50 protein-coding genes and 1 pseudogene (1 of these 51 cut by a window edge) are annotated in these 55,698 nt (G+C 73.9%); 35 read left to right on the top strand and 16 right to left on the bottom strand.

What is annotated here, in order from left to right:
- Positions 1–83 precede the first annotated feature (83 nt).
- A pseudogene (locus DE149_RS07180) lies at positions 84–491 on the top strand (integrase core domain-containing protein); the annotation flags it as partial.
- Between the two features lie 67 nt (positions 492–558).
- Here DE149_RS07180 and DE149_RS07175 read toward each other — a convergent pair.
- The 4 genes from DE149_RS07175 to DE149_RS07160 all read right to left on the bottom strand — a co-directional run bounded on the left by DE149_RS07175 (position 559) and on the right by DE149_RS07160 (position 4,524).
- Complete coding sequence (locus tag DE149_RS07175; protein ID WP_101966018.1) at positions 559–1,182, bottom strand: CueP family metal-binding protein; 624 nt, start codon at positions 1,180–1,182, stop codon at positions 559–561.
- Between the two features lie 182 nt (positions 1,183–1,364).
- Complete coding sequence (locus DE149_RS07170) at positions 1,365–1,700, bottom strand: metal-sensitive transcriptional regulator (RefSeq protein WP_269454423.1); 336 nt, start codon at positions 1,698–1,700, stop codon at positions 1,365–1,367.
- A gap of 11 nt (positions 1,701–1,711) precedes the next feature.
- A complete protein-coding gene (locus DE149_RS07165; protein WP_036317660.1) occupies positions 1,712–3,847 on the bottom strand; it encodes a heavy metal translocating P-type ATPase in 2,136 nt (711 codons plus the stop codon).
- 89 nt (positions 3,848–3,936) lie between these two features.
- Positions 3,937–4,524, bottom strand: a complete 588-nt coding sequence (locus DE149_RS07160) for a YdhK family protein (RefSeq protein ID WP_020627858.1) — start codon at positions 4,522–4,524, stop codon at positions 3,937–3,939.
- A gap of 501 nt (positions 4,525–5,025) precedes the next feature.
- On the opposite strand from DE149_RS07160, the gene dxs reads away from it, so the two are divergent.
- Genes dxs through DE149_RS07135 form a run of 4 tightly spaced genes read left to right on the top strand, consistent with a single transcriptional unit; the run spans position 5,026 to position 8,863 of the window.
- Positions 5,026–7,041, top strand: coding sequence for a 1-deoxy-D-xylulose-5-phosphate synthase (dxs, locus tag DE149_RS07150; protein WP_020627857.1), 2,016 nt, complete (start codon positions 5,026–5,028; stop codon positions 7,039–7,041).
- Positions 7,038–7,556, top strand: coding sequence for a hypothetical protein (locus DE149_RS07145; RefSeq protein ID WP_036317662.1), 519 nt, complete (start codon positions 7,038–7,040; stop codon positions 7,554–7,556). The genes dxs and DE149_RS07145 overlap by 4 nt, the downstream gene beginning before the upstream one ends.
- Before the next feature lie 3 nt (positions 7,557–7,559).
- Positions 7,560–8,534, top strand: coding sequence for an aldo/keto reductase (locus DE149_RS07140; protein WP_036317666.1), 975 nt, complete (start codon positions 7,560–7,562; stop codon positions 8,532–8,534).
- Complete coding sequence (locus DE149_RS07135; protein ID WP_020627854.1) at positions 8,534–8,863, top strand: PLD nuclease N-terminal domain-containing protein; 330 nt, start codon at positions 8,534–8,536, stop codon at positions 8,861–8,863. Before DE149_RS07140 ends, DE149_RS07135 begins: the two co-directional genes overlap by 1 nt.
- A 7-nt stretch (positions 8,864–8,870) precedes the next feature.
- On the opposite strand, the gene DE149_RS07130 is transcribed toward DE149_RS07135, so the two are convergent.
- A complete protein-coding gene (locus DE149_RS07130) occupies positions 8,871–9,383 on the bottom strand; it encodes a Rieske (2Fe-2S) protein (RefSeq protein WP_020627853.1) in 513 nt (170 codons plus the stop codon).
- A gap of 94 nt (positions 9,384–9,477) precedes the next feature.
- On the opposite strand from DE149_RS07130, the gene DE149_RS07125 reads away from it, so the two are divergent.
- Complete coding sequence (locus DE149_RS07125) at positions 9,478–10,134, top strand: hypothetical protein (RefSeq protein ID WP_036382836.1); 657 nt, start codon at positions 9,478–9,480, stop codon at positions 10,132–10,134.
- A gap of 41 nt (positions 10,135–10,175) precedes the next feature.
- Here the strand turns inward: DE149_RS07125 and DE149_RS07120 are convergent, their stop codons facing one another.
- The 4 genes from DE149_RS07120 to msrB form a co-directional block, all read right to left on the bottom strand.
- Positions 10,176–12,347: a 3-hydroxyacyl-CoA dehydrogenase NAD-binding domain-containing protein gene (locus DE149_RS07120; protein WP_061873140.1), complete on the bottom strand. Its 2,172-nt coding sequence runs from the start codon at positions 12,345–12,347 to the stop codon at positions 10,176–10,178.
- Between the two features lie 76 nt (positions 12,348–12,423).
- Entirely contained in the window at positions 12,424–13,674 is a 1,251-nt protein-coding gene (locus DE149_RS07115; protein ID WP_113914223.1) for an HRDC domain-containing protein, read from the bottom strand.
- Between the two features lie 71 nt (positions 13,675–13,745).
- Positions 13,746–14,360, bottom strand: a complete 615-nt coding sequence (locus DE149_RS07110) for a DUF3000 domain-containing protein (RefSeq protein WP_020627849.1) — start codon at positions 14,358–14,360, stop codon at positions 13,746–13,748.
- A 75-nt stretch (positions 14,361–14,435) separates the two neighbouring features.
- Positions 14,436–14,951 carry a peptide-methionine (R)-S-oxide reductase MsrB gene (msrB, locus tag DE149_RS07105; RefSeq protein WP_020627848.1) on the bottom strand — a complete coding sequence of 172 codons (516 nt, stop codon included), beginning with the start codon at positions 14,949–14,951 and terminating at the stop codon, positions 14,436–14,438.
- A gap of 87 nt (positions 14,952–15,038) precedes the next feature.
- Here msrB and DE149_RS07100 point away from each other — a divergent pair, with 87 nt between their 5' ends.
- Positions 15,039–16,439, top strand: a complete 1,401-nt coding sequence (locus DE149_RS07100; protein ID WP_020627847.1) for a S9 family peptidase — start codon at positions 15,039–15,041, stop codon at positions 16,437–16,439.
- 6 nt (positions 16,440–16,445) lie between these two features.
- On the opposite strand, the gene DE149_RS07095 is transcribed toward DE149_RS07100, so the two are convergent.
- On the bottom strand, positions 16,446–18,539 hold the full coding sequence (locus DE149_RS07095) for a M3 family metallopeptidase (RefSeq protein WP_113914222.1): 2,094 nt from the start codon (positions 18,537–18,539) through the stop codon (positions 16,446–16,448).
- 99 nt (positions 18,540–18,638) lie between these two features.
- Here DE149_RS07095 and DE149_RS07090 point away from each other — a divergent pair, with 99 nt between their 5' ends.
- The 8 genes from DE149_RS07090 to DE149_RS07055 all read left to right on the top strand — a co-directional run bounded on the left by DE149_RS07090 (position 18,639) and on the right by DE149_RS07055 (position 27,678).
- On the top strand, positions 18,639–19,400 hold the full coding sequence (locus DE149_RS07090) for a YebC/PmpR family DNA-binding transcriptional regulator (RefSeq protein ID WP_049147641.1): 762 nt from the start codon (positions 18,639–18,641) through the stop codon (positions 19,398–19,400).
- A 47-nt stretch (positions 19,401–19,447) separates the two neighbouring features.
- A complete protein-coding gene (ruvC, locus tag DE149_RS07085) occupies positions 19,448–20,083 on the top strand; it encodes a crossover junction endodeoxyribonuclease RuvC (RefSeq protein ID WP_036317938.1) in 636 nt (211 codons plus the stop codon).
- Positions 20,084–20,163: 80 nt separating this feature from the next.
- Positions 20,164–20,808 (top strand): Holliday junction branch migration protein RuvA, encoded by a 645-nt coding sequence (gene ruvA, locus DE149_RS07080; RefSeq protein WP_049147639.1) that lies wholly within the window; start codon positions 20,164–20,166, stop codon positions 20,806–20,808.
- Entirely contained in the window at positions 20,805–21,827 is a 1,023-nt protein-coding gene (ruvB, locus tag DE149_RS07075; protein ID WP_095353336.1) for a Holliday junction branch migration DNA helicase RuvB, read from the top strand. Before ruvA ends, ruvB begins: the two co-directional genes overlap by 4 nt.
- Before the next feature lie 60 nt (positions 21,828–21,887).
- The gene (yajC, locus tag DE149_RS07070; RefSeq protein WP_049147635.1) at positions 21,888–22,325 is read left to right on the top strand and encodes a preprotein translocase subunit YajC; all 438 of its coding nucleotides are present in this window, start codon (positions 21,888–21,890) and stop codon (positions 22,323–22,325) included.
- 70 nt (positions 22,326–22,395) lie between these two features.
- Positions 22,396–24,216, top strand: a complete 1,821-nt coding sequence (gene secD, locus DE149_RS07065) for a protein translocase subunit SecD (protein ID WP_036317949.1) — start codon at positions 22,396–22,398, stop codon at positions 24,214–24,216.
- Positions 24,213–25,253 (top strand): protein translocase subunit SecF, encoded by a 1,041-nt coding sequence (gene secF / locus DE149_RS07060; protein ID WP_036317952.1) that lies wholly within the window; start codon positions 24,213–24,215, stop codon positions 25,251–25,253. The genes secD and secF overlap by 4 nt, the downstream gene beginning before the upstream one ends.
- Before the next feature lie 115 nt (positions 25,254–25,368).
- On the top strand, positions 25,369–27,678 hold the full coding sequence (locus DE149_RS07055; protein WP_069941678.1) for a bifunctional (p)ppGpp synthetase/guanosine-3',5'-bis(diphosphate) 3'-pyrophosphohydrolase: 2,310 nt from the start codon (positions 25,369–25,371) through the stop codon (positions 27,676–27,678).
- A gap of 11 nt (positions 27,679–27,689) precedes the next feature.
- Here DE149_RS07055 and DE149_RS07050 read toward each other — a convergent pair whose 3' ends face one another.
- Both DE149_RS07050 and DE149_RS07045 read right to left on the bottom strand, forming a co-directional pair.
- The gene (locus DE149_RS07050) at positions 27,690–28,307 is read right to left on the bottom strand and encodes a hypothetical protein (protein WP_036380977.1); all 618 of its coding nucleotides are present in this window, start codon (positions 28,305–28,307) and stop codon (positions 27,690–27,692) included.
- Positions 28,308–28,392: 85 nt separating this feature from the next.
- Positions 28,393–29,931, bottom strand: a complete 1,539-nt coding sequence (locus DE149_RS07045; RefSeq protein ID WP_044659821.1) for a DUF349 domain-containing protein — start codon at positions 29,929–29,931, stop codon at positions 28,393–28,395.
- Between the two features lie 174 nt (positions 29,932–30,105).
- On the opposite strand from DE149_RS07045, the gene hisS reads away from it, so the two are divergent.
- Positions 30,106–31,482, top strand: coding sequence for a histidine--tRNA ligase (hisS, locus tag DE149_RS07040; protein ID WP_036313678.1), 1,377 nt, complete (start codon positions 30,106–30,108; stop codon positions 31,480–31,482).
- 60 nt (positions 31,483–31,542) lie between these two features.
- Here the strand turns inward: hisS and DE149_RS07035 are convergent, their stop codons facing one another.
- Positions 31,543–32,835, bottom strand: a complete 1,293-nt coding sequence (locus DE149_RS07035) for an APC family permease (protein WP_044659820.1) — start codon at positions 32,833–32,835, stop codon at positions 31,543–31,545.
- A 145-nt stretch (positions 32,836–32,980) separates the two neighbouring features.
- On the opposite strand from DE149_RS07035, the gene aspS reads away from it, so the two are divergent.
- A complete protein-coding gene (gene aspS, locus DE149_RS07030; protein WP_044659819.1) occupies positions 32,981–34,795 on the top strand; it encodes an aspartate--tRNA ligase in 1,815 nt (604 codons plus the stop codon).
- A gap of 23 nt (positions 34,796–34,818) precedes the next feature.
- On the opposite strand, the gene dtd is transcribed toward aspS, so the two are convergent.
- The 3 genes from dtd to DE149_RS07015 form a co-directional block, all read right to left on the bottom strand.
- Entirely contained in the window at positions 34,819–35,271 is a 453-nt protein-coding gene (gene dtd / locus DE149_RS07025) for a D-aminoacyl-tRNA deacylase (RefSeq protein WP_044659818.1), read from the bottom strand.
- A gap of 44 nt (positions 35,272–35,315) precedes the next feature.
- Complete coding sequence (locus tag DE149_RS07020) at positions 35,316–37,055, bottom strand: choice-of-anchor I family protein (RefSeq protein WP_113914221.1); 1,740 nt, start codon at positions 37,053–37,055, stop codon at positions 35,316–35,318.
- Between the two features lie 139 nt (positions 37,056–37,194).
- Complete coding sequence (locus DE149_RS07015) at positions 37,195–37,785, bottom strand: DUF1697 domain-containing protein (RefSeq protein WP_044659816.1); 591 nt, start codon at positions 37,783–37,785, stop codon at positions 37,195–37,197.
- Between the two features lie 52 nt (positions 37,786–37,837).
- Between DE149_RS07015 and DE149_RS07010 the strand changes: the two genes are divergently transcribed.
- The 18 genes from DE149_RS07010 to carA all read left to right on the top strand — a co-directional run.
- Positions 37,838–39,235 carry a replication-associated recombination protein A gene (locus DE149_RS07010; protein ID WP_044659815.1) on the top strand — a complete coding sequence of 466 codons (1,398 nt, stop codon included), beginning with the start codon at positions 37,838–37,840 and terminating at the stop codon, positions 39,233–39,235.
- A 171-nt stretch (positions 39,236–39,406) separates the two neighbouring features.
- On the top strand, positions 39,407–39,970 hold the full coding sequence (locus DE149_RS07005) for a general stress protein (RefSeq protein WP_020621560.1): 564 nt from the start codon (positions 39,407–39,409) through the stop codon (positions 39,968–39,970).
- A gap of 282 nt (positions 39,971–40,252) precedes the next feature.
- Positions 40,253–40,879, top strand: a complete 627-nt coding sequence (gene rpsD / locus DE149_RS07000; protein WP_020621561.1) for a 30S ribosomal protein S4 — start codon at positions 40,253–40,255, stop codon at positions 40,877–40,879.
- Positions 40,880–41,050: 171 nt separating this feature from the next.
- Positions 41,051–41,440, top strand: a complete 390-nt coding sequence (locus DE149_RS06995) for a hypothetical protein (RefSeq protein ID WP_020621562.1) — start codon at positions 41,051–41,053, stop codon at positions 41,438–41,440.
- Positions 41,437–44,148: an alanine--tRNA ligase gene (gene alaS, locus DE149_RS06990; protein WP_113914220.1), complete on the top strand. Its 2,712-nt coding sequence runs from the start codon at positions 41,437–41,439 to the stop codon at positions 44,146–44,148. The genes DE149_RS06995 and alaS overlap by 4 nt, the downstream gene beginning before the upstream one ends.
- A gap of 7 nt (positions 44,149–44,155) precedes the next feature.
- Positions 44,156–44,677, top strand: a complete 522-nt coding sequence (gene ruvX / locus DE149_RS06985; protein WP_052006958.1) for a Holliday junction resolvase RuvX — start codon at positions 44,156–44,158, stop codon at positions 44,675–44,677.
- Positions 44,674–45,942, top strand: a complete 1,269-nt coding sequence (gene mltG, locus DE149_RS06980; protein ID WP_113914219.1) for an endolytic transglycosylase MltG — start codon at positions 44,674–44,676, stop codon at positions 45,940–45,942. The genes ruvX and mltG overlap by 4 nt, the downstream gene beginning before the upstream one ends.
- Positions 45,942–46,865: a shikimate dehydrogenase gene (locus tag DE149_RS06975; RefSeq protein ID WP_113914224.1), complete on the top strand. Its 924-nt coding sequence runs from the start codon at positions 45,942–45,944 to the stop codon at positions 46,863–46,865. Before mltG ends, DE149_RS06975 begins: the two co-directional genes overlap by 1 nt.
- 79 nt (positions 46,866–46,944) lie before the next feature.
- Positions 46,945–48,180, top strand: a complete 1,236-nt coding sequence (gene aroC, locus DE149_RS06970; protein WP_036336604.1) for a chorismate synthase — start codon at positions 46,945–46,947, stop codon at positions 48,178–48,180.
- A complete protein-coding gene (locus DE149_RS06965) occupies positions 48,177–48,881 on the top strand; it encodes a shikimate kinase (protein ID WP_044659812.1) in 705 nt (234 codons plus the stop codon). The genes aroC and DE149_RS06965 overlap by 4 nt, the downstream gene beginning before the upstream one ends.
- The gene (gene aroB, locus DE149_RS06960; RefSeq protein ID WP_081097731.1) at positions 48,878–50,047 is read left to right on the top strand and encodes a 3-dehydroquinate synthase; all 1,170 of its coding nucleotides are present in this window, start codon (positions 48,878–48,880) and stop codon (positions 50,045–50,047) included. Before DE149_RS06965 ends, aroB begins: the two co-directional genes overlap by 4 nt.
- 118 nt (positions 50,048–50,165) lie before the next feature.
- On the top strand, positions 50,166–50,729 hold the full coding sequence (gene efp, locus DE149_RS06955; protein WP_002857030.1) for an elongation factor P: 564 nt from the start codon (positions 50,166–50,168) through the stop codon (positions 50,727–50,729).
- Positions 50,722–51,174 carry a transcription antitermination factor NusB gene (gene nusB, locus DE149_RS06950; protein ID WP_049145306.1) on the top strand — a complete coding sequence of 151 codons (453 nt, stop codon included), beginning with the start codon at positions 50,722–50,724 and terminating at the stop codon, positions 51,172–51,174. Before efp ends, nusB begins: the two co-directional genes overlap by 8 nt.
- 169 nt (positions 51,175–51,343) lie before the next feature.
- The gene (gene pyrR, locus DE149_RS06945; RefSeq protein WP_036313707.1) at positions 51,344–51,952 is read left to right on the top strand and encodes a bifunctional pyr operon transcriptional regulator/uracil phosphoribosyltransferase PyrR; all 609 of its coding nucleotides are present in this window, start codon (positions 51,344–51,346) and stop codon (positions 51,950–51,952) included.
- A gap of 3 nt (positions 51,953–51,955) precedes the next feature.
- Positions 51,956–52,939 carry an aspartate carbamoyltransferase catalytic subunit gene (locus DE149_RS06940; RefSeq protein ID WP_036313715.1) on the top strand — a complete coding sequence of 328 codons (984 nt, stop codon included), beginning with the start codon at positions 51,956–51,958 and terminating at the stop codon, positions 52,937–52,939.
- Complete coding sequence (locus DE149_RS06935; protein WP_113914218.1) at positions 52,936–54,315, top strand: dihydroorotase; 1,380 nt, start codon at positions 52,936–52,938, stop codon at positions 54,313–54,315. Before DE149_RS06940 ends, DE149_RS06935 begins: the two co-directional genes overlap by 4 nt.
- A complete protein-coding gene (locus tag DE149_RS06930; protein ID WP_113914217.1) occupies positions 54,312–54,938 on the top strand; it encodes a hypothetical protein in 627 nt (208 codons plus the stop codon). The genes DE149_RS06935 and DE149_RS06930 overlap by 4 nt, the downstream gene beginning before the upstream one ends.
- Positions 54,935–55,698, top strand: partial view of a glutamine-hydrolyzing carbamoyl-phosphate synthase small subunit gene (carA, locus tag DE149_RS06925; protein ID WP_113914216.1) — the 5' portion only. It continues 421 nt past the right edge of the window; 764 of the gene's 1,185 nt are visible here — the first part of the coding sequence; it begins with the start codon at positions 54,935–54,937; its stop codon lies off the right edge, out of view. The genes DE149_RS06930 and carA overlap by 4 nt, the downstream gene beginning before the upstream one ends.

Below are 55,698 nucleotides of genomic sequence, written 5' to 3'. Positions count from 1 at the left end.
GAAGCAGGCCCTCGCCCAGCTCGCCGCGGCCTACCCCGACCGGATCAACCCCTACCTGTGACCACCCCGCTTACACAGACAAGTTGACACGCCCCTCGATTACCGCCGACCGACTCACCGCCCACCTCGAGGACCTCGTCGCCGCCCGGGGCGCCCCGGCGGTGCTCAGGTCGGACAACGGGCCGGAGTTCATCAGCGAGGCGATGGCCGACTGGGCCGGCACCCGCACCGGCCTGTCCTACATCCCTCCGGGCTCGCCGTGGCGCAACGGGTACGTCGAGTCGTTCAACAGCCGGATCCGCGACGAGTGCCTCAACATCAACAGCTTCTACTCGCTGCTGCACGCACAGGTCATCATCGGCGACTGGAAGGACGAGTACAACCACCACCGCCGGCACTCCTCGCTCGGCTACCTAACCCCAGCCGAGTACGCTCGGCAGTGCACCCATCAAATGGAAACCGACGACTCACAGAACGTCCGGACCGAATGAAGGGGGCGGCTCAGGACGTCTCGACGCCTGATCTGTCGGCGCTGAAGAGGAGCATGAGGCCTGGGCCTCAAGCCAGCTGAAGACCGGTCAAGCAGGTGGGGTCGTCGGGGCGGGTCGAGATGGCCTTTTTCGCGGTGCGGCCTTCAGCTGAGACAGTGAGAGTGGCGTCAATTCCACGCGGCAGCCAGACCCCGACGAATCCGTTGTCGTACGTCGTCAGCGTTTCATCGAGGAGGGTCTCCCCTGACGTCGCCTCGACCACGGTGACGTGGACGTCAGTATTGGCGAGTTCGCCGGTGCAGGTCGTGAGGCTGTGGAAGTAGCATTCGTGAGTCTGGCTGCGATACGGGGCGATAGAGACGTAGAACTCGTCTTCTGGCATCGGCACGGTGGTCTGATTGTTCTGATCGTCGGTCAGTACAAGCTGGTCGGGTTCAATCGACGCGATGAATTCAGACGAGCGATCTGTCACCTTCGTTGAGTCGAGTCGCTTGATGATCTCGCGAGCATTCAATCCGTCTAGATTGTGCTCGACCACCAGTGAGTGATCGGATCCTGCATCAGCGGACGGTCCCGCATCAGCACAGCCGCTGAGCAGGAGGACGGCGCTGGTCGCCAGACCGGTAAAGGCCGCGCAGATCCTCAGGCGGCTCCTGGAGGACTGGATCGGAGCAACAATGGCAAGTGGCATGCCCAACTCTTTTCTCAGGTGAACGTGTTCATGTCGTCAGGTTAGACAGAAGGCATCCCGAGTTCGCCGGTGCCAAGGGCGCGACGACGTGCAAAGCACGCCTGCCCGGAGACATCAAGAGCCTTGTCCTGATCTGGGGCCCACCGGTCCGAGGCACCCTGTGTTGACGAAATCGGATGGTGTCAGGAGCGCACGAGGCGATTGATGGCGTCGGTGGCCTCCTGGATCTTGGCGATGGCCGCGTCTTCATCGCCTTTCTTGGCGGCGTCGAGCACGCAGTGCTTGAGGTGGTCATCGAGCAGACCGGTCGCCACTCCTTGCAGGGCGCGGGTGAGGGCCGAGACCTGGGTGAGGATGTCGATGCAGTACTTTTCGTCGTCGATCATCTTCGTGATGCCGCGGGCTTGGCCTTCGATACGCTTCATGCGGTTGCGGTAGCGGTCCTTGTCACTGATGTAGCCGTGCCGATGGGCTCCGGCGTCGGTACCGGTCTCATCGGCTGCAGTTTCAGTGGTCACGGGTGTGTCCTTCACTTCTGGTGCTCCAGGACGGAGCGGGTGCTGGCAGCTGGGGCGAGGTCGATGCGACGCAGCAGCTGGGCGTTGAGCGCGACGACGACGGTGGAGATCGACATCAGGATCGCACCTACTGACATCGGCATGACGAAGCCGACGGGTGCGAGCACGCCAGCCGCGAGCGGCACAGAGAGCAAGTTGTACCCTGCAGCCCACCACAGGTTTTGCCTCATTTTACGGTATGCGGCACGGGAGAGCTGGATCACCGAGAGCACGCTACGCGGGTCGGAGCTGGCGAGGATGACACCTGCAGAGGCGATGGCGACGTCGGTGCCGGCCCCGATGGCGATGCCGACGTCGGCCTGGGCCAGGGCAGGGGCGTCGTTGACGCCGTCGCCGACCATGGCGACCTTCTTGCCCTCCTTCTGCAGCTGGTCGACCTTGGCGGATTTGTCCTCGGGGCGGACGCCGGCGAAGACCCGGTCGATGCCGAGCTCTCTTCCCACCTCGTTCGCCACGGCTTCCGCGTCGCCGGTGATCATGACGACCTCGACGCCGAGCTGATGGAGCGCATCGACGGCGTCGCGGGACTCTGGGCGAACCTCGTCGGCGAGCTTGAGACCGCCGATGACCTTGCCGTCGCGGAGGACGTGCAGGATGATCGCACCCTCTGCCCGCCATTCGTCGGCGACACCGATCTCGTCCTGGCCGGTCTCCTCGAGCAGACGGGGTCCGCCGACGCGGATCTCATGGTCGGCCACCGTCGCGGTGACGCCGACCGCCGGGGAGGAGGTGAACCCGCTGGCCGGTTCGACGGCGAGGCCCTTCTCCTTGGCGGCGGTGACGATGGACCGGGCGAGGGGGTGCTCACTGTCGGCCTCGGCGGAGGCGGCCAGGGCGAGAAGCTGTTCGGCATTCAGGCCGCCGGTCGGCTCCACGCCGGTGACGGTGGGCTCGCCCTTGGTCAGGGTGCCGGTCTTGTCGAAGAGCACCGCGTCGACCTGGCGCATGGACTCCAGGGCGAGGCGGTCCTTGATCAGGACGCCGCCGCGGGCGGCGCGCTCGGTGGCGATGGACACGACCAGAGGGATCGCCAGACCCAGCGCATGGGGGCAGGCGATGACGAGGACAGTGATGGTGCGAACGACCGCGTCGTCGGGGAGCCCGAAGAGCGTCCAGACGACGGCGGTGATCAGCGCAGCTCCGAGGGCGAACCAGAACAGCAGGGCCGCAGCCCGGTCGGCGATGCGCTGGGCACGGGAAGATGAGCCCTGCGCCTCGGCGACGAGCCTGTTGATGCCCGCCAGAGCCGTGTCGTCGCCGGTGGCGGTGATCTCTACGCGCAGGCCGGAGTCGGTGGCCACGGTGCCGGCGGTGACGTTCTCGCCCTCGCCGCGGGCGACGGGGTGTGATTCGCCGGTGATCATGGACTCGTCCATGTCGGCGCGGCCGTCGACGATGGTGCCGTCGGCGGGGACGCTGCCGCCAGGCCGGACGATGACGACGTCGCCGACGCGCAGCTCTGCCGGGTCGACCTTGACGACGTCGTCTCCCTCTATACGCTCAGCCTCGTCAGGGAGCAGCGCGGCGAGGGAGTCCAACGCCGAGGTGGTCTGGGCCAGTGAGCGCATCTCGATCCAGTGGCCCAGCAGCATGATGACGATCAGCAGCGCCAACTCCCACCAGAACTCGAGCTCGGGGTGGACGAGACCGACAGTGGCGGCCCAGGAGGCGAGGAACGCTACGGTGATGCCGAGCGCGATGAGCAGCATCATCCCCGGCTGGCGGCTTTTCAGCTCGCTGACAGCACCGGTGAGGAACGGGGTGCCGCCCCAGGCGTACATGACGGAGCCGAGGACTGCGGCGACCCAGCCCGCCCAGCTGGGGACCGAGTAGCCCAGGAGCATGGCGAACATGGGGGAGAACGCGACCACCGGGATGGCGATGATCAGATTGATCCAGAACAGCCGCCGGAACTGGCCGACGTGGTCGCCGTGGCCCGCGTGACCACCGCCGTGATGACCGTGCCCGGCGTGGTCACCGTGTTCCATGGTGTGGTCTTCGTTCTCGGCGCGCGAGTCGTCACGGTGGCCGGACTCGGTGGTCGCGACGCCGGCGTGGTCATGGTGATGCGTGGTCGGGTCCGTCATGCTCTTCGCTTCCCCTCGTCATTCCCCGATCTTTCCTTCGATCGGGTCGTATTTCGCCGCGGACCTTCAGCGCGCCCGCGGCGATCGGCTCAGGAGGCCGGCTTGAGCTCGCTCTCGACGACCCACTTGTGGTTGGTCATCGTCATGCCGTCGGACTCGTAATCGACCATGTAGACGGTCTCCTCGGTGGAGGAGGCGATGGTCGCCTTCGCGCCCTTCATGCCTTCCATGTGTTCGGCCTCGAGAGTGACCTCGGTGCCGTCGGCCAGACGTTCATCTCCGGCGTCCTTGATCTCCTGCTGGACGACCCACTTGTGATCCTTGACCGGCTCCCCGCCTGCGGACGGCGTGAAGTCCACCGCATAGGTGTACGTGTCGTACGCGCCGGCGATCATCGCGTTCGCACCGTCCATGCCCTCCATGTGGTCGGCGGTGAGCGTGACCTCGGTGCCGACCGGGTATGTGGGCGACGCAGCCGTCTCGATGCCCTCGGGGGCGGGGCCGCCGTCCATCGGATGCTCCATCCCGCCGCTGTCAGAGCTGCTGCCGTGGCCCTCGTGCTGGCTGGTCGTCGAGGGGGTCCCTTGGTCCTGGTCGCCGCCGGTGCTGCAGCCGGTGAACACGAGCGCTCCTCCGAGCACTCCTGCGGCGACGGTGGTCTTGAGGTGCTTGCGCATGAAGTCTCCTGTTCGTTCTGGTCCAGTCAACGCTATACCCCTCCCGGGTATCAAGTCGATGTCGATCGGCGGGCGTGGAATCGCCCGGCCAAGATCCAGTCGACCCGGGGTGGCAGCGCTGAGGCTGCGATGGAGAACATCGGCTCGGCGGCCCTGGTCGCAGATGGAATCGAGGCCCGAACGGACGGGCTCACCTCGCTCGCCGTCGTGACGGGATCGGCTGCGTCGTCTCGTGAACATCACCGTGGTGAGAAGACGATCCCAGTACCGCCGATCACCCAAGAGAAATTGGTCTTGTACGGTTGCATCGTCGGGCGTCCCATCGAGACAGGGATCCTGAGAGCCGACGGAAGCTGTGCAACTATCGCCAGGCAGAGCGAAGCATGTCTCAGTACGTGCTCCGTCAGATCGCCGCGAAGGCCTGATCCACGGGGCCCGCCCGCGCGGGCCGCCGCCCGCGTCCCGCCCGGGCGCGGACCCGCGGAGTAGGCTGGTCGCACCATGGAACATCTGCCCCCCACGAGCCCCGGCGCCCCGCTGCTGCCGCAGATCGCCCGCCCGGCGGACCTGTCGGCCCTCACGGAGGACCAGTTGACCGCGCTGGCGGCGGAGATCCGCGCCTACCTGATCGCCCACGTCTCCAAGACGGGTGGCCATCTCGGACCGAACCTGGGCGTCGTCGAGCTGACGCTGGCCGTGCACCGCGTGTTCGAGTCGCCGAAGGATGCGGTCATCTTCGACACGGGCCACCAGTCGTACGTGCACAAGCTGCTCACGGGGCGCCAGGACTTCACGACGCTCCGCCAGGAGGGGGGCCTGTCCGGCTACGGCGACCGCACCGAGTCCGAGCACGACGTGGTGGAGTCCTCGCATGCCTCCAGCTCGCTCTCCTGGGCGGACGGCATCGCGCGGGCCTGGGCGCAGACCGGGCAGGGGGACCGCACCGTGGTGGCCGTGATCGGCGACGGCGCGCTCACGGGGGGCATGGCCTGGGAGGCGGTCAACAACATCGCCGCCGGCCGGGATCGGCGCGTGGTGATCGTGGTCAACGACAACGGCCGCTCGTACGCGCCCACGGTGGGCGGCGTCGCCGAGCACCTGGGCGGACTGCGCCGCGGGGTGCTGGACAAGGTGCGCACCCACCACCGCTACGAGCAGACCCTCGACTACCTCAAGCGCCGCCTCCAGGAGGCCGGCCTCGCGGGTGAGCTGGTGTACCGGCCGCTGCACGCGGCGAAGAAGGGCCTCAAGGACCTCTGGGCGCCGCAGGGCCTGTTCGAGGACCTGGGCATGAAGTACATCGGTCCGGTGGACGGTCACGACCTCACCGCCATGGAGGAGGCCCTCGAGGACGCGCGGGCGTACGGCGGGCCCGTGATCGTCCACGCGATGACCGAGAAGGGGCACGGCTACGCGCCGGCGGTCGCGCACGAGGCGGACCAGTTCCACGCGATCGGCGTGATCGACCCCTCCACGGGCGAGCCCATCACCTCGTCGACGGCCCAGTCCTGGACCTCCGTGTTCGGCGAGGAGATGGTCGCGATCGCGGACGAGCGGCCGGACGTCGTGGCCATCACCGCCGCCATGCAGAACCCCGTGGGCCTGGCCCCGATGGCGCTGGCCCACCCGGACCGGGTGTTCGACGTCGGCATCGCCGAGCAGCACGCGGTCACGTCGGCCGCCGGCATGGCCTTCGGCGGCCTGCACCCCGTGGTGGCCGTCTACGCGACCTTCCTCAACCGCGCCTACGACCAGGTGCTCATGGACGTGGGCCTGCACCGTGCGGGCGTGACGTTCGTGCTGGACCGCGCGGGCGTCACCGGGCCGGACGGCCCGAGCCACCACGGCATGTGGGACCTGGCCCTGCTGCAGTCGGTCCCGGGGCTGCGGATCTCCGCGCCCCGCGACGCGGACACGCTCCGGGAGGAGCTGCGCGAGGCCGTCGCCGTCGAGGACGCGCCCACCGTGGTGCGGTTCGCGAAGGGCTCGGTCGGCGAGCCGGTGCGCGCCCTGGAGCGGCTGTCGGACGGCACGGACGTGCTCGCCCGGCGCGGCGAGGCCGGCGGACGCGACGGCGCCGAGCGGGACGTGCTGATCGTGGCGGTGGGCGCGATGGCCGAGCTCGGCCTCGACGTCGCCGAACGGCTCGAGCGGCACGGCATCAGCGCCACGGTGATCGACCCGCGGTGGGTCCTGCCCGTGGCCCGGTCCGTGATCGACACGGCCGCCCGCCACCGGATCGTCGTGTGCCTCGAGGACGGGGTGCGGGCCGGCGGCGTCGGCTCGCGGATCCGGCAGGAGATGCGCGCGGCCGGCGTGGACACCGCCCTGAACGAGGTCGGCCTGCCGGTCGAGTTCCTCGCCCACGGCAGCCGCGAGCAGGTGCTGGCCCGCGTGGGCCTCACCGCGCAGCGCATCACCCAGGACACCGTCGCCCAGGTCCTCGGCGCCAAGGTCCCGTACGCCCGGCCCGTCCCCGAGGACGCGGCCGCCCCCCACCACCAGGAGCAGGCATGAGCATCGTCCGGCTGTACCGTGAGACCGTCGGCGACGACGGCACCCGGCTCTTCGAGTACCGCGAGGCATGGGCCGACGCGGAGGCCGGGGAGTTCGTGGTCCACCACGGCCGGGTCGGCCAGCCCGGCACCGTCGGGGAGCAGCCCCTGGCCGACCAGGTCGAGGGTGATCAGCTGCTGGCCGCGTTCGTGGCGCAGGGCGCGGAGGAGGGCTTCGCCGAGGCGGACCCCGCGACCTTCGCCGTGCTGCCGGTGGCCTACCGGCTCCGCGGCCGGGAGGCCACGGTGATCGAGCGGCGCACCGTGGAACGGCTGCGCGTCGAGGTGACCCACCAGCTGGCCTGGCGCGGTCTTGGCGAGGTCGAGGACGTCGTCGAGGAGGCCGGTGCCCTCGTGCTGCGCGTCCGGACCCCCCACGCCCGCAAGGCCGCCGCCGAGATCCCGGCGGCCGCCAAGCGCGCCGACGGCGTGCAGCCGAACAAGGTGGACGTCCGCACCGCAGAGCAGGAGGGCTGACCCGTGCGCCACACCCGTCTCGGCCGCTCCGGGCTGACCGTCTCCGTCGTCGGCCTGGGCTGCAACAACCTCGGCCGCCCCGGCACCGCCACGCTGGAGCAGGCCGGCACCGACGCCGTCGTCCACGCCGCGCTCGACGCCGGCATCACCTTCTTCGACGTCGCCGACGTCTACGGCGCCGAGCCCGGCCTGTCCGAGGAGCGGCTCGGCCGCGCCCTGGGCGCCCGCCGCGACGAGGTGGTGATCGGCACCAAGTTCGGCATGGACATGGGCGGTGTCGCCGGCGACGACGGCGGCGCGCGGGGCTCCCGCCGGTACATCGTGCGCGCCGTCGAGGACTCCCTGCGCCGCCTCGGCACCGACTGGATCGACCTCTACCAGTTCCACACCCCGGACCCGGCCACGCCCATCGAGGAGACCCTCCGCGCGCTCGACGACCTCGTGCGCGCCGGCAAGGTCCGCTACGTGGGCCACTCGAACCGGGCCGGGTGGCAGATCGCCCAGGCCGAGTACGTGGCCCGCGAGCTGGGCGTGGAGCGCTTCGTGTCCGCGCAGAACCACTACAACCTGCTGGACCGCCGGGCCGAGCTCGAGGTGGTCCCGGCGGCGGCCGAGTTCGGGCTCGGCGTCCTGCCGTACTTCCCGCTGGCCAACGGGCTGCTCACGGGCAAGTACTCGCAGGGCGACGCCCCCGAGGGCTCGCGCCTGTCCCACGTGCGCCAGCACATGGTGGCCGACGCCGACCTGGAGCAGCTGGCCGCGTTCGGCCGGTTCGCCCGGGAGCGGGGGATCACCGAGGTCCAGGCCGCGATCGGGTGGCTGGCGGCGCAGGGGCCGGTGTCCTCCGTGATCGCCGGCGCCACCCGTGCCGCGCAGGTCGTGGAGAACGCGGCGGCGGCCGACTGGCTCGCCACCGCGGAGGACCTGGCCGAGCTGGACGCCCTGTTCCCGGGCCCGGAGAAGGTCGCGCTCTTCTGATGGCCGGCGCGCTGACCGGCGCGGCCGCCGCGACCCCGCTCGTGCCGACGCCGGGGGAGGCCGCCCTGGGCTGGACCGTGTCCGTCGTGGCCGGTGCGCTGTGGGTGGCCGGCTTCGTCTCGCTGGGCCGCAGCCCCCTGGACGCCCGGGCGCGCCTGCCGTGGGTCGGCCTCATGCTGCTGCTGCCGGTGCTGGGGGCGCTCATCTGGTTCTGGTGGCGGCACCGCTACTACCCGGCGCGGCGGCGCGAGCAGCCGGCGTGGGACCCCAACGACCGCTCCGCCGTCGTGGTGCCCCCGCGCCGGCGCTACGGCGCGCCGGAGGAATGAGCCGGGCTCAGAGCTTGACGACGATGCGGTCGTCGACGACGGCCGCGTCGTAGTCCATGAGGGCCTTGCGGGCCGGGCCGCCGAACGGCTTCCCCGAGGTGACGTCGAAGTGCGAGCCGTGGCAGGGGCAGGCGTAGGCCGGGCCCTCCTGCCGGTCCACGACCTGGAGCAGGCAGCCCTGATGCGTGCACACGTTGGTGAAGGCGGTCACCGTGGTCTCGTCCACGCGATGCATCATCAGCGTCCGACCCTGCACCTGCACCTCCCGGGAGGCGCCCACGGGCAGCTCGGCGGCGGGCAGCGCGTCGACGGCGTCGGAGCCGGTGTAGTGGTCCTGCGCGGTGTCCTTCTCACGCAGCCGGTCCGTGCAGCCGGCCAGCGCGAGTGTGCCGGCACCCGCGGCGGCGACGGCGGCGCCGCGGCCCAGGACGGTGCGGCGGGAGGTGTCCGGGCGGGCGTGGTCGTCGCAGCAGCCGGACCGGGAGGAGTTCGGGGTGAGGGGGGAGTCCTGCGTGGTCATCGACCCATTATCGCCCGTGGCGAGGGCGGATGCGACCGGGCCCGACGGGTGCGAGGATCGGGGGGACGGACCCCCGAGCCCCAGGAGCACCGCCGTGACCCACCCCGCCCCGCGCCCCACCGGCGCCGCCCGTTTCGACCTCACTCCCTTCGAGCGGTGGGAGGCCGTGACCCTCGACGACGTGCACGTCGGCTTCCTGCACCGGGTGCTGGAGGACGGCGTGCTGACCACCCGCATGGGCTTCGCCCCCACGCCCGCCCAGCGCGCCGCCCGCGGTGGACTGCCCGAGCGCTACCTCGCCCAGACGCAGGTCGGCTTCACGCCCGACGGGGACGGCTGGGCATGGACGACCCACGAGGACTCCGCCGGAGCCCAGCGGGTGCGCATCGACCGTGAGCGGGCCGGCATCGACGCCGCGGTGCTGCCCTCGTACGCGGAGTACCTCCTCCTCGCGCGGGTGGCCGCCGAGGGCCCGCTCGCCGTGGACCGGCTCGAGGAGGCCTCGCCCCTGCAGGGCGGGCTGCGCGTGCCCCGCGCCGAGCTGCGCCCGGCGGACGCGGGCGGGTCGGACGTGCGGGTGGCCGTCGTCGCGGACGGCGTGGAGCTGGGGGCGCACCTCGTGCGCGAGGGCGCCGTGGTCGCCTCCGACTGGGGCGGGGGCACCGCCTCGACCCCCGTGGCCGACCAGGCCGCGGCGACCGCCGGGCTCGACGCGCACGTGGTGACGTTCGCCGGGCTGCCGATCGCCTGAGCCGTGGGCCGGGCCGTCGCGGACGGCCCGGCCGGGGCCGGTCAGGCCTGCGCGGCCGGGTGGAAGCGCCGCCCGTTCACCCGCTCGGCGGCCCCGCAGTCGTCCAGGTACGGCGTGATGCCGCCCAGGTGCAGGGGCCAGTTGGCGCCGAGGATCATGCACAGGTCCACGTCCTCGGGGGCCGCGACGACGTGCTCGTCCAGGAGCAGGCCGATCTCCTCGGCCAGCGCGTCCTCGACCCGGCGCAGCAGCTCCTCGGAGGTCTGCGGGGTCGAGCCCTGCTCCAGCAGGGCCGCGGTCGCCTCCGGGATCTGCTCGCCGGTCGCGCCGGCGGCCTCCTCGTCGCGCCGGTCGGGGCGGACGTCCTTGGCCCAGATCGCGGTCTTGCCGGCGTCGATCAGGCGCTGCAGGTTCGCCGAGACCGGGAAGCGCTCCGCGCCGAAGGACGCGGAGAGGGACTCGGACACGTGCTGGGCCACGGGGATGCCGACCATGGCCAGGAGGGTGAACGGCGTCATCGGCAGGGCCAGCGGGTCCAGCGCGTGGTCGGCCTCGTGCGCGTCGGTGCCCTCGTCGAAGGAGTTCTGCACCTCGCCCATCATGCGCAGCAGGACGCGGTTGACCACGAACGCGGTGGCGTCGTGGACGAGCACGCCGGTCTTGCGGAGCCGGCGGGTCAGTTCGAACGCGGTGGCCACGACCTCGTCCGTCGTCGCCTCGGTCCGCACGATCTCCACGAGCGGCATGACCGCCACCGGGTTGAAGAAGTGGAAGCCCACGAGGCGCTCGGGATGCTCGAGGACCTCGGCCATGGCGGCCACGGACAGGCTCGAGGTGTTGGTCATCAGGATGGCGTCCTCACGCACGATGCCCTCGAGCTCGCGGAAGACGGTGCGCTTGACCTCGAGCTCCTCGAAGACGGCCTCGATGACGATGTCGGCGTCCGCGTACACCGCCTTGTCCGTGTCCGCGGTGATCAACCCGGCCAGGGCCTCGCCGTCCTCGGCGGAGAGCCGTCCACGGGAGACCATCTTCTCGACCTGCGCGCGCACGCCCGCCAGGCCGCGCTCGACACGCTCGGCGTCGATGTCCGTCATCACGACGGGCACCCGCAGGTGCCGGGCGAAGACGAGGGCGAGCTGGCCGGCCATCAGGCCCGCACCGACGATGCCGACCTTGCGGACCTCGCGGGCGAGCTCGCGGCCCGGGTCGCCGGCGGGGCGCTTGGCGCGGCCCTGGACGAGGCCGAGGAACGCGTACACGGTGCGCCGGAACTCGGGGGAGTGCAGCAGCGTCCCGAGGGCGTCCGCCTCGGCCTGGGCGGACTCGGCGCGGGTGCGCGTGCGGGCGCCGGTGAACAGGTCCTCCAGGTGACGGCGCGCCGGCAGGTGGCGTCCGGGGCGAGCGGCCTGCAGCCGCTCCAGCGCCGCCAGGGCGCGGTCCCAGGCGGCGTCGGACACGTCGCGGTCGCGGTGGGCGGCCAGTTCGGCCGCCACGGACTCGTCCCCGGCGACCAGGGCGGCGGCGAGCTCGAGGCCCGCGTCGAGGAGGTCCCCCTCCACGATCCGGTCCATCAGGCCGAGCCCGTGCGCCGCGCGGGCGTCGAGCATGCGGTTGTCGTCGAGGGGGTTCTTCAGCACGACGTCGACGGCGGCCTCCGGGCCGATCAGATGGGGCACGCGCCACACGCCGGACCAGCCGGGGATCAGGCCGAGCCGGACCTCGGGCAGGCCGAAGCCCTTCGCATCGGCGGCCACCACGCGGTGTCCGGCGGCCAGGGCCAGCTCGAGGCCGCCGCCGAGGGCGAGGCCGTTCACGAGCGCAACCGTGGGGATCTCGAGGGCCGCGAGCCGGTCGTAGACGGCGTGGCCGAGCAGGGCCAGGTCGCGGCCGACGTCGTCGGTGAGGCCCGCGATCAGGGACAGGTCCGCCCCGGCCGCGAAGGTCCCCTCCACACCGGTCACGGCCAGGGCCTGGATCTCGCCCGCGGCGGCCCGGGCGGCCTGCTCGTCGAGCACCCGGCCGAGGCCGAGGAGCGTGGCCGGGCCCAGGGTCGCGGGCCGGCGGGGTCCCTGCCCGTTGTCCAGCGTGAGCAGCGCGAGCGTGCCCGCACCCTCGGGCAGGGCGTGGTCGGTCACGGTGACGGTGGTGACGACCTCATCCGGGGCCAGGGCGGGCAGGTGGTCGAAGGAAGCAAGAGAAACGGATGTCATGCGGGTCACACTACCGGCGAGTAGCCTCCGCGTCGACGCGACGCGACGGACCGATCCGGCCGGCCGCGTCGGGGGCTCAGGCGTCGGCGGGATCGGGGTCCAGCAGCGCGACCGTGACGATCGCGCCGACGTTCTCCACCTGCCACGGGCGCGCGCCCCGCTCCGTCAGGAACGCGTCCACGGTCTCGGGGGTGATCGGGGCGGGCGGGGTCCAGCAGATCCGCCGGAGGGTGTCCGGGGTGAGGAGGTTCTCGGTGGGCATCCCCAGCTGCTCGGCCCGACGGGCGACGCGGGCCTTGGCCGTGCGCAGGCGGCGGTCCGCCACCGGGTCCCGGTCCTTCCAGGCCCGGGGTGGGGGCGGGCCGTCCCCGGTGCGGACCTGCGCCGCGGGGGCGTCGCCCCGCTCGGCGTCCTCGACGCCGGCCCGGATCGCGGCGATCCACCGCGGAGCCTCGCGGCTCGCGGCGCGGCCGTGGAAGCCGGAGGTCTGGCGCAGGGCGGGGACGGTGCGCGGCTGGGCGGCCGCGGCGGCGACGATCGACCGGTCCGGGATGAGCCGGCCGGGGGCGACGTCGCGGTGGCGGGCGAGGTCCTCGCGGGCCTCCCACAGGCGCTTGAGGACCGCGCGCTGCACGGGGCGGCGCAGTGTCTGGGAGCCCGAGGTGCCGCGCCAGGGGTCCTTCTTCGGCGTGGGCGGCGGGGCCGTGCGCACGTGCTCGAACTCCTGCTCGGCCCACGCGAGCTTGCCGTCGGCCTCGAGGCGCGCGATCAGGGCCTCGCGCAGCGGGACGAGCAGCTCGACGTCGAGCGCCGCGTAGGTGAGCATCGCCTCGGGCAGCGGACGCACCGACCAGTCGGCGGCCGAATGCTCCTTGGCGAGGGTGACCCCCAGCAGCTCCTCCAGGACCGCGGCCAGGCCGACGCGCGGCAGGCCGGCCACCCGGGCCGCGAGCTCGGTGTCGAACAGCCGATCGGGGCGCAGCCCCTGCTCGGCCAGGCAGGGCAGGTCCTGGCTGGCCGCGTGCAGGATCCACTCGACGCCCGCGAGGGCCTCCTGCAGCGGGGCCAGCCCGTCGAGGGCTTCGGGATCGACGAGCCAGATGCCGGCGCCCTCGCGCTTGAGCTGGACGAGCATGGCCCGCTGGCCGTACCGGATCCCGGAGGCGCGCTCCGCGTCGACGGCGACGGGCCCGGTCCCCGCGGCGAGCGCCGCGGCGCAGGCCTCCAGGCCCGCGCGGGTGTCGGTGAGCCGGGGGACTCCACCGGCCGGTGTGGCGATCAGCCGCGGGGGCGCGTCCGGGGCGGCCGTCTCGGGGGCGTCGGTCATGCTGCTCCTGTTCGTGGAGGTCGGGGCGGGGACGGGCCGGGGCCCGGTGTGTCGGAGGCGCGGGCGCGCGGTCAGGGGCCGGCCGTGTGGACGTCCGCGGCGTGCTCGGGCGGCAGACCGGCGAACGCGCAGATCATGTCCGACCACGCCTCGAGATGCGAGCCGAGGTCCCGCGGGGCCGGGGTCCACGAGGCGCGCAGCTCGATGTCGGTGGTGTCCGGGGCCGCACTGAGCGTCCCGAAGCCCTCCGCGATGCTGCGCGTCGCGGTGCCGCCGGCGTGGGAGTGCTCGGCGTGGCGGCGCTCGAGCGCCTCCACGAGCCACGTCCACGCGACGGCGCCGGCCAGCTGGTCCAGAGCGACGTCCGGTTCCAGGCTCGCACGGATCCATGTCACCGCCCGGAAGCCTCCCGGCCACCGGGCGTCCGGAGCCGGGTCGTGCAGGAGGACGAACCGCCCCGTGGCCAGCACGCCGCCGGTCGCGCCCGGCCCGTCGCACACGTCGGCGGCGAGGGCGACGGCGAAGGGCGCCTGCCCCTCGGGTGCCGGGATCTCCCGCAGCCGCACCTCGGTCCGTGGCCGCGCATCGCGCAGGTCCGCCAGGGCACGCCGGAACACCCCCGGCGGCACGGGCGCCTCGACCGCCCCGGGGGCGGCGGAGAGGCGACGGGGCCCGATCACGCTCATGCCCGTCAGCCTAGGCTGCGGGGCCCAGCGGGCCGCGGGGGCGCGCCGTGGACGCCACGGCGCTCCCGCACCGGATCAGCGCGCCCCGTCCGGGGCCGCCGCGTCGTCGGCGGGGGCCAGGCGCAGCGAGATCGAGTTGATGCAGTAGCGCAGGTCCGTGGGGGTGTCATAGCCCTCGCCCGCGAAGACGTGACCCATGTGGGAGCCGCACGCCGCGCACCGCACCTCGATCCGCTCCATGCCCAGGGTGGTGTCCTTCAGGTACTCCACCCGGTCCTCCGCGAGCGGTGCGAAGAACGAGGGCCAGCCGCAGTGCGCGTCGAACTTCTCGTCCGAGCGGAACAGCTCGGATCCGCACGCCCGGCACGCGTACACGCCCTTCACGTGCGAGTCCCAGTACTCGCCCGTGAAGGGCCGTTCCGTGCCGGCCCGGCGCAGCACCTGGAACTCCTCGGGCGTGAGCCGTCGGGCCCACTCCTCGTCCGTCAGGCGGGCGCCGCCCGGGGCGGCCAGGGTCTGCTCGGGAGCGGGGACGTCCCGCGCGGGGTCGGGGGTGGGGCCGTCATGGGGGGTGTGGGGAGTCTCGGTCATGCCCGGTGCAACGGTCCGGAGCGCCGTCGTGTTCCCGACCGGCGTCGCATTGGCGGGCGCGCCCGCCCGTGGAGGACAATGGCGCGCATGGCCGCACGACCCCGCCGTCCCCGTCCCCACCCCGCCGACCTGCCGCCCGCCCTGGCCGCCGCCGTCACCGTGGCAGCCCGGCGGGCCGGGGGTCGCGACTCCCGCGTCCGCCGAGCGGGCCGCCTGGTCCGCCGCGGAGTCACCGGATCGGTGCGCGGCGGCGTGGCCGTGGCCTCCCCGGTGGCCCGCTGGGCCCCGCCCGTGCTCAGCGTCGCCGCGGCCTCCGCCTTCGTGCTGGCCGGGGCGAGCTCGGCGCTCGCAGGCGTGTTCGCCCGCACCGTGGTGACCCCCGTGCGCCGCCACGCCGAGTCCACGCCGATCCTCGCCGTCGTCGACACGCCCGCCGGGCAGGACGTGATCCTGCAGGCCGACGAGTACACCACCGTGCCCGGCCAGTACTCCCTCACGTTCGACGACGGCGCCGGATGCGCCCGCATCGGGGAGATCACCTCCTTCGACCCCCGGGACGGCACGGTGCAGCGCGCGGTCGAGGAGGTCTTCTCCGGCGATCTGACGACGGCGACCCGGGGCCGGTTCACCGGCTTCGTCTACCCGACCCCCGCCGACGCCGGGCTCGACGCCGAGGACGTGCAGGTGCCGGTGCCCGGCGGCCACGCCCGCGCATGGCGCATCGAGCCGGACCCCAGCGAGGACGGCGAACCCCGTCCCGCGGAGGGGCTGTGGGCGGTGATGGTCCACGGCCGCGGCGCGCGCCGCAACGAGGGCATCCGCGCCGTGCCGACCGCCCGCCGCCTGGGCATGACGTCGCTGCTGATCTCCTACCGCAACGACGGCGACGCCCCGGACGCCGCCGACGCCCGCTACGGGCTCGGCACCACCGAATGGGAGGACGTCGAGGCGGCCATCCGCTACGCCCTCGACCACGGCGCCCGGGACGTCGTCCTCTTCGGCTGGTCCATGGGCGGGGCCGTGGTGCTGCAGACCGTGGACCGCTCCCCGCTGGCCCCGCACGTGCGCGGCGTGGTCCTGACGGGCCCCGTCATCGACTGGGTGGACGTGCTGCGCCACCAGGCCCGGCTCAACCGGATCCCCGAAGCCGTGGGCCTGCTCGGCCAGTGGCTGCTGGCCAACCGGGCCGGCCGGTTCATCACGGGCCTGGCCGCCCCCGTGGACCTCAAGGCCCTGGACTGGGTGACCCGCGCCGACCACGTGCGTGTGCCCACGCTGATCCTGCACTCCGAGGACGACGAGTACGTGCCCGTCGGCCCCTCGCAGGACCTGGCCGAGCGCAACCCGGACCTCGTGCGGTTCGTCCGCTTCCACCAGGCCCGCCACACCCGCGAGCAGAACGTGGACCCGCGCAAGTGGGACACCACCGTGCGCGGCTGGCTGCGCGCCGTGCTCAGCGCCCCCCGCCCCGGCGGCCGGGGGCGCTGACCGCGCTCAGGCCGCGGCGTCCGCCAGCCCCCGACGGCGCAGCAGCGGCTCGAGCTCGGCGTTCCGGCCACGGAACGCGCGGTAGGACTCCAGCAGGTCACGCGTATCGCCCCGCGAGAGCAGCTCGTCCGCGAACCGGCGGCCGTTCTCCCGCGTCATCCCGCCGTGCTCGCGGAACCACTCCACGGCGTCCGCGTCCAGCACCTCGGCCCACACGTAGGAGTAGTACCCGGCCGCGTAGCCGCCGCCGAAGATGTGCTTGAAGTAGCCGGTGCCGTAGCGCGGAGGCACCAGGTCCGGGTCGATGCCCGCCTCGGTCAGCACCCGGCGCTCGAACGCGGCCGGGTCGGCCGTGGCGGCGTCCACCGTCTCCTCCGTCAGCGAGTGCCAGGCCCAGTCCACGAGCGCCGCGCCCAAATACTCGACCGTGCGGTGCCCCTCGCCCCACAGGTCCGCCGCCTCGAGCCGCTCCAGCGTCCCCGCCGGCAGCGGCTCGCCCGACTCCACGTGCCGCGCGTACGCGGCCAGCAGGGACGGCTCGCGCAGCCACACCTCGTTGACCTGCGACGGGAACTCGACGACGTCGCGCGGCACGTTCGTCCCGGTGAGCGAGGCGTACTCGCCCCGGGCCAGCAGCCCGTGCAGGGCGTGGCCGAACTCGTGGAACAGCGTCGTGGCCTCATCCAGCGTCAGCAGGGCCGGACGCCCCGCCGCCGGGGCCGGCACATTCATCGTGGTGAACACCACCGGGCGCTCGCCCAGGGCGTCCGCCATGTCCCGCACCGTGTGCATCCAGGCACCGCCCGACTTGGTCGGCCGCGCGAACAGGTCCGCGACGAACAGACCCACCCCGGCACCGTCCTCACCCGTCACCTCGAACACCCGGATCCCGGGGCGGTACAGCTGCCGCGCCAGCTCCGGGCGCTCGGCGAACGTGAGCCCGTACAGCGCCGTCGCCGCCGCGAACACGCCCTCGGTCAGCACCCGGTCCAGCTCGAAGTACGGGCGCAGGGCGTCCGCGTCCACCGCGAACTCCTCCCGCGCGTACGCCGCGGACAGCGCCGGCCAGTCCCATGGGGCCACCTCGGCGTCCGTCCGGCCCGCGTGCGCCGCCGCCGTCGCCGCGTCCGCCCGCGCGTTGGCCATCGCCCGCGGCGCCATCGCGGCCAGCAGCTCCTCCACGGCCGCCGTCGACGGCGCCGCCCGGTCCTTCAGCGCCTGCTCGGCCCAGCTCTGCGCCCCCAGCAGCCGCGCCTTGCGCAGCCGCAGCCGCACCATCGCCATCGCCGTCGTCAGCGTCTCGTGCTCCCCGGCCCCGCCCCGGCCCGTCGACGCCTCGAACACCTCGCGCCGCATCCCCTCGTCCTGCAGGGACGCCAGCCACGGCTGCGACGTGAACAGGGACAGCGTCAGCAGCCACGGGCCCGCCGCCGCGTCCCCGTCCCCGTGCCCCGCCTCGGCGGCCGCCCCCGCCGCCGCGGCCAGGTCGTCCTCGCTCAGACCGGCCAGGCGCTCGCGGTCCGAGACGAGCACGGCGCGGGCCGCGGTGTCCGCGACGAGGCGGCGCGTGTAGGCGGCCGAGAGGGACGCCAGCTCCGTGTTGATCCCGCGCAGCTCCTCGCGCGCGGCGTCGTCCAGGTCCGCCCCCGCCAGGGAGAGGCGCAGGCGCAGCGCCTCCAGCAGGCGGGCGTCCTCGCCCGTGAGGCCGCCGTCGTCGATCGCCGCGACGCGCGCCACCAGCCGCGGGTCCAGCAGGATCGCGTCCTCGTGGGCCGCGAGCTCGGGGGAGAGCTCCTCGGCCAGGGCCTGCCGCGCGTCCGTGCCGTCCGAGCCGACGAGCGTGAAGAACATGGCGGCGGAGCGGCGCAGCAGCTGGCCGGACAGCTCGAGCGCGCGGACGGTGTTCTCGAAGGTCGGCGCCGTGGCCGCCCCGAGGATCTGGTCGACCTCGGCGCGCTGGGCCGCCATCCCCGCGCGCACGGCCTCGGCCAGCTGCGCGTCGGAGACGGCGGAGAAGTCGGGCAGCCCGTAGGGCAGGTCGGAGGGGGTCGCCAGCGGGTGGTCGGCGGGCAGGACGGAGGGCGCGGAGGTGTGGGTCATGGGCGCGAGTGTAGTCAGCCGTGATCCGCGCCACCCCACCGGGCGTCGCTAGACTGGGCGGTCGAGCCAGCAGACGAGATCCAGACCTGAGGAGGCGTGATGGCAGGACATTCCAAATGGGCGACCACCAAGCACAAGAAGGCCGTCATCGACGCGCGGCGCGCCAAGGCGTTCGCGAAGTACATCAAGAACATCGAGGTCGCGGCACGTGCCGGCGGACCCGACGTCGCCGGCAACCCCGCCCTCGACCTGGCCGTGTCCAAGGCCAAGAAGGCCTCGGTGCCCAACGACAACATCGACCGCGCCGTCAAGCGCGGCGCCGGCCTGACCGGCGAGGTCATCGACTACGCCGAGATCATGTACGAGGTCCGCGGCCCCCAGGGCTCGGCGCTGCTGGTCGAGTGCCTGACCGACAACAAGAACCGCGCCGCCGCGGACGTGCGCGCGGCCGTCACCCGCAACGGCGGCACCATGGCGGACTCCGGCTCCGTCTCCTTCCTCTTCGAGCGCAAGGGCCTCGTGCGCCTGCCCACCGAGGGCAACACCGAGGACGGCCTGCTCGAGGCCGTGCTCGAGGGCGGCGCGGACGCCGAGGAGGTCGTCGTCTCCGGCGACTCCTTCGAGATCCTCTCGGACCCCTCCGACCTGCAGTCCGTGGCCAAGGCCCTCGACGAGGCGGGCGTGGAGTACGAGTCCGACGAGCTCGAGTTCGTCCCCACCATGAAGGTGGACCTGGACGCGTCGGGCGCCCGCACCTTCCTCAAGCTGGCCGATGCGCTCGAGGACCTCGACGACGTCCAGAACGTCTTCTCGAACGTGGACATCGCCCCCGAGGTCCTCGCCGAGCTCGACGAGGACTGATCGCGCTGAGCGCGCGCCGGCCCGCCGACGTCGTCCGGATCCTCGGGGTGGACCCGGGGCTCACCCGCTGCGGGATCGCCGTGGTGGACGTGGACGCGCGACGGCGGGCCGCGCTCGTCCACGTCGAGGTCACGGGCACCCCGCCCACCGCCCCCCTGGACCAGCGCCTCCTGCGCATCGACGAGGCCGTCTCCGCGGTCCTCGCCGCGCACCGGCCCGATCGCGCCGCCGTCGAGCGCATGTTCGCGAACACGAACACGCCGACCGTGCTGGGCACGGCCCAGGCCGCGGGCGTGGCGATCGCCGCGGCCGCGCGCGCCGGCGTCCCCGTGGGCCTGCACACCCCCTCCGAGGTCAAGGCCGCCGTCACCGGACACGGCGATGCGGGCAAGGAGCAGGTCACCACGATGGTCACCCGGATCCTCCGCCTCGACGCCCCGCCGCGCCCGGCCGACGCGGCCGACGCCCTCGCCTTGGCCATCGCCCACGGCTGGCGCGGCACCGCCCTCGGCGCGGCCGCCGGCCAGACCGGCCTCGACACCGCAGACCTCGCCTCCCGGGCGGGGCGCTCGCAGTTCGCCGCCAAGGCGCCCGCGCGCGCCCGCCCGCGGGGCCAGCTCACCGCCGCGCAGCGGGCCTGGCTCGACGCCGAGCGCTCGGCGGGCGGCGGGCGTCGCCGGTAGGCCGCTGCCGGGCCGGCGTTCGATGATATGTTCGAATCCGCGCCGACCGGCGTCCGTCCGTCCCGACAGGAGGGCCCCTCATGATCGCCTCGCTCAGCGGCACCGTCGAGCACGTGGCCCTCGACCGGGCGGTCATTGCCGTCGGCGGCCTGGGTGTGCAGTTCTCCGCCACCCCGCAGACGCTGTCCACCCTGCACGAGGGCCGGCCGGGGGCGGTGCAGACCCACCTCGTGGTCAAGGAGGACGCCCTGACCCTCTACGGCTTCGCGGACCGCGACGAGCGCGAGGTGTTCGAGGTGCTCATCACGGCCAACGGCGTGGGTCCCCGCCTCGCCCTGGCGATCCTCTCCGTCCACCACCCCGAGACCGTGCGCCGGGCGGTCACCGAGGAGGACGAGAAGACCCTCACCCGCGTGCCCGGCATCGGGCCGAAGATGGCGCGCAAGATCATCGTCGAGCTCTCCGGCCGCCTCGCGCCCACCGGGGAGCCGGTGCCCGAGGCGGAGGCCGAGGCGAGCGCCGAGCCGACCGTCGAGGCGCTCTGGCACGCCGACGTCGTGCAGGCGATGGCCGGCCTGGGCTGGTCCGAGAAGGAGGCGCTCAAGGCCGTCGAGGCCACCGTGGCGGCCCGCCCGGAGCTGGACGAGGGCCGCGACGTCGCCGCGCTGCTGCGCGCCACCCTGCGCGACGTCGGCATGGCCGGCGCGGTGCGAGGCGGGCGATGAGCGCGGAGTCCTCACCGCTGTCCGCGGCGGCCGTCGACCCGGAGGAGCGCCGGCTCGAGGTCGCGCTGCGCCCCAAGCACCTGGACGAGTTCGTGGGCCAGATGCGCGTGCGCGAGCAGCTGGACCTCATGCTCGCCTCCGCCCGGCTGCGGGACCGCGCCGCGGACCACGTCCTGCTCTCCGGCCCGCCCGGGCTCGGCAAGACCACGCTGGCGATGATCGTGGCCGCGGAGATGAACGCCCCCCTGCGGCTGTCCTCCGGCCCCGCGATCCAGCACGCGGGCGACCTCGCGGCCATCCTGTCCTCGCTCACCGAGGGCGAGGTGCTCTTCCTCGACGAGATCCACCGGATGTCCCGCCCGGCCGAGGAGATGCTCTACATGGCCATGGAGGACTTCCGCGTGGACATCGTGGTGGGCAAGGGCGCCGGCGCCACCTCGATCCCGCTCGAGCTGCCGCCCTTCACGCTCGTGGGCGCCACCACGCGGGCCGGCCTCCTGCCGGGGCCGCTGCGCGACCGCTTCGGCTTCACGGGCCACCTGGACTTCTACACCGAGGAGGAGCTCGAGCGCGTCCTGCGCCGCTCCGCCCTGCTGCTGGACATGCGGCTGGCCACGGAGGGGTACCGGCAGATCGCCCGGCGCTCGCGCGGCACCCCGCGCATCGCCAACCGGCTGCTGCGCCGGGTGCGGGACTGGGCGCTCGTGAAGGGGCTGGCCGAGGTCGGCCCGCACGACGCCGCCGCCGCCCTGGACATGTACGACGTCGACGGGCGGGGCCTGGACCGGCTCGACCGGTCCGTGCTCACCGCCCTGTGCACCACGTTCGGCGGCGGGCCCGTGGGGCTCAGCACGCTGGCCACCGCCGTGGGGGAGGAGGCCGAGACCGTGGAGACCGTGGCCGAGCCCTTCCTCATCCGCGAGGGCATGGTGGCGCGCACCCCCCGTGGCCGCGTCGCGCTGCCGGGGGCCTGGGAGCACTTGGGCCTCGCCGCTCCGGAGGCCACGCCGGGGCCGTGACGCCCAGGGCGGGCCCCTACACTGGACAGGCCCGCCCACCCCGAGCATCAGGAGTCCCCCATGCCCGTCGCCACCGCCGCGACCCTGCCCGTGATCGCCCAGCAGGCCCAGGGAGGCGGTGGCAGCTTGCTCATGCTCTTCGCCTTCGCCCTGCTCGCGGTGATGCTCTTCCTCTCCTTCCGCAAGGGCAAGAAGATGCAGCAGCAGCAGGCGCAGATGCGCAGCACCCTCGCCCCGGGCGTCGAGGTCATGACCGGCGCCGGCATCTTCGGCACCGTCGTGGCCGTGGACGCCGAGGCCCAGCGGGTGACGCTGGAGACCGCCCCGGGCACGCGCATGGACGTGCACCTGCAGGGCATCACCACCGTCGTGGAGCCCGAGACGGCCGCCGCGGCCGCCGCGCCCACCACGGACCCGTCGCGTCGGGATGACGCCCCCGGCACCGAGTACCGCGCCGACGACGCCGACCCGCGTCCGCGCCGCGACGACCTGGCCTGAGGCCCACCCACCCCTGCACACGCGGCCCCGCCTGGCGGGGCCGCTCGAATGTGACGGAAGCACCTGAGCAATGGCGAAGAGAACACCCACCGGCTCCGCCGGGCGCACCCTGGCCTGGCTGGCCGCCCTCCTCGTGGTCCTGGCCGCGATCCTCGGCGGGGGCGTGGCCTCCGGCGCGGCCTCCTGGGCTCCCAAGCTCGCCCTCGACCTCGAGGGCGGCACGCAGATGGTGCTGGCCCCCCAGACCTCGACGGGCGAGTCCGTCACCCCCGAGCAGCTGGACCAGGCCGTGGAGATCATCCGCCAGCGTGTGGACGGCTCCGGCGTGGCCGAGGCGGAGGTCGCCACGCAGGGCTCCCAGAACGTGGTCGTCTCCCTGCCCGGGGTCCCGGACGAGGAGACCCGCCGCCTGATCCAGGCGTCCGCGGACATGCAGTTCCGCCCCGTGCTGCAGTCCGGCCCGGGGGAGGCCACCCCCGAGGACCAGCGCCTGCCAGAAGACCAGCTGCCGAAGCCCGACGGGGAGCCGGCGGACGCCTACGACCCGAACTGGGTCACCCCGGCCCTGCTGGCCGAGTTCCAGGCCACGGACTGCACCGCCCCGCGGGACCCGGCCGCGCCCCCGCCGCCGTCCGACCGGGCGATCGTCGCCTGCCAGCCCTCCGAGGAGCTCGCCGACGGCGCCGTCACGCCGGCCCAGAAGTACATCCTGGGCCCCGTGGTCATCCCGGGCACCCAGATCAAGGGCGCGTCCAACGGCATGGCCCAGGCCCAGGGCGGCGTCTCCACCAACCAGTGGGTCGTCAACATCGAGTTCGACGAGGAGGGCACCAAGGCCTTCACGGAGGTCACCCAGAAGCTCACCCCGTACCCCGAGGGCGACCCGCGCAAGCAGTTCGCGATCCTGCTGGACGGGGACGTGATCTCCGCGCCGCAGTCCAACGTGGTCATCACCAACGGCAGCGCGCAGATCAGCGGCCCCACCCTGAACGAGCAGACGACGGCGCAGTTGGCCGAGCAGCTCAACTACGGCTCCCTGCCGATCTCCTTCTCGATCGAGTCCGAGCAGCAGATCTCCGCCACGCTCGGCCGGGACCAGCTCTTCTGGGGCCTGATCGCCGGCCTGATCGGCCTCGGCCTCGTGGCCGTGTACCAGTTCTTCCAGTATCGGGCCCTGGGCCTGCTGACCTTCGCCTCGATCATCGTGGCGGGCGTGCTGACGTGGCTGACCATCGCGATCCTGGGCTGGACGGACAACTACCGCCTGTCCCTCGCGGGCATCGCCGGGCTCATCGTGGCGATCGGTCTGACGGCGGACTCGTTCATCGTCTACTTCGAACGCATCAAGGACGAGCTGCGCGCGGGCCACACCGTGCCCGTCGCCGTGCACGAGGGCTGGAAGCGCGCCCGGCGGACGATCACCGCGTCCAAGGCCGTGAACCTGCTGGCCGCCGTCGTGCTGTACTTCGTGGCCGTCGGCAACGTGCGCGGCTTCGCGTTCACCCTCGGCCTCACCGCGATCGCCGACCTGATCGTGGTGTTCATGTTCACCCACCCGCTCATGGTGCTGTTGGCCCAGACCCGCTTCGTGGGCGAGGGACACCCGATGTCCGGACTGGACCCGTCGCTGCTGGGCGGGCCGTCCCTGTATCAGGGCGCCGGCCGCTTCCGCGAGCCCGCCCACGCCCCCCGCACCGGGCTCCCGGCGGAGGACTCCGACGAGCCGGCTGACGCGGCGGCCGCCGACGCCCCGCGCCCGCTCGTCGCGACGGGCGCCCCCCGCGCGGGCTCGTCCGCCCGGGGGGGCGGCCGCCGCTCGCGCACCGCGCCGCCCATGACGATCGCCGAGCGACGCCGCGCCGAGCGACGCCGCCAGGAGGAGGACCAGTGAACCGCTTCGCCGACTGGGGCAACGCCCTCTACTCGGGCCGCATCTCCTACCCGTTCATCCAGCGCTGGCGGCGGTGGTTCGCCCTCGCCGCCCTGCTGCTCGTCCTCGCCGGCGGCCTGACCGCCCTCCGCGGTGGCTTCAACCTCGGCATCGAGTTCCGGGGCGGCTCCGAGTTCACCGTCTCGCAGACGGCCTCCACCGACGTGGCCGCGGGCGAGCGCGCCGTGACCGACGTGCTGGCCGACGGCCACGCCACCGTCACGAACGTCGCCCCGGGCACCGTGCGCGTCCAGACCGAGCAGCTCGACGACGCCCAGACCCGAGCCGTGGCCGCGAACCTGCAGGAGGCCTACGGCGTCGGCCAGGACCAGGTGACCTCGACCTTCGTGGGGCCGACCTGGGGCGCCGCGGTGTCGCAGCAGGCCCTGATCGGCCTGGTGATCTTCGTGGTGCTCGTGACCCTGTTCATGGCCGTGTACTTCCGCACCTGGAAGATGTCCCTGGCCGCCGTGCTCGGCATGCTCTACGTGGTCGCGCTGACCGCCGGCATCTACGGCGCCACCGGCTTCGAGATCACGCCGTCGGCCATCATCGGCTTCCTCACGATCCTGTCGTACGCGCTCTACGACACCGTGGTGGTCTTCGACAAGATCCGCGAGAACACGATCGGGGCCGAGGAGGACCCGGAGCGCTCCTTCGTCGAGAACGTGAACCTCGCGGTGAACCAGACGCTCGTCCGGTCCATCACGACCTCCGTCGTCGGCATCCTGCCGGTCGGCTCGATCCTGTTCATCGGCGCGGGGCTGCTCGGTGCCGGCACGCTGCGGGACATCGCGCTCGCGCTGTTCGTGGGCATCATCGTGGGCACCCTGTCCACCCTGTTCCTCCAGGCGCCGCTGTACGCCCTGCTGCGCCGCAACGACCCGGACGTGCGCGACCACGACGCCCGGGCCGCGGCCCGCGCCGCCCGGGAGCGTGCCTCAGAGGCGGTCACCGATCCCGACGTCGCCCCCTGGGACGACGGCGCGCGACTCTGACGGAGCCGCTGCGGCCCCGGTGGTCTTCCTGGGGCGGGGTGGGACGGGCGCGGGTAGACTCGCCGATCATCCCGGCCGGAGCGGTCGGGGCCGCACGAGTCAGGAGGCGTGGCCCATGAGCGAGCAGGACCCCACTCCCGCCCCGGCCCGTCCCGCCCCGGCCCGTCCCGCCCCGGTCCGGCCCCGCAGCCGGATCGCACGCCTGACCGGCCGGCACGCCACCGAGTACTCGCCCCTGCTCGAGCCGCTGATGCGCACCGTGCGGCAGCGAGCCACCAAGACCGAGCTGGCCGAGATCGTCCGCGCCTTCGAGGTCGCCCGCGCGGCACACGAGGGGCAGATGCGGCGCTCCGGGGACCCGTACATCACCCACCCCGTCGCGGTCGCCACGATCCTCGCCGAGATCGGCGTGACGGGCCCGACGCTCCTGGCGGCCCTGCTGCACGACACCGTCGAGGACACGGACTACTCCCTGGAGCGCCTCCGCGCCGACTTCGGCTCCGAGGTCGCCCTCCTCGTGGACGGCGTGACCAAGCTGGACAAGGTGACCTACGGCGCCGCGGCGCAGGCCGAGACCGTGCGCAAGATGGTCATCGCGATGGCCCAGGACGTGAACGTCCTGCTCATCAAGCTCGCCGACCGGCTGCACAACGCGCGGACGTGGCGGTACGTCTCCCCGGAGTCCAGCGCCCGCAAGGCCCAGGAGACCTTGGACATCTACGCCCCGCTGGCCCACCGGCTCGGCATGAACACCGTCAAGTGGGAGCTCGAGGACCTCTCCTTCGCCGCCCTCAAGCCCAAGATGTACGCGGAGATCGTGCGCCTCGTGGGGGAGCGCAACCCGGAGCGGGAGAAGCACATCGCGGCGCTGCGCACCGTGATCGAGGAGCACCTGCGCGAGCACCGGATCCGGGCGACCGTCACCGGACGGCCGAAGCACTACTACTCGATCTACCAGAAGATGGTGACGCGCGGGAAGGACTTCGACGACATCCACGACCTCACGGGCATCCGGGTGCTCGTGGACTCCGTGCGTGACTGCTACGCCGTGCTCGGCGTCATCCACGCGCGCTGGAACCCGGTCCCGGGCCGGTTCAAGGACTACATCGCGGTCCCGAAGCTCAACATGTACCGCTCCCTGCACACCACGGTGATGGTGCCGGGCGGCAAGCCGGTGGAGATCCAGATCCGCACGCAGGAGATGCACCGCCAGGCCGAGTACGGCGTCGCCGCGCACTGGCGGTACAAGGCCCAGGTCGCCGGCCAGGCGCCGGTGCAGGCCACGCCGGCCTGGCTGCGCTCGGTGATGGACTGGCAGGCGGACACCCGGGACCCGGACGAGTTCCTCGCCTCGCTGCGCACCCAGATCGGGGCGGACGAGGTGTACGTCTTCACGCCGAAGGGGGAGATCCGCACCCTGCCGGCCGGCTCCACGCCCGTGGACTTCGCCTACGCCATCCACACCGACGTCGGCCACCGCACCATCGGCGCCCGGGTCAACGACAAGCTCGTCCCGCTGTCCACGCCGCTCAGCCACGGCGACACCGTGGAGGTCTTCACCTCGCGCGCCGAGGACGCGGGGCCGAGCCGGGATTGGCTGGGCTTCGTGGTCTCGCCGCGGGCCCGGTCCAAGATCCGTCACCACTTCGCCACGCAGCGCCGCGACGAGCAGGCCGACCGGGGACGCGAGTCGCTGACCCGTCAGCTGCGCAAGGCCGGCATGGCCGTGCAGCAGGTGCTCGGCGGCGAGGAGCTGGTGCAGGTGGCCACGGATCTCGGCTACGCGGACCTCGACGGGCTGTTCGTGGCCCTCGGCGACGGCCACGTGTCCGCCCAGTCCGTGCAGGAACGCGTCGCGGAGCGCCTCGCTCCGCCGACGTCGACGCAGGCCGAGCCGGAGGGCGAGCTGACCGTCGGCGAGGTGGACCTGCAGGAGCTGGTCCCGGCCCAGTCGCGGCGCGCCCCCGCGCGGGCCACCAACGACGCCGGCGTGCTCGTGGACGGCGACGGCGGCGTCATGGCCAAGCTGGCACGGTGCTGCAACCCGGTGCCGCCGGACGCCATCGACGGGTTCGTCACCCGCGGCTCCGGGGTCTCCGTGCACCGGGTCGACTGTCCCAACCTGGCGACCCTGCTCGCGCAGGAGCCGGAGCGCCGCACCCCGGTCAGCTGGGCGCCGTCGCGGGACACCGTCTACCTGGTGGAGATCCAGATCGAGGCGCTGGACCGCAAGTCGCTGCTCTCCGACGTCACCCGGGTCCTCTCCGAGAACCACGTGAACATCCTCTCGGCCTCCGTGAACACCACCCGCGACCGCGTGGCGATGAGCCGGTTCGTCTTCGAGATGGGCGACCCCCGGTTCCTCGGCCACGTGATCGACGCGGTGCGCCGCATCGACGGCGTCTTCGACGTGCACCGCACCTGAGCCTCCCGGCCTCAGTCGGGGACGTCCAGCGCCGCCAGCAGCGCGCCCAGCCGGCGCCGGGCCGCCACGACGCCGGCACGGCGGGTCCGGCGGGCCAGCCGCTCCCGCAGCCCGGCGGCGCCGTGGGCGCCGATCACGGCGGCCGCGCGCCGCGCCGCATCCGGGTCGGCGCTGAGCAGCAGGTCTTCGACTGTCCGGGCGGGCGTCGTGACCCGCACGGGGCCGAAGCGGAGCACGTCGTGCTCGGCGGGGGCGACGCCCGTGGCATCGGCCGCGACGTCCGACTGCGTGAGCGTCCAGGGCAGCAGGCCCCCGCCGGCGGGGCGCCGGTGGAAGTGCGGCACGGCCGCGTGCAGCCGCCCGGGCGCCGCGCCGCCGGCCAGGATCCAGGCCGCCGACGGGCCGATCGCGGTCCAGCCGGCGGCCAGGAGCGGGCCGCCGAGGGTCCACAGGGCAGCGGCCCGGACCGCGGGATCGTCCGCGGCGTCCGGCCGCGCCCACACCCCGGGCAGCAGCGGCCGCACGGCGCCCCGCGCGCCGAGCGCCTGCAGCTCCGGCTCCGTGAAGGGGTCGCCCGCCAGCACGAGTGCCCCGGTCGGGGCGGTCTCCTCGATCGTCACGGTCGTCATGCCCGGATCCTGCCAGAGACGGGGACGCCCCCGCGGCCGCCTGTGGACAGGCGGGCCGCGGGGGCGTGCTCGAGACGGGTGGGGCTCAGCGGAGCTCGGAGGCCGAGGCCTCGAGGGCCTGCTTCCACTGCAGGCGCGCGTCGAGCGCCTCCTGGGCCTTCTTGACGGCGCGCTGGTCGCCCCGGGCCTGGGCCCGGGCGAGATCCGCCTCGAGCCCCGCGATGGTCTCCTCGAGCTGCGTGAGGGCGGAGTTCGTGCGGGCCTTGGTCTCCGGGTCGGTGCGGCGCCAGTGCTCGTTCTCCGCCTGCTTGAGGGCGTCCTCGAGCTTGCGGAAGCCCTCCTCCATCCGGCGGACGTCCCCGCGGGGCACGCGGCCGGCATCCTCCCACCGCCCGCGCAGCTCGTTGAGCGCGCGCCGTCCGGCCTTGACGTCCGTGAACGGGAGCAGCTTCTGGCCGTCGGCGAGGATCTGCTCCTTCACCTTCAGGTTGGCCCCGTACTCGCGGTCGATCTCCTGGTTCGCGGCCTTGCGGGCGGCGAAGAAGACGTCCTGGGCGGCGCGGAAGCGGGCCCAGAGGGCGTCGTCCTCCTTGCGGGAGGCCCGGGGGGCGCGCTTCCACTCGTCCATCAGGTCGCGGTACTTGCCGGCGGTCACGCCCCAGTCGGTGGAGGTGGACAGCTCCTCGGCACGGGCGATGAGACGCTCCTTGACCTGCTTGGCCTCGGCCGAGGCGGCGTCCAGCCGGGAGAAGTGGGCGCGGCGGGTCTTGTCGAACGCGGTGCGGGCGCCGCGGAAGCGCTTCCACAGGTCGTCCTCGACCGACTTGGCCAGACGCGGACCGGCCTTCTGGGCGGCCTTCCACTCCTCGAACAGCTCCGTCATGCGCTTGGACGCGGTCTTCCAGGGCATCCGCTCGGCCGGGGTCTGGGCGAAGGTCTCGGCCTCGGCGACGATGGCCTCGCGGGTGGCCAGCTGCTCGGCCTGGGCGGCCTGCCGGGCCTCCTGTTCCGCGGCGCGGTAGTCGCCCAGGAGGGTCTCCAGGGCCGCCAGGCGGGTGCGGAGGGCGTCCATGTCGCCGACCATGTGGCGCTCGTTCACCGCGGTCGTCATCTGACCCAGCGCCCGGCCCAGCTCACCCGAGGGGGCGCCGGCGGCGATGCGCTGCTCGAACAGGGCCATCTGGGCGCGCACGTCGTCGTACTTGCGCACGAAGTACGCCAGCGCGTCCTCGGTGCTCGCGTCCGGCACCTGGCCGACCGCGTGCTCCTCCTGCCCGTCCAGCAGCGTGACGTGGCCGTCCTCGCTCACCCGGGCGAACCTGGCGGCCTCCTCCACCGGGGTGGGCGGCACGGTCGGGGCCACGACGGGGGCCGGGGCGACGGACGCGGCGGCGGGCGTCGCGGGGCGCACGGCGGCCGGGCTGGCCTTCTTCATCGCGGCCGGGGAGGGCACGGCGGGCGTCTCGGCGGGCTGGGAGGAATCACCGTGCGCCGGGGCGTCGGGGACGATCTCGGGGACGGGCCGGGCCTCGGCGGGCACGGTCGTATCGGCGGCCTCGGCCGACGCGGGGGTGGACTCGGTGGCGGGGGACTGCTGGTCGTCGGGCTGCATGTGATTGGTCACCGCTGGAACTCTCCCTGACTGCGCCGGCACGCAGTCGTCGAGGGATGCGGCCGGTCGGGATGGACACGAACAGGGCCAGCGTACCGGGCCGGACAGCGCCCGCGCCTAGAATGGGCCGGTGCGCCGGCGGGGGACCGTCGCGCGTCCCCGCCGTCGTCGTCTCGAAGGATCGCCATGTCCCGCAAGGCCTCCCTGTCCGGTTTCCACGAGTGGCTGCCCGCCGAGCGGCTCGTGGAGCAGCACGTGCTCGACACGCTGCGGCGGACCTTCGAGCTGCACGGGTTCGCCGGCATCGAGACCCGTGCCGTGGAGACCCTGGGCCAGCTGCTGCGCAAGGGCGAGGTGGACAAGGAGGTCTACGCGGTCTCGCGCCTGGCCGAGGACGAGGAGGTCGCCGCGGGCCTGCGCGATCCCAAGGACCCGGCCGACCCCAAGCGCCTGGCCCTGCACTTCGACCTCACCGTGCCGTTCGCCCGCTACGTCGTGGAGAACGCCGGCCACCTCGCCTTCCCCTTCCGTCGCTACCAGATGCAGAAGGTCTGGCGCGGGGAGCGCCCTCAGGAGGGCCGCGCCCGCGAGTTCACCCAGGCGGACATCGACGTCGTCGGCGACGGCGCCCTCTCGCCCCGGTACGACGCCGACGTCGCACTGGTGATGGCCGAGGCGCTCGGCGCCCTGCCGATCGGCGACTTCCTCATCCGCGTGAACAACCGCAAGCTCGCCGAGGGCTTCTACCGGGGCATCGGCCTGGAGGACACCGCCGGCGTGCTGCGCAGCATCGACAAGCTGGAGAAGGTCGGCCCGGAGGAGGTCGCGCGGCTGCTCCAGGAGGAGGTCGGCGCGAGCCCCGAGCAGGCTGCGCAGGCGCTGGCCCTGGCGGACATCCGCACGTCGGACACCTCGTTCGTCGAGCGGGTCCGCGCCCTGGGGGTGACCCACGAGCTGCTCGAGGAGGGGCTGACCGAGCTGGCCGACGTCGTCGCCACCCTGCACCGCCGCGCCCCCGGGCGCGCCGTGGCGGACCTGTCCATCGCGCGCGGCCTGGACTACTACACGGGCACCGTCTACGAGACCGTCCTGGTGGGCCACGAGCAGCTCGGCTCGATCTGCTCGGGCGGCCGCTACGACGCGCTCGCGTCCAAGGGGAACCGCGTGTTCCCCGGTGTCGGACTGTCCATCGGCGTGACGCGGCTGGTGATGCGCATGCTGTCCCAGCAGATGGCCGTGGCCTCCCGCTCCGTGCCGACCGCGGTGTACGTGGCGCTGACGGCGGACGAGGACTGGTCCGAGGCCCAGGACGTCGCGGCCCTGCTGCGGGAGCGCGGCATCCCCGCGGAGGTCGCGGTGTCCGCGGAGAAGTTCGGCAAGCAGATCAAGTATGCGGACCGCCGCGGCATCCCGTTCGTCTGGTTCATGGGTCGGGACGACGCCGGCGCGCGGGTCCACGAGGTGAAGGACATCCGCTCCGGCGAGCAGCACGCCGCGGACCCGGCCGACTGGACCCCGCCGGCCGAGGACCTGCTGCCGCAGGTCGCCCGCGCGCAGGACTGAGCGGACGCGGCCGCTATGCCGGCCCCGGTGTGCGGCGGCGGTGGGTGTCTGCGCGTCGGGTCACCGGCCCCGGCGCCCGGCCCGCACGAACGCGCGCCCGCCCACCCCGATCAGGAACACGCCCGCCATCGCGGCCACGGACATCGGCGGCAGGCTGAGGGCGAGCAGCAGGCACAGGGCCAGGCCGAGGACGTTGACGGCGCGGGGCACGCGCAGCGGGCGCGGCCGGGCCGGGCGGCGGCCGTCGTCGTCCCCGCGCAGGGTCAGGGCGGACAGGTTCGCCACCGCGTAGTAGACGAGCACGCCGAACGAGCTGAAGCCCACCACGGTGAGGATGTCCGTGGTGAGCAGGAGCAGGATCACGGCCGCGGCCACCGTCAGCTGAGCCGTCCACGGCGTGCCGGTCCCCGCATGGACCCGTGCCAGGGGGCGGGGCAGGTCGGACTCGCGGGCCATGGCCAGGGCGGTGCGGGAGATGCCCGTCAGCAGGTTGAGCATGGCCCCGGCCGCGGCGAGGGCGGCGCCGGCCACCGCCACCCAGCCCCAGCCGGAGCCCAGGGCGGTCTCGAGCAGGTCGCGCACGGGCGCCGGGGACCGGGCCAGCCCGGAGGTCCCGAGGCCCGAGATCAGCGCCGTGGCGAGCAGCAGGTACAACGCCACGGTCACGGCGAGGGCGATCAGGATGGCGCGCGGGATCGTGCGTGCGGGGTCGATGACCTCCTCACCCATGGTGGCCACGCGCGCGTAGCCGGCGAACGCGAAGAACAGGACGCCCGCGCCCATGAGCACGCCCTGCACGGGGGAGTCGACGCCGAGCGCCGCGGCCGAGCCCCCGGGGGCCTCGCGCGCCAGGCCTGCGCCGATGGCCAACACGAGCACGGCGAGCACGGGCACGAGGATCGCCAACGTCGCCTGCGCGGTCCGCGTCACGCCCGCCATCGCCACCCCGGTGAGCACGACGACGGCGGCCACGCCCGTCCACCGGGCCGCGGCGGCGTCGTCGGGGAAGAGGTACAGGCCGAGGGTGGCCGCCATCGCGGCCACCGACGCGGTCTTGCCCGTGACGAAGCCCCAGCCGGCGACGAAGCCGGCCCACGGGTGCAGCTGCCGCCGGCCGTAGACGTAGGCGCCGCCGGACTCGGGGTGGACGGTGGCCAGCTGCGCCGTGGACAGGGCGTTGCACAGGGCCGCGACGGCCGCGACCGCCAGGGCCCCGTACAGCAGGCCGGGGTGGCCGCCGGTGAGCGCGGCCGCCAGGCCGATCGCGGTGAACACGCCCGCGCCGATCATCGAGCCGAGGCCGATCGCGACGGCGTGGAGCAGGGTCAGGCGGCGCTGCAGGGCGGCGGTCATGACGGGGTCCTCCTGGGCTGGGGCAGTGTGGACGGGGCACTAGACTGACGGGAACGGCGCGCGCCCGCCCCGCAGGCGTATCACACGGCGTCGACCATCACATGAACCCCGCACATCGTCCGGCGACCGGACGGAGAGGATCCTCGTGCTGCGCACCCACTCCCTCGGCGAGCTCAACGCCTCGCTCATCGGCCAGACCGTCACCGTCACCGGCTGGGTGGCGCGGCGGCGAGACCACGGCGGCGTGGCCTTCGTGGACCTGCGCGACGCCTCGGGCTTCGCCCAGGTTGTGGTGCGGGACGAGGCGGACTTCGACCCGCTGCGCAACGAGTGGGTTCTGCAGGTCACCGGCACGGTCGAGCGCCGCCCCGAGGGCAACGAGAACCCGAACCTTCCCTCCGGTGAGATCGAGCTGATCGCGGAGACCGTGACGGTGCTCAACACCGCCGCCGCGCTGCCGTTCCAGGTGGACGAGCACGTGGAGGTCGGCGAGGAGGCCCGGCTGCGCCACCGCTACCTCGACCTGCGCCGCCCGCAGCCCTCGCGCATCATGCGCCTGCGCTCCGAGGTCAACCGGACGGCGCGCGAGCTGCTGCACGGCGAGGGCTTCGTGGAGGTCGAGACCCCGACCCTCACGCGCTCGACGCCGGAGGGCGCCCGCGACTTCCTCGTCCCGGCCCGCCTGGCTCCCGGCTCCTGGTACGCCCTGCCGCAGTCGCCGCAGCTGTTCAAGCAGCTGCTGCAGGTGGGCGGGATCGAGAAGTACTACCAGATCGCCCGCTGCTACCGGGACGAGGACTTCCGCGCGGACCGTCAGCCCGAGTTCACCCAGCTGGACATCGAGGCCTCCTTCGTGGAGCAGGATGACGTGATCGCCCTCGGCGAGAAGATCGTCAAGGCCCTGTGGGCCCTCGTGGGCGTGGACGTGCCGACGCCGATCCGCCGCATGACCTACGCCGAGGCCATGGAGAAGTACGGCTCGGACAAGCCGGACCTGCGCTTCGGCCTCGAGCTGACGGACCTGACCGAGTACTTCAAGGACACCCCGTTCCGCGTGTTCCAGAACGAGTACGTGGGCGCCGTCGTGATGCCGGGCGGCGCCTCCCAGGCCCGCCGCACCCTCGACGCGTGGCAGGAGTGGGCCAAGCAGCGCGGCGCCAAGGGCCTGGCCTACGTGCTCATACAGGAGGACGGCGAGCTGACCGGTCCGGTGTCCAAGAACATCTCCGAGGAGGAGAAGGCCGGGCTGGCCGCCGCCGTGGGCGCGAACCCGGGCGACTGCGTGTTCTTCGCCGCCGGCAAGCCGAAGGAGTCCCGCGCGCTGCTGGGTGCGGCCCGCGTGGAGATCGGCCGTCGCTGCGGGCTGTTCACCGACGCCGGTGACGGCGTGGCCGCGAAGGACGCCGACTGGGCGTTCGTGTGGGTCGTGGACGCGCCGATGTTCGAGCCGGCGGCCGACGCCGTGGCCTCGGGCGACGTCGCCGTGGGCGCGGGCGCCTGGACCGCCGTGCACCACGCGTTCACCTCGCCCAAGCCGGAGTTCGCGGACACCTTCGACACCGACCCGGGCTCGGCCCTGGCCTACGCCTACGACATCGTGTGCAACGGCAACGAGATCGGCGGCGGTTCCATCCGCATCCACCGTCAGGACGTGCAGGAGCGCGTGTTCGAGGTCATGGGCCTGTCCCCGGAGGAGGCGAACGAGAAGTTCGGCTTCCTGCTCGAGGGCTTCAAGTACGGCGCCCCGCCGCACGGCGGCATCGCGTTCGGCTGGGACCGCGTGGTCGCCCTGCTGGCCGGCACCGACTCGATCCGCGAGGTCATCGCGTTCCCGAAGACCGGCGGCGGCTTCGACCCGCTGACGGCCGCACCGGCGCCCATCACCGCCCAGCAGCGCAAGGAGGCCGGCGTCGACGCGCAGCCGGAGCCGAAGCAGGCCGAGGCCGAGCCGGGAGCCTGATCCGGGCCCGCGGCGGGCCCGTCTCAGCCGCGCCGCGGACCGGCCAGCTCGTCCGAGTCCACGATCAGCGTGAACGGCCCGGAGTTGGTGAGGGAGACGTCCATCTTCGCGCCGAACACCCCGCGCTCCACGCGCACGCCGGCGGCCTCGAGCTCGGCCGTGAACCGCTCGTAGAGCGGCTCGGCCTGGTTGCCCTTCGCCGCGCGCGTCCAGGACGGCCGCCGGCCCTTCCGCACGTCGCCGTACAGCGTGAACTGGCTGACGACGAGCGCCGGGGCACCGGCGTCGGTGAGGGACCGCTCGCCGTCGAGCATGCGGAGCCCGGCCACCTTGCGGGCCACCTGGACGGCCTCGGCCTCGGTGTCGTCGACGGTCACGCCGAGCAGGATCACCAGCCCCTCGCCCTCGAAGGAGCCGACGACTTTGCCGTCGACGGTCACGGACGCGGAACGGGCGCGTTGCAGAACGGCTCTCATGCAGCCATTCTGCAACGCGCCCGGAACCGGTCCGCGTCAGCGGATCACTGACGACGGGTCGGATTCACCTCGTACACGGTGGTCGAGCCGGAGACCTCGTTGGCGACGATCAGCAGGGCGGTGCCGGAGGGGGACTCGTCGGCCGGCACGAAGGTCAGGCCCTCGGCGCCCATGTCACCCAGGCCGGCCGTGGCGTCGTCGCCCGCGGCATCCCAGTCACGGTCGTTGACGTAGTCCACGTAGGTGGCGTTCCGCGGGTCGGTGATGTCGAAGACCACCACGCCGCCGATGCGCTCGAGGCCCACGAACGCGTAGGTGCGGCCCTGGATCGTGCCCACCACTACGGACTCGGGCTCGGGGCCCTTGTCATCCGAACGGGAGTCCCCGGACGGGGTCTCGTCGTTGTTCGCGTTGAACGCGTGCTCCGGCAGCTCGCCGGCGGCCACGAGCCGGGCGATCTGCTCCTCGATCATGCCGGCGGAGTCGAACAGGCGGGTGCCGTCCGCGGTGTAGATGGAGAAGGACCGGCCGCCCAGTGTGGTCAGGGAGGAGTGGCACTCGCGCTCAGAGTCGTAGCCGAGGTCGGTGAGCACCTTCAGGCGGCCCAGGGCATCCTTCTTCTGCAGGGCCTTGGCCCCCGGGAACTCGGCGGCGCACAGGTCCAGGTCGCTGACGCGCTCGGAGTCGTTGAAGTCGCCCCACTCCCGCCCGTCACCCTCGTTGGCGGTGACGACCAGGTTCTGACCGCGCCAGCGGTACGTGTCGATGCCGTCGGGCATGGGCAGGCCGTCGACCGGCCAGTGGCCCAGCTCGATGCCGCCGTCCTTGTCCGAGGCGTCCAGCACGCCCTCGGTGGACCAATCGGTGGGCGTCAGCGCCCAGAGGTCCTCCAGCGTGGCGGACTTCAGGTCCACGACGGCGACGGCGTTGGCCTCCTGCACGGACACGTAGGCGGTGCGTCCGGTCGGGTCGACGGTGACGTACTCCGGCTCGAGGTTGCGAGCCACCCGACCGGCGGGCTCGTGACCGGCGGGCACCGCCATATCGGGGCCGGAGACGCGCACGCCGGCGGGCAGGGCGGTGCCGGCGTCGTAGGCACGGAAGTCCACGGTGCGCACCGCGTCCTGGGTCAGGCGGGAGAACTGCCGGGCGTTCTTCGGTACGGAGACCACGGAGATCGTGCCCTCCGGGTCGACGGAGAAGTCGTCGGCCGGTTCGCCCTCGTTGGCGACCACCACGTACGCCCCGTTCGGGGAGAAGGCCAGCGAGTCCGGCAGGGCACCCACCCGCACGCCGCCGAGGTAGCGCAGGGTGGTGGTGTCGAAGAACACGACCCAGCCGTGGTCGGTCTTCTCGGCGGCCTCGACGGCGACGGCCATCACACCGCCGGAGACAGCGACGGAGTTCACCGTGGCGCCCTTGTCCGTGACGGAGCCGTCCGCGGTGCGCAGGCCCTCGGCGGAGAGGGTCCGCTCGGCCACGGGGGCGGCGTCGGCGCCCAGGCGCATGACGTCGACGGCGCCGCGCTGCGCATTCACCACGAACAGGCGGCCGGAGACCGCGTCGAAGGCCGGGATCTCGGCGGCGGACTCGCCGAACACGCCGGTCTCGTGGGTGCCGGCGCGGGTGAGCTCGATGCTCTTGCCGGACGGGTTGGCGGCGATGGCGGCGCGCTGGGCCGTGGCCGAGTGCGGGGCGGGCGCGCTGAGGGAGGCCGGGGCGAGGAAGGCCGTGGACAGGGTCGCGGCGGTGACGGCCGTGGCGAGGGGTGCGAGGCGAGGCATGGATGCTCCAGTCAGGGCAGGGAGGCGGAGGACGGGGTCACCCCATCGCACGGATGTGAACGGTCCGTGACGTCCCGGCCAGCGCGCGGTGTCCCGCGGGTGTCGACGCCCCGGACGCCCCGCGTGCCGTCCGCCGAGGTCAGTCCTCGCTCGGCAGCCCCGCGAGCACCCGCACCGTCGTGAGGTTCCGGGCCGTGCCGCGCACCCCGAGCGCCCGGTCGAGGCGGGCCGGAGTGAGCGGGGAGTCGGCGACCCCCGCGGCGCAGCGCATCCACAGCAGCCGTCCCTCCAGGGCCGTGCGATCCGGCCCCGCGGGTCGGTCGTCCCCGTGGTCGAGCGCGGCCAGGGCGGCGGCCGCCTCGGGTGCGGGGTCGTCCTCGAGCACGGTGAGCTGCGTGCGTTTCGGCTCGCCGCCGGCCCAGGGGAGCGCGTCGTGCAGCTCCAGGGCGCGCCGGAGCGTGCCCACGTCCACGAGGACCACGGGGACGTCGAGGCCGCCCTCCTCACGCGCCCGTCGCGCGAACCCCTGCCGCACGCCCTCCGCGGCTGCGTCGGAGGACGCCCGGAACAGGACGTTGCCGCTGGCCAGGTGGGTGGTGACCGCCTCCCCGCCGGCGGCCTGGGCCCAGCGGATCAGCGTGTCCTTGCCGACACGGTTGCTCCGCCCCACGTTGATCCCGCGCAGCAGCAGGACGTGGGTGTGGTCGGTGCGCGGGGCGGCGGGGCTCATGCGGCCATGATGCCACCCACGCCCCCGCGGGCCGAGGACTACCCTGGACCCGATGGACGACCTCTTCAGCGCCGCCCACAACGGGGCCGACGACGACGGCCCGGCCGGCACCGTGGCCGCCCCGCACCCCGGCGCACCGCTGGCCGTGCGCATGCGCCCGCGCACGCTGGATGACGTGCTGGGCCAGCGGCACCTCATGCGGCCGGGCTCCCCGCTGCGCAAGCTCGCCGAGCCCGATCCGGACTCCGCCGCGGGACCGAGCTCGGTCATCCTCTACGGGCCTCCGGGCATCGGCAAGACGACGCTGGCCCACGTGATCGCCCGCGCCCCCGGGCGCACGTTCACGGAGCTGTCCGCGATCACGGCCGGTGTGAAGGACGTGCGGCAGGTGATGGAGCAGGCCCAGCGCGAACGGGACCTCTACGGGCGCACCACCGTCCTGTTCCTCGATGAGATCCACCGCTTCTCCAAGGCGCAGCAGGACGCGCTGCTGCCGGGCGTCGAGAACCGCTGGGTCGTGCTGGTGGCCGCGACCACGGAGAACCCGTCCTTCTCCGTGATCGCACCCCTGCTCTCCCGGTCGCTGCTGCTCACGCTGCGTCCCCTCACGGACGACGACATCGTCGGGCTGCTGGACCGTGCCGTGACCCAGGAGCGCGGGCTCAACGGCGCCGTGGTGCTCCAGGACGACGCGCGGGACTACCTGGTGCGGATGGCCGGCGGCGACGCGAGGCGGGCGCTCACGGTGCTGGAGGCCGCGGCCGGCGTCGCCCTGGACAAGGCGCGCGAGGCCGGCCGGGCGGGGGAGGGCGCCGTCGCGGTCACGGACGAGGACGCCGCGCAGGCGATGGACCACCACGTCCAGCGCTACGACAAGGACGGCGACCAGCACTACGACGTGATCAGTGCCTTCATCAAGTCCATCCGCGGCTCGGACGTGGACGCGTCGATGCACTACCTCGCCCGGATGCTGGAGGCGGGGGAGGACCCCCGGTTCATCGCCCGGCGGCTGATCATCTCCGCGTCCGAGGACGTGGGCATGGCCGACCCGACCGCGCTGCAGACCGCCGTGGCCGCCGCCCAGGCCGTGCAGCTGATCGGCATGCCGGAGGGACGCATCATCCTGGCGCAGGCCGTGACGCATCTGGCCACCGCGCCGAAGTCCAACGCGAGCTACACCGCCGTGAACGAGGCGATCGCGGACGTGCGGGCCGGCCACACGGGCGCGGTGCCGGCGCACCTGCGGGACGCGCACTACCCCGGCGCGGCGGCCCTCGGCCACGGCCAGGGCTACGTCTACAGCCACGACGAGCCGCACGCCGTCGCCCGTCAGCAGTACGCGCCGGACCCCCTGGTCGGGAGGGACTATTACCGGCCCAAGCCCATCGGACACGAGAAGCGGCTCACCGAGCAGGTGGCCGCGCTGCGCCGGATCATCCGCGGCGACTGAGCGCGCGCCGGGCCCGAGGGCGGACGCCTCGGGCGGCCGCGCGGAATAAAGACCCCGGATCACCGGTTGTCCAGGGATGAGCGGGGCGGTCGACGTCGGCCCGCCGACTCCTCGCCCGCTCGCGCCCCCATGCACCACCGACGCACAGAAGGAACAGAAGGAGCCGCCCCCATGACCCAGTCCACTCCGCAGCAGTCCACCCCCCAGCACACCGCCGCGCAGCAGCCGGCCCCGTACGGCCGCCCCGGCGCCGGCGGCCCCGCCCTCCCGCAGGCCGACTACCGCATCCTGCGCTCCGTCCCGGCCTACGCCGAGGCCCAGGCCCTCGTGGACCAGCTCTCCGACGCCGGGTTCCCCGTGGAGCGCGTGCGCATCGTGGGCACCGGGCTGCGCTCCGTGGAGCAGGTCCTGGGCCGGATGACCACCGGCAAGGCCGCCGTCCGCGGCGGGCTGCAGGGCCTGTGGTTCGGCCTCCTGCTCGGCCTGCTCTTCTCGATCTTCGCCCCCGGCTTCGGGTTCCTCTGGATCCTGCTGATCTCCCTGGGCCTGGGCGCCCTGTGGGGGGCCGTCTTCGGGGCGATCGGCCACGCGGCCACCGGCGGCAGGCGCGACTTCACGTCCCTGCAGACCATGGAGGCCGAGTCGTACGACGTGCTGGTCGAGGCCTCCCACCTGGACCAGGCCGGTCAGCTCCTCGGCGCGGACCCCGGCACCGCGGCCACGCCGCGCGCCTGAGCCCCGGCCCGCCCCGTCGTCGTCGCTCTGGTAAGGTGGACCGGTCTGGCAGGCGCTGCGCCCCGGACGCATCCCCCTCGAACGGTCCACGGGACACCCGCGTGCCCGGTCGAGGGACGCGCAGCGCATCAGTGGATGACGGGCGGCGGCACGCCCCTCAGCTCTCCTCAGGATCGCGGGGAGGCCAGGTTCGAGTCCCCTTGACCCGTGTGCCCCGGCGCGCGGACGAGACCTCGAGACAAACCCGAACCGTGCCGCACGTCAAGGAAAGGCAGGTCCACCATGAGTGGCAACCTTCGCACCCGCCGCACCGTGCGGCACTCCCGCGCCCTGGGCATCGCGCTGACCCCCAAGGCCGAGAAGTACATGGAGCGTCGTCCGTACGGCCCCGGCCAGCACGGCCGTGCCCGCCGCAAGCAGGACTCGGACTACGCGGTGCGCCTCAAGGAGAAGCAGCGTCTGCGCGCCCAGTACAACATCCGCGAGGCCCAGATGCGCCGCTACTTCGAGGAGGCCAAGCGCACCGCCGGCCTGACCGGTGAGAACCTGGTCGAGCTCCTCGAGCAGCGCCTCGACGCCCTCGTGCTGCGTGCCGGCTTCGCCCGCACCATCCAGCAGGCCCGTCAGCTCGTCGTGCACCGCCACATCCTGGTGGACGGCAAGCGCGTGGACGTCCCCTCGTTCCGCGTGAAGGAGGGCCAGATGATCCACGTGCACGAGCGCTCGGAGAAGATGGTCCCCTTCCAGCTGGCCGCCGCCGGCGCCCACCAGCAGGTCCTGCCCGCCACCCCGGGCTACCTGACCGTGGAGATCGACAAGCTGCGCGCCACCCTCACCCGTCGCCCGAAGCGCTCCGAGGTCCCCGTGACCTGCGAGGAGCAGCTCGTGGTCGAGTACTACGCGCGCTGATCCGCCGCGGCCGGGTCCGTCCCGGACGACGGCGCCCCGCGCGTCCCGCAGGCCCGGTCACCTCTCGGAGGTGACCGGGCCTGCGGCGTCCCCCGGGCCCGCCGCCGGGGATCGGCGCCGCGCCCGGTAAGGTGGGGCCGGAATCCCTGCCGTCCGAAGGAGGCCCCCGCCATGCTCCGCTCGCTGCTGCTCGTCGGCGCCGGCGCCGCATCCGGCTGGTTCGCACACCGCGCCCTCGGCGACCGTGCCCACCCGGCCACCGACGCGACCGACGCGCCGACGTCTGACCCTGGCTCCGCGGGGGGGCGCGCGGGGTTCTCCGCCCGCCTGGACCCGGAGCGTCTGGCCCGCCAGGCCGGTGAGGCCGCCGCCGACGCCGCGGCGGCCGCCCTGCAGGACGGTGCCCGGCGCCTGGCCGAGCGCGTCCGCGCCGAGGCCCCCTGGGCCGCGCCCTACCTGCCCCACACGGGGCCGATCATCTCCGGGGAGACCGTGGAGCCGCCGTCGCACGGCGCCGCCCGCCCCCAGACCACCACCACGCAGAAGGACACCCCCGCATGAAGTCCCAGGAGATCGCCCGCCGCTGGACCGCCTTCTTTGAGTCCAGGGGGCACCGCGTGGTGCCGTCGGCGTCGCTCGTCTCGCCGGATCCGTCGCTGCTGTTCACGGTGGCCGGCATGGTCCCGTTCATCCCGTACTTCCTGGGGGAGCAGACCCCGCCGAGCCCGCGCGTCGTCTCGGTGCAGAAGTGCATCCGCACCGCGGACATCGAGGAGGTCGGCAAGACCGTCCGCCACGGCACCTTCTTCCAGATGTGCGGCAACTTCTCCTTCGGCGACTACTTCAAGGAGACGGCCATCCCGATGGCCTGGGAGCTGCTGACGTCCTCGGTCGAGGACGGCGGCTTCGGCCTGGACCCCGAGCGCCTCTGGGTCACCGTGTACCGCGAGGACGACGAGGCCGAGCGCATCTGGCGCGAGGACGTGGGCGTCCGTCCCGAGCGCATCCAGCGCATGGGCAAGGACGACAACTACTGGAACACCGGCCAGCCCGGCCCGGGCGGCCCCTGCTCGGAGATCTTCTACGACCGCGGCCCCGCGTACGGCGTCGACGGCGGCCCGGCCGCGGACGACACCCGCTACATCGAGATCTGGAACCTCGTGTTCATGCAGTACCGCCTCTCCGCGGTGCGCTCGAAGGACGACTTCGACATCGCCGGCGAGCTCGAGCACAAGAACATCGACACCGGTCTCGGCCTCGAGCGGCTCGCCATGATCCTCCAGGGTGTGGAGAACATGTACGAGACGGACCAGGTCCGCCCCGTGCTCGACCGCGCCGCGCAGCTGGCCGGCCGCTCCTACACCTCCACCGAGGACCCGGCCGACCCGCACTACGACGACGACGTCCGCCTGCGCATGGTGGCCGACCACGTGCGCTCGGCCCTGATGCTGATCAGCGACGGCGTGCGCCCCGGCAACGAGGGCCGCGGCTACGTGCTGCGCCGCCTCATCCGCCGCGTCGTCCGCGCCCTGCGCCTGATGGGCGTCACCGAGCCCGTTTTCCCTGAGCTGCTGCCGGTCTCCCGGGACGCGATGAAGGGCACCTACCCGGTGGTCGCGGACGAGTTCGAGCGCATCTCCCGGATCGCCTACGCCGAGGAGAAGGCGTTCCTGCGGACCATCGCCGCGGGCACGGCCCGCCTCGACGCCGCGGTGGGCCAGGCCCGCTCGGCGGGCGGCGGCATCGCGGGCCCGGACGCGTTCGAGCTGCACGACACCTACGGCTTCCCGATCGAGCTGACGCTGGAGATCGCGGAGGAGGCCGGCGTCGCCGTGGACGAGGCCGGGTTCCGCGCCCTCATGGCCGAGCAGCGCGACCGCGCCCGCGCGGACGCCAAGGCCAAGAAGGCCGGCCACACGGACACCGCCGTGTACCAGCGCCTGCGCGCCGAGGGCCAGACCCACTTCACCGGCTACACCGAGCACACCACCGAGTCCGTGGTGCGCGGCCTGCTGCAGAACGGCGAGGAGGTCGCGTCCGCCGGCGCCGGCACGGAGCTCGAGCTCGTCCTGGACGCCACGCCGTTCTACGCGGAGTCCGGCGGCCAGGCCGCGGACACCGGCCTGATCACCGGCGACGGCTTCCGCCTCGAGGTGCTCGACGTGCAGGCCCCCGTGAAGGGGCTGTCCGTGCACAGGGTCAAGGTCCTCGACGGCGAGGTCGCCGCCGGCGCGCAGGCCCTCGGCGCGATCGACCTGCAGCGCCGCCTCGACGGCGAGAAGGCCCACTCCGGCACCCACCTGGTGCACGCCGCACTGCACCAGATCCTCGGCCCCGAGGCCACCCAGTCCGGCTCCTTCAACAAGGAGGGCTACCTGCGCTTCGACTTCCGCTGGGCCGAGGCGCTCTCGGCCGGGGCCCGCTCCGAGGTCGAGGACGTGGTGAACATCGCCATCCGCGACGACCACGCCGTGCTCACCCAGGAGATGAGCCTCGAGGAGGCGCGCGCACTCGGCGCGATGAGCCTGTTCGGCGAGAAGTACGGCGACCGGGTGCGCGTCGTGGAGATCGACGGCGCCTGGTCCCGCGAGCTGTGCGGCGGCACCCACGTGGGCCGCACCGCGCAGATCGGCTCGCTGACCCTGCTCGGCGAGCAGTCCGTGGGCTCGGGCAACCGCCGCGTCGAGGCGCTCGTCGGCCTGGACTCGTTCCGCCACCTCGCCGCGGAGCGCACCCTCGTCTCCGAGCTCTCGGAGATGTTCAAGGCCCCGGCCGAGGAGCTCAAGGACCGCATCGGCGCCACCCTGGACCGGCTCAAGGCGGCCGAGAAGCAGGTCGCGGAGCTGCGGGCCCAGGCGCTGCAGGCCCAGGCCGGGCAGCTCGCCGGGCAGGCCCAGGACGTCACGACGTCCGCCGGGACGTCGGTGCGGGTGCTGGCGCACCACGTCGGCGACGTGGCCGGGGACCAGCTGCGTTCCCTCGTGCTGGACCTGCGCGCCCGGATCGAGTCGGCCGGCGGCAACGCGGCGGGCACGCCCGTGCTCGTGGCCCTCACGGCCGAGGCCAAGGGCCGGCCCCTCGTGGTCGTGGCGACCAACGAGGCCGCCCGCGCGGCCGGCCTCAAGGCGGGCGCCATGGTCAAGACCGCCACCGGCGTGCTCGGCGGCGGGGGCGGAGGCAAGGACGACGTCGCCCAGGGCGGCGGCCAGGACGTCACGCGCGTCGGGGACGCGCTCGAGGCCGTCGTCGCCGCGGTGCGCGCGGCCTGAGGCGGACGTGAGCGCAGGTCAGGACGGGGCCGCCGTGGCGAGCGACGCCGTGCGCCGGGGGCGCACCCTCGGCGTCGACGTCGGACGTGCCCGCGTGGGCGTCGCGTCGGCCGACCCCGACGGCCTGATCGCCACCCCCGTGGCCACCCTGCGGCGGGATGCGCGTCGACGTCGTGACGTGGACGAGCTCGTCGCCCACGCACGCGAGCTCGACGTCGTCGCCGTGTACGTCGGCCTGCCGGTGAATCTGCGGGGCGAGCACACGCCGTCCACGCAGGACGCCCTCGACTACGCGGACGCCGTCGCCGCCGCCCTGGTCGAGGCGGGCCACCCCGTGCCGGTCCGGCTCGTCGACGAGCGGCTCAGCACGGTCTCCGCGCAGGCCGGACTGCGGGCCGCGGGCCGGTCCGTCAAGTACAGCCGCGGCGTGATCGACCAGGCGGCCGCCGTCGCGATCCTGCAGGCCGCCGTGGACGAGCAGCGCCGCACCGGCCGCTGGGCCGGCCAGGACCGGGAGCAGATCCGGTGACCGGCGACCACCAGCACGCGCGGCGTGAGGACCACTGGGACGATCTGCTCGGCGACGAGGCCGACGTCCACGACGACCTCGACGTGTTCGGCTTCGCCCACGGCGAGGCGGACGAGGCCGATCTCGGCGTCCCGTCCCAGCCGGTCGACGCGGCCGGCCCATGCCGGCCCCGCACGTTCCTGCGTCGCCGGGGCTCCGGGTCCCACCCGGCCCCGCGGGTCGATCGCGGCGCCGGCCGGCGGCGGACCGCGCTGGTGCTGGGCACGGTGCTCGTGGCGTTCGCCGTCGTGGTCGGGCTGATCGTGCGCGGGTTCCTGGGCGGCCCCGACCACACGGCCGTCGAGGGCGACGAGGTGACGTTCTCGGTGGAGCCGGGCGAGGACCTGGGCTCCGTGGCGGCCCGCCTGGACCGGGCCGGCATCGTGGCCTCCGCCCGTGCGTTCGAGCGCGCCGCCAGGGACACGGGCAGCGGTCTCGTGCGCTCGGGGGACTTCGTGCTGCGCGAGCGGATGCCCGCGGCCGAGGCCCTCGCGGTGCTCCAGGGCGCCGCGGACGGGGCCGTGCACTACGTGCTCGTGGAGCGCGGCCGGCGACTCACCGAGGTGCTGGACGCCGTCGCCGAGGCCACGGGGCTGCCCCGCGAGGAGCTCGAGGCCGCCGCCCACGACCCGACCCGCTACGGCGTCCCCGGGGAGGCGGGCACGCTCGAGGGCTGGCTCGACGCGGGGGAGTACCGCCTCCCCGTCGACGCCACCGCCGAGCAGGTGCTCGACTCCCTGATCCGGCCCACCCTCGCCGAGCTCGACGCCCTCGACGTCCGCGACCCGGCCGAGCAGCAGCGCCTGCTCACGATCGCCTCCATCCTCGAGGCGGAGGCCCTGCCCCAGGACTACCGGCAGGTCGCCGGCGCCATCGAGAACCGCCTCGCCCCGGACAACACCGAGACGCGCGGGCTCCTGCAGATCGACGCCACCGTCACGTACGGCCTCGGCGTGCGCAGCCTCAGCTTCACCTCGGGCCAGCGCCAGGACGCGTCGAACCCCTACAACACGTACGTGCACCCGGGCCTGCCGCCGGGTCCGATCGGCATGCCCTCCGACGCGGCCGTCGAGGCCGCCCTCGACCCGGCCGAGACGGACGCCTACTACTGGGTGACCACGGACATCGGCACCGGCCACACCGAGTTCTCCCGCACCTATGAGGAGCACCAGCAGCACGTGCGCACCCTGCAGCGCTACTGCGCCTCCAATCCGGGGGTGTGCTGATGCGCCCCACGCTGCGCGCGGCGGTCCTGGGCCGGCCGATCGCCCACTCGCTCTCCCCGGTGCTGCACGCGGCCGGCTACCGGGTCCTCGGCCTCGACGTCGACTACGGCCGCCGAGACCTGGGCGAGGACGAGGTGCTCGCCTTCGCGGCCGAGCACCTCGGCGCCCCGGGCACGGCCGACGGCGGCGCGGCCGCGGCCCGCGGGCAGGACTGGCTCGGCTGCTCCGTCACCATGCCGCTGAAGCGGGCGGTCGTCGCCGCCGCCGGGCACGTCAGCGACCGCGTCCGCCTCCTGGGCACCGCGAACACCCTCGTGCGCGACCACCCCTCCGCGCCCGGGGTCGTCCACGCCGAGAACACGGACGTGGACGGCATCCTCGGCGCCCTCGCCGCGGCCGGCCTCGACCGTGCCGCCCGGGGCGGGACCGTCGGCGTCCTCGGGAACGGGGGGACCGCGACGGCGGCCGTCCTCGCCGCCGCCACGCTCGGCGCGGACGCGGTGCTCTTCGGCGTCCGCGACCCCGCCCGCGCCGCCGAGGTGACGGCCCTGGCCGACGCGCTCGGGCTGCGCTGGGCGACCCTGACCCAGGCGGATCTGCTCCGGCGGGCGCCGGGGCTGCGTGCCGTCGTCGCCACCCTGCCGCCGCGCGCCGCGGACGCCCTGGCCGCACACGTGCCGGCCGGCGCCGCCCTGCCGCCCCTGCTGGACGCGGCCTACGACCCGTGGCCCTCCGTGCTGGCGTCCGCCTGGTCCCGGGAGGGCGGTCCGGTGGCGTCCGGGCTGTCCATGCTGCTGCACCAGGGCATCGAGCAGGTCCGGCTGTTCACGGCCCGGCCCCGCGCCGCGGCCGGGATGCCCGAGCCGGACTGGGCGGCGGTGACGCGCGCCGCGGCGGACGCCCTGGGACCGGCCGCCGGCTGAGCGTCGAACGCCGGATCCGGTGCGTCCCGTCCGGTCACACGTGACGGCGCGGCGCCCCGTGCGTGAGAGACTGCACGCCATGGTGCGCTGGTTGACAGCGGGGGAGTCTCACGGCCCCGCGCTCACAGGAATCGTAGAGGGACTGCCGGCCGGGATCCCGGTCACGACGCAGGACGTGCAGGACGCGCTCGCGCGCCGCCGCCTGGGGTACGGGCGCGGCGCGCGCATGAAGTTCGAGCAGGACGCGGTGACGATCCTCGGCGGCGTCCGCCACGGCCGCACCCTCGGCTCGCCTGTGGCGATCCAGGTGGGCAACACGGAATGGCCCAAGTGGGAGAAGGTGATGGCCGCCGATCCCGTCCCCGCGGAGGAGCTCGACGGTCTGGCCCGCAACGCGGCGCTCACCCGCCCGCGGCCCGGCCACGCCGACCTGACCGGCATGCAGAAGTACGGCTTCGACGAGGCCCGCCCCCTCCTCGAGCGCGCCTCCGCCCGTGAGACCGCCGCCCGTGTGGCCCTGGGCACCGTCGCCCGCGCCTTCCTCGGCGAGCTCGGCGTGCGGATCGTCTCCCACACCGTGGCCTTCGGGGAGGCCGCCCTGCCGGAGGGCCACCCGTTCCCCGTCCCCGAGGACGAGGCCCGCCTCGACGCCGACCCGGTCCGCTGCCTCGACCCGCAGACCTCCGCGGCGATGGTCGCCGAGGTCGACGACGCCCACCGCGCCGGGGAGACCCTCGGCGGCGTCGTGGAGGTGCTGGCGTACGGCGTGCCGATCGGCCTGGGCTCCCACGTCCACTGGGACCGCCGCCTCGACGCGCGGCTGGCGGGGGCGCTCATGGGCATCCAGGCGATCAAGGGCGTGCAGGTCGGCGACGGGTTCGCCACGGCCGCCCGACGCGGCACCGCCGCCCACGACGGGATCGCCCGCGGCGCGGACGGCCGCCCCCGGCGCACGACCGACCGGGCCGGCGGCATCGAGGCCGGCATGTCGACGGGCGAGCTGCTGCGCGTGAGCGCCGCGATGAAGCCGATCGCCACGGTGCCGCGCGCACTGCCCACGGTCGACGTCGCCACGGGCGCGGAGACCACGGCCCACCATCAGCGCTCCGACGTGGCGGCCGTGCCCGCCGCGGGCATCGTCGCCGAGGCCATGGTCGCCCTCGTCCTGGCCGACGCGATGCTCGAGAAGTTCGGCGGCGACTCCGTGGCCGAGACGCGCCGCAACCTCGAAGCGTTCCAGGCCGCGGTCCCCGCCCTGCCGGAGCCGGGCGCCGACGTCGTGGCGGACGGCCCGATGGGCGACCCCCTGCCGTGACCGACACCCCCGGGACCGCGCCGGCCCCGGGACCGGACCCGAGCACGCGTCCCGTCCCCGGGCCCGTCACCGTGTGCCCGTGGGAGGGCATGATCGGTGCCCTCGAGGCGCGCCTGACGGCCGCGGCCACGGTGGCCGCCGCGGCCGACGAGGACCCGGCCGCGCGCCCGGCCCGCCGGATCGTCCTCGTCGGCCCGATGGGGGCCGGGAAGACGACGGTCGGCCGGGCCCTGGCCGCCGTGACCGGGCTGCCCTTCGTGGACTCCGACGAGCTGTTCACCCAGGTGCACGGCCCGATCCCGGAGTTCTTCGCCGAGCACGGCGAGGCCGCGTTCCGGGCGGAGGAGGCGCGCGTCATCGGCCATGTGCTCGGCCGACCCGCCCCGTGCGTCCTCTCGTGCGGCGGCGGCGCCGTCCTGCATCCGGGCACCCGCCGCGCGCTGGCCGGGCCGGACTCCGACGTCGTCTACCTCGCGGTCGGAGAGGAGGAGGCGCTGCGCCGCGTGGGCGGCGGCGCGGGCCGCCCCGTCCTGGCCGGAGACCCCGCCGGGACCTGGCGGCGCATCCTCGCCGAACGCGAGGGGCTGTACCGCGAGGTCGCCGACCTCGTGCTCGACACCACAGGCCTGACGGCCGCCGAGGCGGCCTGGCGTATCGTGGGGGACGCCCACCGCCCCCGAAGGAGTGAGTCACACCCATGACCGACCGTGAGCCGGACATCACCGAGCAGGAGACCCCGGGGGCGGCGCCCGCGGCCGCTCCGGCCGCACCCGAGGACGTGACGGTCATCCCCGTGGCCGGCGGCCACGAGGCGGCCGTGCACGGCGGCTACGACGTGGTGGTGGGCCGGGGCCTGCTCGCGCGCCTGCCGGACATGCTCGGCCCGACCGTCCGACGCGTGCTGGTCATCCATCCGCGCGCCCTCCGGGCCACCGGCGACGTCGTCAAGAACGACCTCGAGGCCGTGGGCCTGACCGCACTGACCGCCGAGATCCCGGACGCCGAGGAGGGCAAGCACCTGCAGGTGGCCGGGTTCTGCTGGCAGGTGCTCGGCCAGAACGACTTCACCCGGTCGGACGCGATCGTCTCCGTGGGCGGCGGCGCCGTGTCCGACCTGGCCGGCTTCGTGGCGGCCACGTGGCTGCGCGGCGTCCGCGTCGTGCACATGCCCACCACCCTGCTGGGCATGGTGGACGCGGCGGTGGGCGGCAAGACCGGCATCAACACCGCCGAGGGCAAGAACCTGGTGGGGGCGTTCCACAATCCGGCCGGCGTGCTGGCGGACCTGGACACGCTGCTCACCCTGCCGGCCAACGAGCTGATCTCCGGCCTGGCCGAGGTCGTGAAGTGCGGCTTCATCGCCGACCCCGCGATCCTCGACCTCATCGAGGAGGACCCGGCCCAGGCCCAGAACCCGCACTCCGCGCGGCTGCGCGAGCTGATCGAGCGTTCGATCCGGGTCAAGGCGGACGTCGTCTCCCGCGACCCCCGCGAGTCGGGCGCCCGCGAGGCGCTGAACTACGGCCACACGATGGGGCACGCGATCGAGCTCGCCGAGCGCTACCAGTGGCGCCACGGCGCCGCGGTGTCCGTGGGGCTGGTCTTCGCGGCCGAGCTGGCCCGCTCCCTCGGCCGGCTCGACGACGCCACCGCGGACCGCCACTGGTCGGTGCTGACGGCCCTGGGCCTGCCCGTCTCCTACCGCGGGGACCGGTGGCAGACCCTGCTCGAGGGCATCCGCCGGGACAAGAAGAACCGCGGCGACCAGCTGCGCTTCGTCCTGCTGGACGGGCTCGCGCAGCCCACCACCGTGGACATCCCGGACGCGTCCCTGCTCTTCGCGGCGTACCAGGAGATCGCAGAGTGAGCCGCCGCTGACCCCGGCCCCGCGCGGGGCCTCCCGTAGACTGGCCCGCGCACATCCAAGACCCCACCCACTGCAGGCGGACCCGTGACGGTCCGCGAGACCGATCGGGAGCACACACGTGGCAACGAGCAACGACATCAAGAACGGCGCCGTCCTGAAACTGGAGGGCCAGCTCTGGAACGTCACCGAGTTCCAGCACGTCAAGCCGGGCAAGGGCGGCGCGTTCGTCCGCACCAAGATGAAGAACATCACCACGGGCAAGGTCGTGGACAAGACCTTCAACGCCGGCGCCAAGGTCGAGTTCGCCACCGTCGACCGCTCCGACTACCAGTACCTCTACCAGGACGGCGCGGACTACGTGTTCATGGACGTCAAGGACTACGACCAGATCACCGTGCCCGGGGCCGTGGTCGGCGACGCCGCGAAGTACATGCTCGAGAACACCCAGGTGGTCATCGCCCTGCACGAGGGCACGCCGCTGTACCTCGAGATGCCGGCGTCCGTGGTCCTGGAGATCACCTACACCGAGCCGGGCCTGCAGGGGGACCGCTCGTCCGCCGGCACCAAGCCCGCCACCGTGGAGACCGGCGCCGAGATCCAGGTGCCGCTCTTCGTCGAGCAGGGCACCCGCGTCAAGGTCGACACCCGCACCGGCGACTACCTCGGCCGCGTCAATGACTGAGCGGGCCTCCGCCGGCTCCGCTGCCAAGCGGGGGACCACGGCGCGCAGCCGCTCCCGGCAGCGTGCGGTGGAGATCCTGTTCGAGGCCGAGCAGCGCGGATCCACCGTGCTGGAGGGCATCCGCACCCGCCGCGAGAGCACCGATCTGCAGGTGAACGCCTACACCCAGCGGCTCGTGGAAGGCGTCATCGCGGACCAGGAGCGGCTCGACGAGGCCCTGAGCTCCTACTCCCGCGGCTGGTCCCTGGACCGCATGCCCGCCGTCGACCGGGCGATCCTGCGCGTGGGGGCCTGGGAGCTGCTGTTCCAGGACGACGTGCCGGACGCCGTCGCCATCTCGGAGGCCGTCGCCCTGGCCGCCCAGCTGTCCACGGACGACTCGCCCGAGTTCGTCAACGGTCTGCTCGGCCGCCTGCAGCAGGTCAAGCCGACGCTGCTCGCCTGAGCGGCCGAGAGCTCCGTCACGAGGCCCGTCCCGCACCGCGTCATCCGCGCCGTGGGGCGGGCCTCGCTGGTAGAGTCGGCGACGTCCCGCGCGGGGGCCCACCGGCGCCCCGGGACGAACCACGCATCCTTTAAGAGCCGTCCTGTGAGGCGGGGAAGGAGGCGCCGGCATGGGAACTGACCCCGCCGCACCTCGTGCTGCCCGGACCGTGCTGTCCACGTCCGAGATCGACCGGGCGCTGACCCGGATCGCCCACGAGATCCTCGAGTCCAACAAGGGCGCCGAGGGTCTCGTCCTGATGGGGATCCCGCGCCGCGGGGCCCCCCTGGCCCGGCGGCTCGGCGCCCTGCTGGCCCGCATCGAGCCGGCCTTCGACCCCACCGCCGCCGTCGGTGAGGTGGACGTGACGCTCTACCGGGACGACCTCCGCCGCGGCACGGCCCGCACCCCGATGCCCACCCGCCTGCCCGAGGTCCCCCTCGACGGCGCCGTCGTCGTGCTCGTGGACGACGTCCTCTTCTCCGGCCGCACCGTCCGGGCCGCCCTCGACGCGATCGCCGACCTGGGCCGCCCCGCCGCCGTGCGCCTGGCCGTCCTCGTGGACCGCGGGCACCGCGAGCTGCCCGTCCGGGCCGACTTCGTGGGCAAGAACCTGCCGACCTCCACCGCCGAGCGCGTCCAGGTCCGGCTCATGGAGGTCGACGGCCCCGAGGGCACCGGCGAGGTCACTGAGGACGCCGTGAGCATCGTCGACCGTGTCGCGACCCGGGAGGGTTGAGCCGTGCGCCACCTGCTGTCCACCGCCGACCTCTCCCGCGCCGACGCCCTCGCCGTCCTCGACACCGCCGAGGAGATGGCCGCCGTCAACCAGCGCGAGGTCAAGAAGCTGCCCGCCCTGCGCGGCCGCACCGTGGTGAACCTCTTCCTCGAGGACTCCACCCGCACCCGCATCTCCTTCGAGGCCGCCGCCAAGCGGCTCTCTGCGGACGTGATCAACTTCTCCGCGAAGGGATCGTCCGTCTCCAAGGGGGAGTCGCTCAAGGACACCGTCCAGACGCTCGAGGCCATCGGCGCGGACGCCATCGTGATGCGCCACTGGTCCTCGGGCGCGGCCCGCCAGCTGGCCGACTCCGGCTGGGTGCGCTCCGCCGTCGTGAACGCCGGCGACGGCACCCACGAGCACCCCACCCAGGCCCTCCTGGACGCCTTCACCCTGCGCCGGCGCCTCGCCGCGGCGACGGGAGAGGACCTGGTCGGCCGGGACCTGACCGGCATGCGCGTGGTGATCGTGGGGGACATCCTGCACTCGCGCGTGGCCCGGTCCAACGTGTGGCTGCTCAGCACGCTGGGCGCACAGGTCACCCTGGCCGCGCCGCCCACCCTGCTGCCCGTGGGCGTGGCCGCGTGGCCGTGCCAGGTCACCTACTCGCTGGACGAGGCCCTCGACGCCGGCCCCGACGCCGTCATGATGCTCCGCGTCCAGGCCGAGCGGATGGGCGGCGCCTTCTTCCCGTCCGCGGGGGAGTACACCCGGACCTGGGGGCTGACCGACGACCGCTTCGCCCGCCTCACCGCCGGCCGCGGCGCCCTGCTCGACGAGCCCGTGGTCATGCACCCCGGCCCGATGAACCGCGGCCTGGAGATCAGCCCGGCGGCGGCGGACTCGCCCCGCAACACCGCCCTCGAGCAGGTCGCCAACGGCGTGTCTGTCCGCATGGCGGTCCTGCACCTCGTCCTCAACCACGACCAGGAGGTCCGCCCGTGAGCGCCCCCAGCCCCGCCCCCCTGCTGCTGCGCAGTGCGCGCCTGACCACGGGTGAGACCGCCGACGTGCTCGTCGCCGAGGGCCGGATCGCCGCCCTCGGCCCGGACGCCGCGGCCCACGCCGCCGGCCTCGACCCGGCCCCCGAGGAGGTCGACTGCGCCGGCCTGGTGCTGCTGCCCGGGCTCGTCGACCTGCACACCCATCTGCGCCAGCCCGGCAAGGAGGATGCAGAGACGGTCGAGACCGGCACCCGCGCCGCCGCGATGGGCGGCTTCACCTCGGTCCACGCGATGGCCAACTCGACGCCGACGGCGGACACCGCCGGCGTGGTGGAGCAGGTGTGGCGGCTGGGCCGGGACGCGGGCTGGTGCGATGTGCACCCCGTGGGCGCGGTGACCGTGGGCCTGGCCGGCGAGGCCCTGGCCGACCTCGGCGCGATGGCCGACTCGCAGGCCCGCGTGCGGATGTTCTCCGACGACGGCATGTGCGTCCACGACGCCGTGCTGATGCGCCGTGCGCTCGAGTACGTGAAGTCCTTCGGCGGCTTCGTGGCCCAGCACGCGCAGGAGCCGAACCTCACCGCCGGCGCCCAGATGAACGAGTCCGAGCTCTCCGGCGTCCTCGGCCTGGCCGGCTGGCCCGCCGTGGCGGAGGAGGCCATCATCGCCCGTGACGTGCTGCTGGCCCAGCACGTGGACTCCCGCCTGCACGTGTGCCACGTCTCCACGGCCGGCTCCGTCGAGCTGATCCGCTGGGCCAAGGCCCAGGGCGTGGCCGTGACCGCCGAGGTCACCCCGCACCACCTGCTGCTCACCGAGGAGCTCGTCCGCTCCTACGACCCCGTGTTCAAGGTCAATCCGCCGCTGCGCCGCGAGTCCGACGTGATGGCCCTGCGCGCCGGGCTGGCCGACGGCACCATCGACACCGTGGGCACCGACCACGCCCCACACACCGCCGAGACCAAGCAGTGCGAGTGGACGGTCGCGGCGATGGGCATGACGGGCCTCGAGACCGCCCTGTCCGTGGTGCAGCAGGCGATGGTGGACACCGGCCTGATGGACTGGGCCGGCGTCGCCCGCGTGATGTCCACGGCGCCGGCCCGGATCGCCGGCCTGACCGACCAGGGCCAGGCCGACGAGCGCGGCGTCCCGCGCGTCGGCGCGGTGGCCAACCTCGTGCTCGTGGACGCGCAGGCCCGCCGCACCGTGGACCCCGAGCAGCACCTGACCAAGTCCCGCAACAGCCCGTACCGGGGCATGGAGCTGCCGGGCGCGGTGCGCCACACGGTCTATCGCGGTGCCCGCGTCGTCGCCGACGGCGCCCCCGCCCGGCCGTACCGCCACCCGGCCCTGACGGAGACGGGGGAGCGCGCGTGAGCATCACCTCCCTGGCCGCCGCCCTGGCGGCCCGTCCCGTCCCGCCGCGGACCCCGACGAAGGACTACGCGGACGTGTGGCTGCCGGTGACCCTGGGCACCCTGGCCGTCGTCCTCGTGCTGCTCGGCCTGCTGGCCCTCGGGTGGCGGGCCCGCCGCCGGGCGCAGGCCGGGATCCCGGCCCCGGCCCCCGTGCCGACGGCCCTCTACGACGCCGAGCCGACGCTGTCCGCGGAGGGCATGCACGTGGGCACGGTGCGCGGCGAGGACCGACTGGACCGCGTGGCGGTGCACGGCCTGGGCCTGCGCTCGCGCGCCGTCCTCGAGGTCCACGACGCCGGCACCCACCGCGGCCTGCTCGTGCTCCGCCCCGGGGCCGCCAACCTGTTCATCCCCGCGGACGACCTCGTCGAGGCCGGCCTGTCCGCGGGGATCGCCGGCAAGTTCGTCGAGCCGGGCGGGCTCGTCGCCTGGGGCTGGCGCCTCGGCGACGTGGAACTCACCTCCGCCTTCCGCCCCGACCGCCCCGAGGACCGCGACCGGCTCCTCGCCGCCCTGCAGACCATCATCGACCCCGCCCCGGCCGACCCGGCCGGCCGCGCAGGAGAAGGAGACCCCCGATGAGCACCCCCACCGACGACCTGGCCCTGCTCGTCCTCGAGGACGGCACCGTCCACCGCGGCCGGGCCTACGGCGCCCGCGGCCGCACCCTGGGCGAGGCCGTGTTCACCACGGGCATGACCGGCTACCAGGAGACCCTCACCGACCCGTCCTACGCGGGGCAGATCATCGTGCAGACCTCCCCGCACATCGGCAACACCGGGGTCAACGACGCCGACCGCGAGTCGCGGGCGATCTTCGCCGCCGGCTACGTGGTCCGCGACGCGGCCCGGCGTCCGTCCAACTGGCGCGCCGAGCGCACCCTCGACGAGGATCTCGAGGCGTTCGGCGTCGTCGGGATCCGCGAGGTCGACACCCGGGCCGTCACCCGCCGCCTGCGCACCGAGGGCTCGATGCGCGCCGGCGTGTTCTCCGGCGAGCTCGCCGCCCGCCCGGAGGCCGAGCTGCTGGCGGAGGTGCGCGCCCAGCCGTCGATGGCCGGCGCCCGCCTCGCGGAGTCCGTCACCACGGAGGAGCCGTACGTCGTCGAGCCGGCCGAGCACGGCTGGGAGGGCGAGCCGATCGCCGAGATCGCCGCCCTCGACCTCGGCATCAAGGCCGCCACGCCGCGGCACCTGGCCTCCCGCGGCATCCGCGTGCACGTGCTGCCCGCGGCCACGGACCTGGCCGGCATCCGCGCCGTGGACCCGGACGGCGTCTTCCTGTCCAACGGCCCCGGCGACCCGGCCACGGCAGACGCCCAGGTGGAGCTGCTGCGCGAGGT

The organism is Micrococcus sp. KT16 (assembly GCF_003315015.1).
Taxonomy (GTDB): Bacteria; Actinomycetota; Actinomycetes; order Actinomycetales; family Micrococcaceae; genus Micrococcus; species Micrococcus luteus.
The sequence above is the reverse complement of the archived record's forward strand: the minus strand, read 5'-3'. Positions and strand labels throughout refer to the sequence as shown.

Excerpts from the sequence above, each read along its gene's own strand:
- DE149_RS07175 (WP_101966018.1), bottom strand. The coding sequence starts at position 1,182 with ATGCCACTTGCCATTGTTGCTCCGATCCAGTCCTCCAGGAGCCGCCTG.
- DE149_RS07165 (WP_036317660.1), bottom strand. The coding sequence starts at position 3,847 with ATGACGGACCCGACCACGCATCACCATGACCACGCCGGCGTCGCGACC.
- DE149_RS07160 (WP_020627858.1), bottom strand. The coding sequence starts at position 4,524 with ATGCGCAAGCACCTCAAGACCACCGTCGCCGCAGGAGTGCTCGGAGGA.
- dxs (WP_020627857.1), top strand. The coding sequence starts at position 5,026 with ATGGAACATCTGCCCCCCACGAGCCCCGGCGCCCCGCTGCTGCCGCAG.
- DE149_RS07145 (WP_036317662.1), top strand. The coding sequence starts at position 7,038 with ATGAGCATCGTCCGGCTGTACCGTGAGACCGTCGGCGACGACGGCACC.
- DE149_RS07135 (WP_020627854.1), top strand. The coding sequence starts at position 8,534 with ATGGCCGGCGCGCTGACCGGCGCGGCCGCCGCGACCCCGCTCGTGCCG.
- DE149_RS07130 (WP_020627853.1), bottom strand. The coding sequence starts at position 9,383 with ATGACCACGCAGGACTCCCCCCTCACCCCGAACTCCTCCCGGTCCGGC.
- DE149_RS07120 (WP_061873140.1), bottom strand. The coding sequence starts at position 12,347 with ATGACATCCGTTTCTCTTGCTTCCTTCGACCACCTGCCCGCCCTGGCC.
- DE149_RS07115 (WP_113914223.1), bottom strand. The coding sequence starts at position 13,674 with ATGACCGACGCCCCCGAGACGGCCGCCCCGGACGCGCCCCCGCGGCTG.
- DE149_RS07110 (WP_020627849.1), bottom strand. The coding sequence starts at position 14,360 with ATGAGCGTGATCGGGCCCCGTCGCCTCTCCGCCGCCCCCGGGGCGGTC.
- msrB (WP_020627848.1), bottom strand. The coding sequence starts at position 14,951 with ATGACCGAGACTCCCCACACCCCCCATGACGGCCCCACCCCCGACCCC.
- DE149_RS07100 (WP_020627847.1), top strand. The coding sequence starts at position 15,039 with ATGGCCGCACGACCCCGCCGTCCCCGTCCCCACCCCGCCGACCTGCCG.
- DE149_RS07095 (WP_113914222.1), bottom strand. The coding sequence starts at position 18,539 with ATGACCCACACCTCCGCGCCCTCCGTCCTGCCCGCCGACCACCCGCTG.
- DE149_RS07090 (WP_049147641.1), top strand. The coding sequence starts at position 18,639 with ATGGCAGGACATTCCAAATGGGCGACCACCAAGCACAAGAAGGCCGTC.
- ruvA (WP_049147639.1), top strand. The coding sequence starts at position 20,164 with ATGATCGCCTCGCTCAGCGGCACCGTCGAGCACGTGGCCCTCGACCGG.
- ruvB (WP_095353336.1), top strand. The coding sequence starts at position 20,805 with ATGAGCGCGGAGTCCTCACCGCTGTCCGCGGCGGCCGTCGACCCGGAG.
- yajC (WP_049147635.1), top strand. The coding sequence starts at position 21,888 with ATGCCCGTCGCCACCGCCGCGACCCTGCCCGTGATCGCCCAGCAGGCC.
- secD (WP_036317949.1), top strand. The coding sequence starts at position 22,396 with ATGGCGAAGAGAACACCCACCGGCTCCGCCGGGCGCACCCTGGCCTGG.
- DE149_RS07055 (WP_069941678.1), top strand. The coding sequence starts at position 25,369 with ATGAGCGAGCAGGACCCCACTCCCGCCCCGGCCCGTCCCGCCCCGGCC.
- DE149_RS07050 (WP_036380977.1), bottom strand. The coding sequence starts at position 28,307 with ATGACGACCGTGACGATCGAGGAGACCGCCCCGACCGGGGCACTCGTG.
- hisS (WP_036313678.1), top strand. The coding sequence starts at position 30,106 with ATGTCCCGCAAGGCCTCCCTGTCCGGTTTCCACGAGTGGCTGCCCGCC.
- DE149_RS07035 (WP_044659820.1), bottom strand. The coding sequence starts at position 32,835 with ATGACCGCCGCCCTGCAGCGCCGCCTGACCCTGCTCCACGCCGTCGCG.
- dtd (WP_044659818.1), bottom strand. The coding sequence starts at position 35,271 with ATGAGAGCCGTTCTGCAACGCGCCCGTTCCGCGTCCGTGACCGTCGAC.
- DE149_RS07020 (WP_113914221.1), bottom strand. The coding sequence starts at position 37,055 with ATGCCTCGCCTCGCACCCCTCGCCACGGCCGTCACCGCCGCGACCCTG.
- DE149_RS07015 (WP_044659816.1), bottom strand. The coding sequence starts at position 37,785 with ATGAGCCCCGCCGCCCCGCGCACCGACCACACCCACGTCCTGCTGCTG.
- DE149_RS07010 (WP_044659815.1), top strand. The coding sequence starts at position 37,838 with ATGGACGACCTCTTCAGCGCCGCCCACAACGGGGCCGACGACGACGGC.
- DE149_RS07005 (WP_020621560.1), top strand. The coding sequence starts at position 39,407 with ATGACCCAGTCCACTCCGCAGCAGTCCACCCCCCAGCACACCGCCGCG.
- rpsD (WP_020621561.1), top strand. The coding sequence starts at position 40,253 with ATGAGTGGCAACCTTCGCACCCGCCGCACCGTGCGGCACTCCCGCGCC.
- DE149_RS06995 (WP_020621562.1), top strand. The coding sequence starts at position 41,051 with ATGCTCCGCTCGCTGCTGCTCGTCGGCGCCGGCGCCGCATCCGGCTGG.
- alaS (WP_113914220.1), top strand. The coding sequence starts at position 41,437 with ATGAAGTCCCAGGAGATCGCCCGCCGCTGGACCGCCTTCTTTGAGTCC.
- DE149_RS06975 (WP_113914224.1), top strand. The coding sequence starts at position 45,942 with ATGCGCCCCACGCTGCGCGCGGCGGTCCTGGGCCGGCCGATCGCCCAC.
- aroC (WP_036336604.1), top strand. The coding sequence starts at position 46,945 with ATGGTGCGCTGGTTGACAGCGGGGGAGTCTCACGGCCCCGCGCTCACA.
- aroB (WP_081097731.1), top strand. The coding sequence starts at position 48,878 with ATGACCGACCGTGAGCCGGACATCACCGAGCAGGAGACCCCGGGGGCG.
- nusB (WP_049145306.1), top strand. The coding sequence starts at position 50,722 with ATGACTGAGCGGGCCTCCGCCGGCTCCGCTGCCAAGCGGGGGACCACG.
- pyrR (WP_036313707.1), top strand. The coding sequence starts at position 51,344 with ATGGGAACTGACCCCGCCGCACCTCGTGCTGCCCGGACCGTGCTGTCC.